This window comes from Deltaproteobacteria bacterium (assembly GCA_016874755.1).
Taxonomy (GTDB): domain Bacteria; phylum Desulfobacterota; class Binatia; order UBA9968; family UBA9968; genus DP-20.
Genome location: VGTH01000028.1, coordinates 1 through 57420, shown reverse-complemented (window position 1 = coordinate 57420; position 57420 = coordinate 1). Strand labels below are relative to the sequence as shown.

Sequence of the window (57420 nt, the reverse complement as noted above, 5' to 3'; positions counted from 1 at the left end):
GCGACCGATCTCGCGGCGGCTTACTTGCTCGGCAAGATTGCCGATGAATCTGCGCTGGCCGCACTGCGTGAATTAGAAGGCGCAGCGGCGAGCAAAGACACCAAGAGAGAAATCAAACGCGCGCTTTTCAAGTTGGCGCAAAAGGGTTTCAAAGCTGCCGAGGAACCGGCCGGCGACAGCAAGCCGGCGATCTTCGAGCGGTCCTTGGAAGTCGAGGCCTACATGTCGGCGGTCGATGGCGGCGGCGGGCGTTTGTTGTGGGTCGTCAAGCCGCACGCCGGCCATGGGCTGCAAGTCATCCAGGCGATGCTGCACGACAGCCAAGGCCTGCTGCGCGTCGGCGGCATGCATATGAAGCGCAAAGAGCTGCGCAGTATGATGGACGAGATCAAAGAGCAGCATGACGTGAGCATGATCGCGGTTCCCTGGGAATATGCCGACCATGTTCTTTACGAAGGCTACGAGCGAGCCAAGGCGCGCGGCCAGAGCGGCTTGGAAAATTTTCATGAGCTGCGCTCGATGATCGGCACTGGCAAACCGAAGGAACAACAACATCCGATCTATCAGCGCATGAATGCTGCCGATGCCCGCGAAGGCGGCTGGCGCGAGACTTCGCACCGATTATTGGGCGAGCCGGAGCTGCGCTACTGGATTTTGACCGACGCGTGGATGCAGGGTTTTTTGGGCCAGATCGACGAAGCGCGCAGCAGCCGGCTGGTGTTAAATCCGATGCAGAAGGAGGAGCGGCTATCGGCCATCGTGCGCGATGCGGTGAAACAACTCTGCAGCGGTGACAACGGCGCCGGCTTTGCGCGGCGCATGGAAGATATGGCGCTCTACTTTCATGAGACCAAGCGGCCCGATCAAGCGAAACTGGCGCTGGCTGTCGCGTTGCAAGTCAAAGAAGGGGACCCGGGGCCGCTCGATGTGTCGTTTTTGACCGGGCTCGTGCAGAAGAGCTTTGCGATTTTCATGTCGCAGGAGAAAGCCAAGCAGGAAGAGGCGCGGGATTCGCTGTTGATCAAACCGTGACGCCGAATTGTCAGCAACGTGAGACTGTGTGGCAATGGAGAAAACTAGTCGTTTTGTCATCCTGAGCGCAAGCGAAGGATCTGCTTTTGCGCGCGGTTGCACGAAGCAGATTCTTCGCCTTCGGCTCAGAATGACACTCGAGACATGGTCTCATTACGTAGCGGCCGGTCGCCCGCTTTTCTAACATTTAGCGGAGACAACGCATGATCCGTTTATTCGAATATCCACCGTCGAGCAATTGTCAGAAAGTCCGGCTTGTGCTGGCAGAAAAAAATCTGCCCTACGAGTCGGTGCTGGTGAACCTGCGCAAGAACGAGCAGAAGCGGCCGGAGTATTTGGCGATCAATCCCTACGGTTTGGTGCCGGCCATGGAAGACAACGGCATCGTTATCTACGAGTCGACGATCATCAATGAATATCTCGAAGAAGCCTACCCGCAGGTGCCGCTGCTGCCGAAGGAGGTCGGCGCGCGCTGCAGGGTGCGCCTGCTCGAAGACTTTCGCGACAATCATCTTTATCCGGCTATGAAAGTGATCTCAGCGGCGACGCGCGGCGTGAAAAAGGAAGAACGGGATCGCGCTAAGATCGACGCAGCGTTCGATTCCTTGCAACCGATGTTTCAACGCTTGGAAGACGAGCTTGCCGGCAAAGATTATTTGGTCGGCAGTTACAGCCTCGCCGACATCGCTTTTACGCCCAACATGGCGCGCCAGATCGATCTCGGTGTCGGCCTGCCGGCGCGCTATCCGCGCATCCGCGCCTGGGTCGAGCGCGTGATGAATCGGCGCAACTACAAAACCATCGCCGAGTTTGTTTCGCAGCACTGAGAACTGGTGCACTGTCTCACGCTGATTGTACCTTATGCCAAGTTTGTGGCTGGAGCCCGAAGGGGGATTTTCACCACGAAGGGCACGAAGTACACGAAGGTAAGAGAAGAAAACAGTGAATTCTTTTCCGAACTTCGTGTCCCTTCGTGATCTTCGTGGTGAAAAACAGGCGAGCGTGTCACAACAATAAGCACGGTTATTACTGAAACACTACACTAGTTCGGAGCCGGACAACGGCTTGCTCCGCTCACCTCTCTGGCTCCCTGCCATTTAGTTTGTCCTACCTGCCGAAGCGAAGTTGCGCTATAATCTCCCGAGTCGAGACTAGATCGCCACCAGGGAAGGAACCGGGATATGGCCGATGCCAGCAGAGATACGAAGGGAACTTGTTTTGTGGTCATGGGGTTTGGCAAGAAGACTGACTTCGAGACCGGCCGAACACTCGATCTCGACAAGTCCTACAGAAACATGATCAAGCCCGCCGTGCAGGCGGCGGAGCTTGAATGCATCCGCGCCGATGAGATCGTCCACTCCGGCCTCATCGATGTGCCGATGTATGAGCAACTGCTAAAAGCCGATGTGGTGGTGGCGGATCTGTCGACGTCGAACAAAAACGCTTTCTATGAGCTCGGCGTGCGCCACGCTCTGCGGCCCTACACGACGGTAGTGATCGCCGAGGACGGCATCAAAGCGTTTCCCTTCGACGTCAACCACGTCGCCGTGCGCCAGTATCATCACCTGGGCGAGGACATTGGCTTCGAAGAGGTGATGCGCTTTCGCGAGGCGTTGACCAAGGCGATCAAAGAAATCATGGACAAGACCCCGCGTCCGGAAGACAGCCCGGTGTATACTTTTCTCAAAGGGCCCAATCCGCCGTCCATCTCCGCGATGGTTCAAGCGGCGGCACAGAGCAACGTGGAACAGTCGGGCGGCGCAGCGGCGAATTGGCGCGCTTCTTCGAGTAGCCTTATGGTCGCGGCCACGCACAGCGCGGTGATGCAAGAAGTCGACGAAGCGCAAAAGAAGGGCGACTTCAACGCCGCAAAGAGTTTGCTGAGCGTGATTCGCAATATGAGGAAATCTGCCGCGTCGGAAACTCAGCCGGTTGCGGAAGATCCATACGTGCTCCATCGCCTGGCGCTGGTGACGGTAAAAAGCAAGCATCCGACGCCAACAGACGCGCTCAACGAAGGGCGCGATCTGCTGGTTAGTTTGAACCCGCACAATTCCCACGACACCGAGACCCTCGGCCCGTGGGGCTCGATCCACAAACATCTTTGGGAGGAAACCAAAAATCCCGGCGATCTCGACGAAGCGGTGCGCGCCTATCGGCGCGGCTTCTATCTGCGCAACGATTACTACAACGGCATTAACGTGGCGTACCTGCTAAACATCCGCGCGGTGAACCACCTCGACCCCGCCGAGGCGATCGCCGATTACGTGCAGGCGCGGCGCGTGCGCCAGGAAGTGTTGGCGCTTTGTGAAGATTGGCTAACGAACAACAGCCCGGCGAACGAGCCGGACGCGAAATCGCCGGCGCATCTGGAATATCGCCGCTCGCGCTACTGGGTGCTGGCGACCATGGCCGAGGCGTATCTGGGGCTCGATGAGGAAGAGAAATCTAAAGAACTGCTGCACCAAGCGCTGCCGATTGCGCCGGAGCAGTGGATGATCGATTCGACGCTGGAACAGATGAAAAAGCTGCGGCCTCTGCTGACACCGTCGCCGTTGCTACATCTAAAGAGCGGCAAAGAAACCAACGCTGGCAGAGCGACAGGTGCGCCGGTCAATTGAAACCGTCACAAAGTTGGCTCCCTTGCGCTAGAGCAGTTGCCCCTGGTGATTGCGGCCGAGCACGAAGGCGTTCTTGATGATCTGGAAGAGGACGACTTCGCAGGTTTTCTCGTCTTTCGCAGCATTTTTCAGTGACTGAACGCCGCTCTCCAGGATGTTGCCGAGTAGGGCTAGTTCGAAATGTGACGCCTGATCTTCAAGCGGCGTTTCCATCATCTGCTGTAGTTGCGCGATCGCTTCATCGCTGAGTAATTCCACCGGTTCCATGGCTGTTCCTCCCCTGGTGGTGGCAACACGCAAGGCCCGTGCCGCACCGTTTCATAAGCTGAACGCCGCTTCCGTGATGACCTTGGCTTCTTGGCGAATGGGTTCGAGGTGTTCTTGAGGAATCAAAGACTCCGCGTGGATCTCGTGCAAATCTTCCGTGGCCGATGGCCGTGCGGCAACTTTGAGCCCGCCGAGGGCGGCGTTGTTGCCGGGACCATGGGTCAGTTTTGCTTGGATGGTATCGCCTGTCGCTCTTTTGCCGTCAAAGATTCGGCGCGCAGCGCTTTGAGGGGCTTGCGGCGGGTGAATGGCTGTATGGGGTTCGTCTACTAACTATGCTAGCGCCGCAGCTGCAGGGTTAGATCACCGCGTTTGATATAGACCTGGTTGGAGTCTTTTCGCCTCGCTAACTCTTCTATCAGTGACACCAACGAGTGTTGTTGGGGCCGATACTCTTTCACCGGGCCGGCGGCTTTCATCGCGTCGACATATTCTTCGCCGGCGAAGAAGCGCAGGATCGCTTCGTCGTCAGTGACTCCGGTGCCGCCGAATTTGGCGCGGAATTGTTTGACCGTCATCTTCGGGGCCTTGGTCTTGGCCAATTCTTTCGCGCGTGGTGTCGCCAGAAGTCGGTCTTTTAAGTTTGGCTCGATGGATTCGGCTTCCTCTTTGCCCCAGAACCCCAACGCGTAGAGCAGCACTTCATCGGTGACTTGCTTGTAACGCTCGCCGACCATCACGTTGATCGCCGCCTGCACGCCGAAAAATTGCGAGTAGGGCGTCACCATGATTGGGTAGCCGAACTCAGCGCGCACGCTCGAGACTTCTTCGAGCACCTCCGGCAGCTGGTCGAGCTTGCCGAGATTGCCCAACTGAAAACGGAAATTGGAAATCATGCCGCCCGGCACCTGATGCAGCGGATGAAAGGCATCGTAAGCCAACGGTTTGCCGACGGGAAAATTCTGTTCCTGCGCCACGGCGCGGAAATGTTTTTCCACCGGCTTCAATAATTCTTCGTTAACTTCGGTGCGATAGCCAAGGGCGCGGGCGTTGGCGGCGACATTGAAGATCGACGGATTCGACGACGCGTCGGCGAGCGGCGGGATCGCTGTGTTAATCGACGTGATGCCGGCTTTGATCGCTTCGAGGCAGCAGATCGCGCCTAGACCGGTGTTGCAGTGGGTATGAAACTCGACGGGAATGCCGTTGGCTTCACGCAATAAAATCGGCGCTAGGCGCTTGGTCGCTTCGGGCGTGAGCAGACCGCCCGGGTCTTTGAAACATAGCCGATACGGTTTGAGCTTGGCCGCGGCGCGGAAGCGCGCGGTAAAATATTCGTCGGTGTGCTTGGGCGAAATCGAATAAATAATATTCAGGATGGTGCGCAGCCCGACTTGATTGGCGGTCTTAACGGCGATCGACCAGTATTCGGGAGTGTTCGATGGGTCGGAGGTGCGCAGCTCGTTGATGCCGTTGGCGGCCAACCGTTCCAACCACAGTTCGGCGACCGCCGGCGGCGTGATCTGAAAGGCGAGCATGCTGCGGCTGCGAATCGAGCGCAGCGGCGTCTGTTTGACGCGCTGGGAAACCAAACGAGCGCGCTGCCAGAGATCGTCCTTCAGATCGCGCACGGCTTTTTTGAAAAACGCCGAGGACAAAAGCTCGATGCCTTCAAAGCCGGCGCGGTCGATGTTTTCGACAACCGGCAGCATCATGCCGGTGGTCATGTTCGACGCCCAGAGGCTCAGTTGGCCGTCGCGTAAAGTCGTGTCAACGAAACGAATTGTGTTCATGGCGTAAAGCGAGATTAGAATCGTTGGGTTACGCTGCGCTAACCCAACCTACCGATTCCGACTTGATTCCAAAGATCAGTCGAGGTTCACGTACAGTCTAATCCAATTCGTCGGCGTCGCCGTGTGGCCCTGGCCGGTGGTGTCTTCGGCGAGAAAGATATCGCCGGGTTGAAAGGTCTCGTTGCTACCGTCGCCCAGACCTATTTTGACGCTGCCTCGCAGCGTGATGACAAAGCGACGCCGCGGCGCGCAATGAAAGTTCACGATATGGGGCGCGAAGTCATCGCGGATGAGATAACTCGTTGCTGCTTTTGTGTCGTTGAGAAATGGCGCGGCTTTGGCTTTGTCGAATTCTTCGAAGTGCGACTGGCCATCGCTGCCGGCGTATAAGCGCATGAATTTCATGGGACCTCGTCTCTTGGAGTCCTTCGACAGGCTCAGGACGAACGGATTAAAATGCGCGTAAATTCCCCGGACCCGTTCATGCTGAGATTGTCGAAGCATGTTCCTTTTGGGGTCAATAGATCTACAGCCCGGTAACGCTCGCCGGCGGCTTGCGATGGTGCGTCGCCTGCTCGTAGGCGTAGGCGAACTTGATCATGTTGCCGTCGTCGTAGGGGCGACCCAAAAATGTGATGCCGCCGGGCAGGTTGTCCCGGGTAAACCCGGCGGGCACCACTACGCTCGGCACGTAAACTAAGAATGTATTGATGTGCGGCGCGCCCTTTTGGTCGACGTAGGGCGGGTTGATGCCGTCTTTGATCAGCGTCGGTTGGTGCTCGACGGACTTGTGGACGATGGCGTCGAGCTTATTGTCGGCCATCACGGTTAGCAGGTTCGTCATGAGCTGCTCACGGGCGACGAGGTAGCCGTAGTTGGCTTCCGGTTTCGGATCGCGGCTCCAGCGGTCCTGCGAGCCTTTGACGACTTTTTTGAAGTCGGGATTCTTCATCGCCTCGGCGCGCGAGGCGTAGGGCATCGTGCCGCTGCGGCCAAAATAATTGCGGAAAGATTCTTCATCGTCCGCGAAGCTGCCTGCCCGCTTAGCCAGCAGCGCTTTCAAATCGGGGATAACGATCGGGTCGACGATCACCGCGCCGGCGGCTTTCAATTCACCAATGGCGCGCTCGAACACTTCGCCGATCTTGTTGAAGTCTTCCGAGCCCGGCTCGGCGTCATAGCCCATGGACTCGCGCAGGATGCCGATGCGCGCGCCTTTCAAGCCATCTTTGTTGAGAAATTTGGTGAAGCTGTCGGGGACTTTTCCGACCGCCCGGGCGGTGACCGGGTCTTCGGCATCGTAGCCGACCATGACATCCAACAGTTTGGCGAGATCGGTTAGCGTGCGCGCCATGGGTCCGAGCGAGCCGTTGACCGATGGCCAGCCGGCGTAGACGCCGCTGCGGCTGACAAACCCCGCCGTCGGGCGCATGCCCGAGACGCCGTTCCACGTCGACGGCCGGCGAATCGACGCGAAGCCTTCCTGGCCGACCGCGACGGTGCAAAAATTTGCCGACACGCTGGCGCCCGAGCCACCGGACGATCCGCCCGCGGTGCGTTCGAGGTCGTAGGGGTTTTTCGTAGAGCCGAAGAGGGAACCGTGGGTGTCGCCGCCGCCTAGCTCGCCGAGGGTCGCTTTGGCGATAATAATCGCGCCGGCTTTTTTCAATTTGTCGACGACGAAGGAATCGCGCGCCGGCACGTAGTCTTTGAACAGCAGCGAGCCTAAGGTCGTCGGCATCGGTGTCGCGTCGCCCTGGTCCTTCATGATGATCGGGATGCCGTGCAGCGGGCCCACCGGGCCGGACGCTTTGTAGGCGGCGTCAAGGCGATCGGCTTCCTTGAGCGCGTCGGGATTGAGCGAAATGACCGAGTTGATCGCCGGCCCCTTTTGGTCGAGCGCGTCGATGCGGTCGAGGTACATCTGCACTAATTGGCGGCAGGTGAGCTCGCCGGATTTATAGGCGGCGTGCACTTGGTCGATGGTGGTCTCGATGAGATTGAAGGCCATGGGATTCTCCTTGCTACGACGTTAGGTCCTCCATACTTCAGTGCCCCGGCGTTGTCTAGTTCAAAAAACTAGTTTCAGCTCGACTCCAAGTGGAAGGGCAAAGTTTCCATCGATCAGGAACAATATTCCTGGTACGGCACGCTGCACAAAGCCTGGGGCCCCGAGCGGGCGCAAAAATATATGCGCGCCATCGCAAAACAAGACATTCAATGGCGCAAGGGTTAACTCGCCGCGCATGGAGTAGTCGAAATTAAAGCTGGCGATCAACCCGTTGGAAACCGGCGCGCAATTCAACGCGACGATCAAAGAGTTTCGCGAAATGTTCGGGCAATAGATTCGAAGCGGAATTGCCTCGCGCCAAGCCGCAAAGGACGCAAAGTTTCGGATTCGGATTGTTCACCACGAAGGCACGAAGAGCACGAAGGTAAGAAAAAAGAATACTTTTTCCGAACTTCGTGGCCTTCGCGCCTTCGTGGTGAATTACTCTTCCACCGACATAAACTGCCGCTCGAGTTTCTGCCACTCCTCTAAGGCAACGATTTGGTCGCGCTCTTTAAACGTCGTCAGCGCCGCGTCCATCGATTCGGTCGTGCCTTCTTTCTTCAATAGTCCCAGCGCCATGCGCATGGCGTAGATGCCGGCGCGTTGGGTTTCCGACGGGTAGATGGCGATGCGATAGCCGATCTTTTCTAGGCGCTCCACCGGCAGCATCGGCGTCTTGCCGCCTTTGAAGACGTTCACTAACAACGGCACGTTGGGCACGCGGCGCGGTATCTCCGCCAGCTCTTCTTCGGTCTGCGGCGCTTCGACGAAAATCGCGTCGACGCCGAGCTTGGCAAACGCGTTGGCGCGTTTGATCGCGTCTTCGAAGCCGTTGGGGCCGCGCGCGTCGGTGCGGCCGATGATGCAGAAATCGGGATCGGTGCGTGCCGCCAGTGCGGCTTGCAGTTTGTTTTCCATCTCAGCGAGCGGAATCACTTCTTTGCCGTCCAGGTGCCCGCAGCGCTTGGGCGTGATCTGATCTTCGATGTGGATCGCCGCCACGCCGGCGCGCTCGAACTCGCGCACCGTGCGAACGAGATTGACCGCGTTGCCGTAGCCGGTGTCGGCGTCGGCGATGATTGGAATCTTCACCACCGAAGTCACCTGCGCGGCGCGCTCGATGTTTTCCGACATGGTGACGAGCCCGATATCGGGAATGCCCATGCTGCGCGCCACCGCGCCGCCGCTGAGATACGCGGCTTCGTAGCCGGCTTCTTGCACGAGCCGCGCCGACATGCCGTCGAAGCAGCCGGGGGCGACTAATAATTTATTGCGCTTGAATAATTGTTTCAGAGTTTGGCGCGGGGTCATGGGGTCTCCGTTGGGCGTCTAACGTCTGGGGTCTCGCGTCTAGGGTTTCCGGACAACACCAAACGCTAGACTCTAGACCCTAGACGCTAACATATCTGTAAATTTGTCTACACTGGTCGCATCGAGCCGCGCCGCATCGTTGCACAAATCTAAGATCGCTTTGCACTGCGGCGCTTTGAAACGCGACGCCAGGTTTTCTTCGAATTTCTTCACCAGCAGCGGCATGCCTTCGGCGCGGCGGCGGCGATGGCCGATGGGATATTCCACTGCGACTTTGTCGGTGCTGCTGCCGTCTTTGAAGAAGACTTGCACGGCGTTGGCGATGGAGCGCTTGTCGGCGTCTAAATACTCTTTCGTGTAGCGCGGGTCTTCGACGCAGGTCATGAGCGCGCGAAGTCGATCGACGCGCGGGTCCTGGGCGATCTTGTTTTCGTAGTGGTCCGCGGTCAGCTCGCCAAAGATGAGGCCGATGGCGGTCATGTATTGAATGCAATGGTCGCGATCGGCCGGGTTATGCAGCGGGCCGGATTTGTCGATGATGCGGATCGCTGACTCCTGGGTCGTGATAGTCACTTTATCGATGGCGTCGAGGCGGTCTTTCACTTTCGGATAGAGTTGAATGGCGCATTCCACGGCGGTTTGCGCGTGAAACTCGGCCGGAAATGAAATCTTAAACAGCACGTTCTCCATGACATACGAACCGAGCGGCCGGCCGAGGGTGAACGGCCTATTTTTGAACAAGACATCATAATAGCCCCAGGTCTTCGCTGTCAGCACCGATGGGTAGCCCATCTCCCCCTGCAGTGCCATCAGAGCCAAACGCACGCCGCGGCTGGTGGCGTCGCCGGCAGCCCAGGATTTCCGCGAGCCAGTGTTCGGCGCGTGGCGGTAGACGCGCAGCGCGCCGCCGTCGGTCCAAGCGTTCGAGAGCGCGTTGATGATTTGTTCTTGGCTGCCGCCAAGCATGGCGGTGGCAACGGCGGTTGTTGCGACCCGCACAAGTAATACGTGATCGAGTCCAACGCGGTTGTAGCTGTTTTCCAGCGCCAGGATGCCCTGAATCTCGTGCGCCTTGATCATCGCCTGGAGCACGTCGTCGACCGTGAACGATTTTTGCGTCGTGCGCGCGAGATAATCCGCGAGCGCAAGGATGCCACCCAGATTGTCGGACGGATGGCCCCACTCGGCGGCCAGCCAGGTGTCGTTGAAATCGAGCCAGCGGATCATCGCGCCGATGTTGAACGCCGCCTGTACCGGATCGAGCTGCCACTCGGTGCCGGGCACGCGGGCGCCGTTGGCCAAGACCGCGCCGGGCACGACGGGGCCGAGGAGCTTGGCGCACTCACGATAATTCAATGCGAGGAGACCGCAGCCCAGCGTGTCGATTAAATTATAGCGCGCGGTATCGATGGCTGCGCGGCTGGTTGATCGATAATTGAGCGCGTACTCGGCGAGGTCGACGAGGATCTTGTCGGGCTCGGGACGGATGTTGGAGATTGCGGTGCTCATGATTTGTTGGGTGTAGAGGCACGGCATGCCGTGCCTCTACGAAGGAATCGTTAGCGCTTGTTGATCGCCGTGAACGGCCGCGGCTCGGGTCCGGTATAGTCGGCATTGGGTCGAATCAAACGGTTGTCCGCCCGTTGCTCGAAAACATGCGCCGCCCAGCCGGTGATGCGCGAGACTACGAACAGCGGCGTAAACATGTTGGTTGGGACGCCCATGAAGTGGTAGGCGCTGGCGCTGTAGAAATCCAAATTGGGAAACATCTTCTTTTCGCTGCGCATGAGCTGCTCGATGCGCTCGGAGACCGGGTAGAGTTTCTTGTCGCCTTTGTAGTCGGCAAGTTTTTTCGCCCATCCCTTGATTACGTCCGATCTTGGGTCGGAAATTTTGTACACCCGATGGCCGAAGCCCATGATCAACTTTTTCTCGGCGAGCATTTTGCGCAAGCCTTTTTCCGCTTCGTCGGGGGTTTCGAACTGTTCGATCAGCTCCATCGCCGCTTCGTTGGCGCCGCCGTGGAGCGGGCCGCGCAGTGCGCCGATGCCGCCGGTGATCGCCGAATAAAACTCCGGCAGCGTCGACGCGATGGTGCGGCAGGTAAACGTTGAGGCGTTGAACTCATGCTCGGCATAGAGAATCAGCGAAACGTCCATGGCGCGCCGCGGCAACTCTTCGGGTTCTTTCTGATGCAGCAGGTGCAGGAAGTGGCCGGCGGTGCTGTCGTCTTCGGTTTGAGTTTCGATGCGCTTGCCCGTGGTCGCGAAGTGGTGCCAATAGAGCAACATCGAGCTGAAAATGCCGGTTAACCGATTGGCCACGGCGATCTGATTTCTGCCGGGATCTTCCGGTTCCAAGGTGCCGAGCATCGAGCAACCGGTGCGCATGACGTCCATCGGATGGGTGCTCGCCGGAATTTGTTCGAGCACGGTTTTCAATTGCGGCGGCAGACCGCGGTAGGATTTCAGCGCAGCCTTGTAGCTGTTGAGATCGTCTTGCGATGGCAAGCGATTGTAAAGCAGTAGATAGGCGACTTCTTCAAAAGTCGAATGCTCTGCCAAGTCGTTGATCGAGTAGCCGCGATAGTAAAGTCCTTTGCCTTCCTTTTCGACCGTGGCGATGGCTGTGCTGCCCGCGATGATGCCTTCCAGTCCGCCGGTTTTTGCTTGTGCCATGAAAGTGTCTCCTCCATCTTTTATTTGCCCCGAATGCCGTCTCTATTGCAAGCCACTCAAGCCCTTGCAGTTTCGAGTTACATCCGATAGTCGCTGACTGTGCGCTAACTCATTCGAAAATTAGGAGTCAAAGCATGGCTTTACCGCAGACCTTTAAAGCGATGGTGGTTTCCGAGACCGCAGAAAAAACCTTTCCGCGCGAGATTAAACAAAAGGCATTGAACGATTTGCCCGCCGGCGAACTGATCATCGAGGTGAAATACTCTTCGTTGAATTACAAAGATGCTTTGTCGGCCACCGGCAACAAAGGCGTGACGCGCAAATACCCGCACACACCTGGCATCGATGCCGCCGGTGTGGTGGCGGACTCGACGACGCGGCTGTTCAACGCCGGCGACGAAGTGACGGTGACCGGTTTCGACTTCGGCATGAACACCTCCGGCGGTTTCGGTCAGTACGTGAGCGTGCCGGCGCTGTGGGCCGCCAAGCTGCCGAAAGATTTGTCGCTAAAAGACAGCATGGGCTACGGCACCGCCGGTTTGACCGCGGCGCTGTGTATCATTCGGCTCATGGCGAGCGGCCTGACCAAAGACTCGGGCGAAGTGTTGGTGACCGGCGCCACCGGCGGCGTCGGCTGCATCGCCGTGGCGATGCTTGCGAAGTTGGGCTTTAACGTCGTCGCGGCGACCGGCAAAGGCAGCGAAGGCGATTTCCTCAAAGGACTGGGCGCGACCACGATCATTTCCCGCGAGGAAGCCAACGACACTTCCGGGCGGCCGCTGCAGAAGCCGCGCTGGGCCGGCGTCGTCGACACCGTCGGCGGCAATATTCTCGCGACCGCGTTGAAAACGACCAAATACGGCGGCTCGGTGGCGGCCTGCGGCAACGCCATGTCGCACGAGCTCAACATCAACGTCTTTCCCTTTATTCTCCGCGGCGTCAGTCTGCTCGGCGTCGACTCGGTGGAAATCCCCATGCGCGCGCGCCAGATGGCGTGGAACAAATTGGCGGGTGAGTGGAGCATCGATCTGTCGAAGATTGTCACGGAAGTTTCGCTCGACGGGTTGAATCCGAAGATCGATGAGATTTTGAAAGGCGCCGTCCGCGGGCGCGTCGTCGTGGATCTAAGCAAGTAGAAAAAGATTTTTGCACCACGAAGGCACGAAGGACACGAAGTTCGGAAAAGGGTTTTCCTCTTCGTGATCTTCGTGCCTTCGTTGTGAATGAGTTTTTTCACACAGCACACAGGTGATTTGTGGCAGAACCTAACAACACAGACAGCGCGCTCGGTCATCTGCGCGTAATCGAGCTGGGCGATATTCCGGCGTCCTATGCAGCGCGGCAGTTGGCCGATCTGGGCGCCGACGTCATCAAAGTCGAGCCGCCTACCGGTGATCCCAGTCGCCTCTTGGCGCCGTTTGCCGGCAACATCGTCGATCGCGAGCGCAGCCTGACGTTCATGCACGCCAACACCAACAAGCGCAGCATCGCGCTTGATTTGGCCAATGGCTCGGACCGCGAGGTGTTGGTCAAACTATTGCAGTCCGCGCAGTTGTTGATCGAAGCGACGCCGCTCGGTGGGTTGGAAAAACATGGCTTTAGCGATGAGAAGTTTCGTAACGACTTTCCCCATCTGGTGATCGTGTCGATCACGCCGTTTGGCCGCACTGGGCCCTATCGCCATTACAAGGGCAGCGATGCCATCGCCAACGCGACTGGTGGGTTTCTCTTCGGTCAGGGCGACGATAACAAGGGCCAATGCACGGCGCCGAGTCATCTTGCCTATCAAATGGCCGGCACCATGGCGGCGATGTTGTCGCTCGCCGGCGTGCGCCACGCGCGCGAGACTGGTGCCGGGCAGCGCATCGACATGTCGCTGCAAGAGGCGCTGACGTTTTGCAACAGCAGCAGCGTGGCGCGCTACACGCGCGAGAACCGCTTCGAGCGACGGCCCGGGGGCAAGGCCTACGGTGGCGCGGGGACGAATATCTATCGCTGCAGGGACGGGCGCTACGTCCACTTCACCACCAACATGCCGCATATGTGGAAGGAGTTCGCGCAAAACTGGATGACCGACAAGTGTCTCGCCGGGCCGGAGTGGGAAAACCCACGTTACCGAGATCAACATTCCGCAGAGGTCGCCAAGGCTTTTGCCGAATTCATCGGCCAGTTTGACGCCGATGATTTCGCTAACCAGGCGCAGGCGCGCCATCTCGCCGCCGCGCCGCTCAACACCATCGGCCAGTTCGTCAACTGCGAGCAGAATCGCGAGCGCCAGTGGCTGCAGGAAATCGATCATCCGGTGATCGGCAAATACAAAGCACCGGGCGCGCCCATGCGCCTGTCACTGACGCCCATGCGCGTGCGCCGCCCGGCGCCGCTGCTCGATCAGCATCGCAAGGAGATTCTTGCCGAGCTTGCAAATGCGACATTCAAACCCGCCGTGACTCGTGAGCGTGCTCGTGATCGGGAACCCATGTTGCAAGGTTTGCGCATGGCCGATCTTACTCAGCAGTACGCTGGACCGTTGGGTACGGAACTGCTCGCCTACTACGGCATGGAGATCTTGAAGATCGAGACCGGCACGATCCCTAGTAAAGAACGTGAAGCGGCGGTGCACGCCTGCATGAACCGCGGCAAACTTGGCTGCACGCTCAACTTGCGCAATCCGCAGGGTAAAGAGCTGTTCAAACAGATGGTCGCCAAGTCGGATGTGGTGGTCGATAATTTTAGCTCCGGTGTTGTCGAGCGGCTCGGTTTCAGCTTCGACGTGCTGCAAAAGATCAATCCTGGCATTGTCCAAGCCGTCATGCCCGGCTGGGGACTTACTGGGCCGCTCAAATCTTGGGTTGCCTGGGGCTGGCAGCTCCTCGCCTATACGGGGATCATGCGCCTCTGGGGCTATCCCGATTCGCCGATGGAAACCCGCTGCAAAATCGCCTGGCCCGACCGCGTCGGGTCGGTGACCATGGCGATGGGTGTGCTCGCTGCGTTGGAATACAAAGCCCGCACCGGCCAAGGTCAGTTCATCGAAGGCGGCATGCTCGAAGCCCAGGGCGCGATGATGGGACCGGCGATTCTCGATTACACCGTCAACGGCAACGAGTGGGACGCCATGGGCTACCGGGAAATTCTTGGCGAGTGCTACGCGCCCTACGGCGTCTATCCCTGCGCGGGTGAAGATAACTGGATCATCATCGCCTGCGCCAGTGACGAAGAGTGGCGCGCGATGGCGGGGCTGGTGGGGAGCTGGGCGGCGGACGCGAAGTTCGCCACGAAAGAAGGGCGCAAGCAACATAGAGACGACCTCGACAAAAAACTTTCCGAGTGGACGCGCAAGAACACGCCCAAGCAAGCCTTTCGTTTGCTGCAGGAGGCTGGCACCGCGGCCGGCGTGCCATCTTCTGGCGAAGATTTGTTTCACGACATTCACCTGCGCGCGCGCGGCCACATTGTCGAGACCGAGGCGCAGCCCTGGGGCAAGATCACCCATCATGGCTTGCCGGCGCTACCGTCGCTGTCAAAAGCGGACGCAGCGCGGCCGGCGCCGTGGATCGGCGCTAACAACGACGAGGTGTTCGGCAAGATCTTGGGGCTGAGTAAAGAACAGATTGCGGAACTTCAGGCGCAAGAGGCGATCAAGTGATGCGCTTTGAGAACAAAAGAATCTGACGGATCCGACGGATCCGACCGATCGGTCGGATCTTCACGGAGACTCCGACCTAGCGGTGGTTACCGCGAGTTGCGCAGCTTGCAGGTGACCACGGTCGTGTATGACGGGACCGTCTCTTTCTGCGAGCGTTTTGTTTCCAAGCGCTCGCGCACCCACGACCAGATGGTGCAGGCCGCGCGCAGCGGCCGGCAGAATATCGCCGAAGGGAGCCGCGCCGCGGCAACCTCTAGCAGCTCGCCGCAGCGCGGCGAGCTGAACGGGCGAAGAGCAAAAATCCGTCGGATCGGTCGGATGCGACTGATCCGTCAGGTCGACTCGCACCCAACTGCCCACAATGCGCAAAGCCCATGGCCTTGCGCACAGCGCGCCAAGGCTCGCACGCCGGCTCACAGTTTTGGGGCTGCTCAAATTTTCCGGAGTGCAAAGGCACTAGGCCGACGGACTAGCGCCGATCGCCTCGAGGACTTTTTTCGCGACGGCAAACTCTGCGTCCAGCGCCGGCAACACTGCGCCAGCCTCCTCAAACTTTGCCGCGCGCGACGCCAACTCGATGGTCTTGGCTGACTCTGAAACCGCCATGGCCCCTACCTGGCCGCTGCTCGACTTCATCGTGTGGGCCGATCTCGTGAGCAGAGCTCGATCGCCGCTGGCGTGCGCTTGGTGGATGTCGGCGAGTCGCTTGCTGGCATCGCGCACATAGGTGGCGATCAGCTTTGTGGCGAAGTTTTCGCCGCAGTTGCGGACCCACTCTTGGATCTTGCCCGTGATCTCCTGTTCGGTCGCCATGGCAATGTTTAAGACTGGCCGAGCTGTCTTCTCTCAAGGCTGACGACAAACTCGATGTCGTCGCCGGCATATAACGCTAACCGTTCCGCTGAACCGCCGCGCACTTCTTCGCCTTGTTCGGTAGCCGTGGGGATGCCCGGCGTGTACAGTTTGCCGCAAAACCGCCGCAAGCGCTTTGGCGCCGTTGACAGCTTCGACGACATTGAAGAGATCACTCGCCGCCGAAACAAAGAAGTGGCGAAAATTGGCGTCGCCGCCGGCAACTAGAGCGACTGGTTTGTGGCTGGCAAGTGCGGCGTTCTCACTGGGCATATCTAAACTGTTGGGTGCAGGCGCGGCGCGATGAAATCGGCTAAGTGTTGGTTCGAGCCGTTTGGTGAGCGTGTCGGCGTTGAAGGGTTTGATGACGTAGTCGGAAATTTTCAATTCCAAAAGCGACTTCACGGTGGCGCGATCGGTGTTGCCGGAGATGACGACCCCCGGTAGCTCCGCGGTTCGGACCAAACGCGGATCTCCGAAAGCACTTCGACGCCGCTCATGACCGGCATCGTGAGATCGAGAAAAACCAGATCGAAAGATTGCGACGAAAGCCGATCGAGCCCTGCCATACCATCGTCGGCTGTTTCGACGGCAAAACCGAGCTTGTCCGTCAAAAGTTGTGAAAGCGCCAACTGATCGGTGGGGCTGTCGTCAATGACGAGTGCTTTGAGGGCGCCATCTGGCATAACTCACCTCGATCAAGAGCATTTTTGTTCCTTCATGTAGAACAGTCGACAACATCGACATAAGGCTTTAGTTAGTGCGCGCCGGTTTCCTCGGTGTCAAAAACTAGGCGACATTGCCGCGTCAGTTTTTAGACATCCTTCGTTTTACAATGACATCTTAAGTCGTTTTCATCCCAACCGATGAAACGTGTGATGGGTGCTAGACAAACCGCTACAGGTGCGTGCCGTGCTTAACGAAAATCATTTTCGTGAGCTCGTCGAGGCGCTGCCGTTGCTCGTCTGGACGGCCGCGCCGGATGGTCGCTGCGACTATGTCAGTCCGCAGTGGGTCGCGCACACCGGTCTACCGGCAGAAAAACAGGTCGGCTGGGGTTGGCAAAAACTCGTTCATCCCGAAGACCTGGAGGCTTTGCGCGCAGGCTGGCGGTGCGCGCTCGAAAACGAGGAGATCTTCGACGGCGAATTTCGCATCCGCGGCGCGGACGGATTTTACCGCTGGTTCAAGAGCCGGGCCACGCCACAGCGCGACGGCCACAGCAAGATCGTCAAATGGTTCGGCACCAACATCGAGATCGACCGGCAGAAGTGGCAAGAAGAAGCGCTGCGCGTGAGGCTTGAAGCTGACGCGAGGGTGAAAAAATTGCCGACGCCATGCCCGGCGTGGTTTTTTCGTTTCGCCGCGCCCCGGATGGCGCGACGAGTTTGCCCTACACCGGTGCGCTCTTCAAAGAGTATTTTCCGTTATTGTCCAGCGACGATCTCGCTCAAGATGCCACGGCGTTTTTCCAAACCATGCACCCCGATGACTTGCCGCGAGTCTACGAAGCTATTGAAGTTTCGGCGCGCACACTGCGGTCGGCGGTAGCGCAATGGCGCATTCAACACCCGACCAAAGGAGAGATTTGGATTGAAGCGGCCGCCGTCCCCGAACCAGAAGGCGATGGCAGCATTCTCTGGCAGGGCTTTGCGCAAGAGATTACGACACGAAAACAGGCCGAGAAAGTTGCGCAGCAGTGGGCCCATATTTTCGAAACGGCGGCTTTCGGGATGTCGATGAGCGATGTGAGGACGAACACATTGACTCGTGTCAATCCCGCCTTTGCGCGCCAGCGTGGCTACACGGTGGATGAGTTAATCGGAAAGCCTTTTGCGACGCTCATTCCAACCGACCGGCACGAAGAAATGAAAGAAGTAATACAGCGGCTCGAAGATAAGGACCATGTGGTTTTCGAGCTCGAGCACTTGCGCAAGGACGGCTCGCGCTTCCCAGTGCTTTTCGAAATGACGCTGGTCAGAGACGAAAAAGGCCGGCCAGCTTCGCGAGTCACCTACGCCATAGATATCTCCGAGAGAAAAGCCACCGGAGCCGCGCTGCGCGCGAGCGAAGTCAAGTTTCGAACCGTTGTCGATCAAGCCGGCGATCTCGTCGCTCTTTTTGACGAGGAAGGGCGAATCATCGACGTCAATCAACGCTTGATCGATGTTCTCGGCTATGGCCGCGAAGAGTTGCTCAAACTGTACTGCTGGGAGTTTTTGAGCGGCCGTACAAAAGATGAGATGTTAAGTCACTGGCACTCACTCAAGCCTGGCCAAACAATTACGCGTGAAGGCTACAACCTGCGCAAGGATGGAACTCGTTATCCCGCCGAGGCGCGTGTTACGCGAGTGGAAATCGGCGGGCGCGATTGTTTCCTCACCTTGGTACGCGACGTCACGGAGAGGCAGAAGATGCTGGGAGCTTTATCTGAAAGCGAGCAGCGCTTCCGTGTTTTCTTCGACTCCGCCAGTGTCGGCCTGAGTCAGTCGTTTGCCGGCACAGGTTGCATGGCACGAGTAAATCCGAAATTTTGCGAGATGGTTGGTTACTCGGCCGAGGAGCTTTACCAATTGAGTTGGGACGACATTACCCATCCGGAGGATCGAGCCTGCAATTACGCAGAATTCGTCAAGTTGGCAGGGCCCGAGGGCGGCGGCTTTCACGTAGAGAAACGGTTCATTCACAAGGACGGCCACGTCGTTTGGGTCGACGTGATGCTCAACCGAGTAGTGTCCGAGAACGGCACGCCGGAGATGATCATCGGTGTGGCGCAGGATATTACGCAACGCAAGCAAGCAGCGCTGGAGCTGCGCGAGTCGCGCGAGTTTCTCCGCACCGTGCTGGATATCTTGCCGCAGCGTGTGTTCTGGAAAGACCGTGAAGGGAAATTTCTCGGCGCCAACGCGTCGTTGATGCGCGATCTCGGCCCGTTAGATTTGATTGGCAAAACCGATCAAGAGATGCCCTGGAAGGGCAAGCAGGCCGACTTTTTCCAAGCCTGCGACCGTCGGGTGATGGAATCGGGCGTACAAGAGATGAATATTCTCGAGCCGCTTACTTTGCCAGATGGAAGCACGCGTTGGCTAAGCACCTGCAAAGTTCCATTGCGCCAACCGGATGGAGAAATCTACGGTGTGCTCGGTACGTACATGGATGTCACCGCGATGAAAACGGCGGAAACAGCGTTGCGTGAAAGCGAAGAGCGGCATCGCCGAATCATTGATACGGCGTTTGACGCAGTGATCTCGATCGACGGCGCCGGTGATGTAACCGGTTGGAACGGGCGGGCGGAAGAGATCTTTGGCTGGAGCGCCGCTGACGCATATGGACGCAAGTTGTCGGAGATGATCATCCCACAGCGCCTGCGCGAAGAGCACGAAAAGGGCCTGCGACGGTACCTGGAGTCGCGCCAAGCGCGGGTCATCGGACGTCGGGTAGAGTTACCGGCGCTGCGCCGCAGCGGTGAGGAGTTTCCCGCTGAATTCGCCGTCACAGCGTTCGAAGTCGATGGCGAACCCTACTTTACGGCGTTTTTGCAGGACATCACCGAGCGTAAACTTGCCGAAAAGGAATTGCGCAAACATCGCAACCACCTTGAGGAGTTAGTCGCGGAGCAAACGCTTGACTTGCGGCTTGCCAAAGAGGCGGCCGAAGCGGCGGACCGCGCCAAGACCCAATTTCTTGCTAACATGTCGCACGAGCTGCGCACGCCGATGCATGCGATCTTGAGCTTTGCCAAACGCGGCGAAGACGTGGCGCTGACCATGACCCCGGAGAAGTTGCGCGGCTACTTTTCCAACATTGCGACCGGCGGGAGCCGGTTGTTGGCGTTGCTCAACAATTTGCTCGATCTTTCCAAGCTGGAAGCGGGCAGCGCCAAATTCGACATGGCAGAAAATGATTTGCGTGAAGTGGTCGACGCCGTATCTCAAGAGTTCTCGCAACTGGTTGCCGAGCGAAATATCGAGATTGCGGTTGAGACAATCTCCGATAACACCCGGGGTTGGTGTGATTGCGGCGCGATGCACCAAGTGATTCGCAACGTCGTGTCCAACGCGTTTAAGTTTTCGCCGAACGGCGGCAAGATACACATCGCTCTACGTGATGGTGAACTGCCGGTCGGACGCCGGGCAACGGATACGGAAAAATGCGACGCGTTGGCTATCGAGATTTCGGACCAAGGCTGCGGCATTCCCGAAACGGAGCTGGAAGCCGTTTTCGACAAGTTCGTGCAATCGAGCAAGACGAAGTCGAAAGCCGGCGGCACGGGACTGGGCCTGGCGATCTGCCGCGAGATCATGAACGGACACTGCGGCACCATCGACGTCAGGAACAATCCGCAAGCGGGTGTGACGTTTGCCATTAAATTGCCGCGGCAAGCGCGGGAGCACGGTGCCAGGTTTTCGCGTGCGAGCGGCGCGCAGGGGGCAGGAAGAGAGCTATGAGTCAGGGATGTGTTCTAGCTGTTGATGACGAGCCGCTGAATTTGTTGATCCTGACCGAAGCCTTGGAAGAGGCCGGCTACGACTATGTCACCGCGGAAAACGGCACCGACGCCTTGGCGTTCTTGGAGGCGGAGCCGAAGAAGTTCGAAGCGGTGCTGCTCGACCGGATGATGCCGGACCTCGATGGCATGGAAGTGTTGGCGCGCATGAAAGCGCACCGACAGCTGGCGCAAGTGCCGGTGATCTTGCAGACCGCCTGTGCCGCCAAAGTAGAAATAGAAGAAGGCTTGCAGGCCGGCGCCTATTACTATTTGGCGAAGCCGTTTGAATACAAAGCGGCCATCGAAGTCGTCAGAGCCGCCGTGGCCGACTACCGGCGCCACCGTAGAGTCCGCGATGCGGCGGCGATTCCGGTGCACTGGCTGCGATATCTCGACAAAGGCAGTTTTTCCTTTGCCACATTGGCGCAAGCGCGCGATTTGGCGGCAAGTCTGGCCAACGTGATCGATGATGGCGAACAGCTGGCCATCGGGCTGGGGGAGCTGTTTATCAACGCCGTCGAGCATGGCAACCTCGGCATCACCTATGAAGAAAAGTCGGCGCTAAACGCGCGCGGCGAGTGGGAAGACGAGGTCAATCGCCGTCTGACGCTGCCGGAAAACGCCAACAAGAGAGTCGCGGTTGAGTTCGAGCGCAGCTCCGCTGAAGTGAGTTTTCTGATCCGCGATCAAGGTCAGGGATTCCAATGGCAGCGATTCCTCGAAATTGCCCCCGAGCGCGCCTTCGACAGCCACGGCCGCGGCATCGCGATGGCAAAGATAATGAGCTTTGACAGTTTGGAATATCTCGGCTGCGGCAACGCGGTGCTGGCGGTGGTGAAGACGGCGAAGTAGCGCGAAGCGCTACGAGCAGGGCGCGAAGATCCTGCTGAATCTCACCGCGCCGCGGTGAGATTCCTGATAAATCCGCTTTTCTCCAACTCGGCGATAAAGCTCGCATCCACGAATGCCTCGGGTTTGTGCTTCCACACCTCCGGGCGCTGGGTGGCGACGTATTCGTAAGTCGCCTGCAGTCCGTGGGTGATCGGGTAGGGCACCGAGATGAAATCGCTGCGATAGATCTCATAGGAGCCTTCGAGCAGCTCCCGCTCCGTCGTTTTGAGATATTTGCCGAGAATCTTCATGCTCGGCTTTTTGTTCGTCTTGAGAAAATGGATCGCCTCCACGTGCGCCTTGACCATGCGCATGACGGTGTCGCGGTCTTCGGTGATAAGCTTGCGGCGCGTCACCACCGACATGGATGGGTAGGTGACCTCGTTCCTGGCGTTCCACAAAACTCTGAAGCCCAATCGCTCGGCTTGCACGTCGGCAGGATAGGAAAGATCGGCGGCCTCGACATTGCCCGAAATCAGGGCCTGGATCCGCTCGGGCGTGTTGCCCACGGCAAACATGATCACGTCTCGGCCGGGTTCCATGCCGTGCTTGCGGAGGATATAGCGGTTGAGAAAATCGCCGAGCGAGCCGAGCGTCGACACGGCGATTCTTTTGCCGCGCAAGTCCTCCGGCCGCTTGATCTCCGGCTTGACCAGGAGCTTGCTCTGCACGCCAGGCACGGGGTGGGCCACGTTGACTAGATCGGCGCCGCCCAGAACCGCGTTGATCACCGTCGGCAGCGCTACCGGCGCGGCGAAGATGCTGCCGCCGAGGATTGCTTGCGAGGACTGCCCCGAGCCGCGCAGCAAGATCAGCTCCACCTCCAGACCGTGCTTGTCATAGATGCGCGCGTCCTTGGCGATCCAGGGAATCCACTGGGAGGCCGAAATGGAGGTCACGCCCCAGCGGATTTTCTTCAGCTGCGCTGAAGAGGCAACAGGCAACAGGCAGCAGGCAACAGTCCATGCGGTCAAAACGACGATGCGAGCTTTGATGATGCTTAAGATGGCCATCGCGCTACTCCAGATTTCGCCGAAACCGTTCGAAACTGTTGCCTCGCGCCTGTTGCCTATTCAGATGTTATACAGCCTTGCCGCGTTGTCGCACATCAACTTGCGCAACTGCGCCTCGGTCAAATTCTTGCGCTCGGTAACTGACTTAACGGTATTGGGAAATTTGCTGTCGCCGTGATTGTAATCCGACGCGAAGACGAACCGGTCTTCGCCGACGTAGTCCATGACGAAATTGAGCGTGTGTTCATCGGGCTCGAACGAATACCAAACCTGCTCGCTCTTCATGTATTCGCTCGGCTCTTTTTTCATCAGTGGCACGGCAGGAGACATGTACTCGTAATGCTCGTCCAATCGTTCCATCCAGTAGGGCACCCAGCCGGCGCCGGCTTCTAAGAAGGCGATTTTCAGCTTGGGAAATTTTTCGAGAATGCCGCCGCCGACGATGCACATGACGCCGATCATCTGCTCGAAGGCATGGGTCGTCGCGTGGACGAAATAGGGGTTGTCGAATCGCTCCGCGGCTGCCGCCGGTCGGCCGGAGCCGACGTGGCAGCACACCGGCACGCCGAGCTCTTGGGCTTTGGCGTAGAAGGGATAGAGATCGGGGTGATCGAGATTTCGTCCGGCGGAATGGCCCGCGACTGCGACGGCGACAAAGCCGAGTTCTTTGACGCAGCGTTCAAGTTCTTTGGCCGCTTCGAGCGGTTCTTGTTGCGCGACCAGCGCAACGCCTTTCAAGCGTTTGGGATTGTGTTGCGAGTATTGGTGCAGCCAGGTGTTGTAGCCGTGCGCGACCGCGCAAGCCAGATCGTTGTTTTCGAGAAACGGCAGGCTCAAAAACACCGTGGTGCCGAAGTTGACCGCGGTGTCGATGCCTTCCATGTCCATGTCTTTGATACGCTGCACCGGGTCCCACATGCCGGTGGTGGTGCGCGGCTTGCGCGTGATCGGCGCGGTGCCGATGCCGCAGCCCTTGCCGCTCGGCTTGGCCCAGATTTTCCCTTCGAGCAATAAATGCGTGCGCCCATCGGCGCACTGCACCATGCTCGGCGCATGTTTTCGCAGGGAGGCGGGCAAGAGCTCTTGCCAGTTGGCATCGCGCTCCTGGACGTGGCCGTCGGCGTCGATGATGCGTAGGTTGGTCATGGTTGCCTCCTAGAAAGTGGGGGGATGGAGTATTGGAGTGCTGGAGTGTTGGGTCGGCAAACCATTACTCCACCTCCATCACTCCAATTATTTTCTTGTGATCACTTTTAACAGCTTCTCCCAATGCAGCAGATCCTTTTCGTACTTGTCGACGGCGAGGCCGCGCTCCGGGCGCCACTTTTTGAATCCTTGATCCCTGGTTGCGCTGCCATAGTAGAATTTTTCCAGGATCGCTTGGCCGTCGGGACTGAGCAGAAAATCGGCCATCAAGAGCGCGCCGTGCGGATGGGGCGGGTTGGCCGCCAGCGCCGCGCTGCCGACGTTGGTTGGCACGATCTCCATCGGCACCCATTCCAATGGAGCGCCCTTCGATGCCGCGAGCAGCGTATGAGTTTGGAATATCGCCGGCGAGGCGACGATCTCGCCGGAGGCTATGACGTTGACCAGCGCCGGCGCGTCGATCGAGTAGAGCTTGATCTCCTGCGCCTTGAGCTTGTTGACGAACTCTTCGCCTTTGGTGCGGATCATCGCGCCGATCACTTTGTCGCTGGTCTCGCCGATGCTGATACCCATCCGGCCCTTCAGTTCGGGATTCATCAGCACGTCGAAGCTCTTCGGCGCGCCGCTCTTGAGCACCAGGCTCTTGTTGTACATGAAGCCGATGTACGACTCGCGCGCGAGCGCCCAATAGATGAGCCCTTTGCCGGCCGGCTCCCTGGCGTCTTCCGGATAGGACTTGAGATGAGGCGAGTTGTAAGGCCGGAGCAGCTTGCCGTCGCGCATGAACATGAGGTTGCCCTCGGTGGTTTCAATGGTGTCGGCGATGTTGCGCCGGGCCTTGGCCTCTTCTTCGAGCTTCACGGTGAGATCGCTCCCTGAGGCACGGAAGGCATCGACGTTGACACCCGGATATTTTTTCTCGAAAGCGGTCACCAGCGCTTTGTAGGAGCCGCCGGCCAAAGATGTGTACCAAACCACTTTGCCCTCCGCCTTGGCGCCGGCATAGAGCATCTGCTCGCGGTCGGCGCCCATGTAGCTAACCAGCTCGTCGACGGACTTGCGCGCCTGGGGCCAGACGCTGCCTGGGAAGAGCAAGACAGCCAACAGGATGAAGTTGAGAGTTTTCATTGTTCGGGGCCTCCTTTTTCAACGCGGTTAATTCACCACGAAGTGATTCATGATCACGAAGTCAAAAATAGAAACTTGAAAGGGTTTCGCGCCCGTCCATGTTTTGTCTTTCTCCGATCTTCGCGTCCTTCGTGCTTTCGTGGTGAGAACTATTCACCTCTTACTTCCAGAAAATCTTCCGATACTACGCATCATGTGTTGTGCGATGGGGCGGAGCGGGGCGGCACGCCTCACTCCTAACCCCTTGCTCCTCACGCTTTCTTACTCTCCCGCCAGCGGTTTGCCGCGTAGCTCCGTCAACGTCGCATTGGGCGTGACATATTCATAGTCCGTCTGCACTTCGATCAACGCTGAGCGGCCGGCCGCCAAGGCTTTCTTGAATGCCGACATGAACTCTTCATCTTTGCTGACTTTCAAACCGAGAGCACCGTAGGATTCGCCCATCAGGGCGAAATCGGGATTTTGCAGCGCCACGCCGATGCGCCGGCCCGGGTATTGCGCTTCCTGGTGCATGCGGATCGAGTTGTAGCCTTCGTTGTTGTAGACGATCGTAATGATCGGCGCGTTGTATTGCTTCGAGGTTGCCATCTCTTGGCCGGTCATGAGAAAGCCGCCGTCGCCGACATGCGCAACCACCGTGCGATTGGGGTAGGCGAGCTTGGCCGCGACGGCCGACGGCACGCCAGGTCCCATGCAGCCCAGCGACGGCGAGATGTACGAGTTAGGATGGTCAAACTCAAAATAGCGCTGCTGCCATTGGCCGAAGCTGCCGGCGTCCGTTGTCGTGATCATGTCGGCTGGCTGGGCGGCTTTGATATCCATCATCACCCGTTCCATCGACACTTTCGGCGTCGGCCGCTCTTTCGGCGTGCAGTATTGCTTTTGCGCGGCATGATGCTCGGCGACCCACGATGCGCGGCTTTCGTTGGGGCGCGGCGCCGGATGTTTGAGCGCCGCCTGTAGGAATTGTTTGCTGTCGGAGATGATGCCGATTTCTGGCCGTGAGTTCTGGCCGATGTTTTCTTCGGCAGCATCGATGTGAACATAGGGCATGCCGAGGCGCGGAAATTTAAAGCCGGCGGTCGTCTGTTGGCTGAGACGGCTGCCGAGCACGATGAGCAGATCGGTCTCGTCGTAGGCGAGGGTCTGGGCGTGCTTGTTGGAGGTCAGCATGTTGCCGGCGTAGTTCGGATGATTGTTGGGAAAGGCATCTTGCCGCTTGTACGAGGTCAGCACCGGCAACTGAAATTTTTCGGCAAAATCGATGACCTCTTTCCAAGCGTGCGCGTACTGCGTGCCGGAGCCGATCAGCAGCACCGGTTTTTTTGCCGCGTTGATGCGGCCGATGAGCGCTTCGACCACAGCGGGGTCGGGATTGGGTTTCACCTCCGGTAGGGGCTGCGTCATATCGATGGTTGTGTCGGTTTCGGTGACATCGCGCGGCAGCGAGACGATCACCGGGCCGGGCCGGCCAGTGCGGGCGATATGAAAGGCGCGGCTCATGATGCGCGGAATTTGTTTTGGGTCGTTGATCTCGATGACCCACTTGGCAAACGAGCCGAAGACTTGTTCATAGTCCATTTCCTGGCCGGCTTCGCGGCCGCGCGCGTTGCGGCCGACTTGGCCGACCAACATGACCATCGGCGCGGAATCGTAGGTCGCGCTGTGCACACCGATGCTGGCGCTGGTGGCGCCCGGGCCGCGGGTGACCAGACAGATGCCGGGATTGCGCGTCGCTTTAGCATAGCCTTCGGCCATGAACGCGGCGCAGCCTTCCTGGCGGTTGGTGATCAGTTTGATGTCGGGATGATCGTAGATGCCGTCGACCACGGCAATGTAACTCTCGCCCGGGACGCTGAAAATATGCTTCACACCTTCATTGTGCAGACACTGCGCCACTGCATGACCGCCAAGCATAGAAAGCTCTCCTGTGGGAAGCGTCGGGATTTCTTATTGCCGTATAGTCCGATTGGCGCACGGGTGTCAATCCGTTTCTATGAATGGATCCTCACGGCGAAGCGCACGAAGTTCGCAATGGTTTAATCGTAATTCTTTTTCTAGCTTGGTGATCTTCGTGTCCTTCGTGGTGCGCCATTTCCCGCTTGATTCGCCGACTCCCAACGTGATAACTCCCGAGTTGAAACGGAGGAATTCCATGAGAGTGTTCCGTCTCGCGTTGGTAATGTTTGTGTTCGCTTCGTCCGTCGTATGGGCGCAGGCGCGCAAGCCGCGCACCTTAGACGAGCTCGCCGCCTACACCGGTTCCGACCGGCAGCAGATCTTGGTCGAAGGCGCCAAAGCCGAAGGCAAAGTGGTTTGGTACACCTCGCTCTCCGGCGTCTACCGCGAAATGGTCGACGCGTTCAGAAGAAAGTATCCCTTCATCGAGGTCGACGTGTTTCGCGGCGGCAGCAACGATCTGACGCCGCGGATCATTAACGAAGCGCAAGCGGGGCGGCCGGTGGCGGACGCGTTGGAAAGCACGCCGGGGTTGCTCATGGCTCTGCGCGACCGCGGTTTATTCAAACCCTATTTCTCCCCCGAGGCGGCCAAGTATCCTGACGAAGCAAAAGGCAAGGCCGAGGGCGGGCGAGTTTTTTGGGTGACTGACCGCGAGGCCTACATGGGATTCGGCTACAACACACGCTTGATCCCGCCAGCCGAGGTGCCGAAAAGTTTTCAAGACCTTTTGAAGCCCGAGCTTAAAGGCAAGATGGCGGTAACCACCGAAGGCTCGACCAGCCGCGTCATCGGCACCATGCTGAAATACAAAGGCGATGAATATATGAAGCGCTTGCGCGCGCAGGAGGTCCGCCTGTTCAAAGCGTCCAGCGCCGGCTTTCTCGACTTGATCGCCGCCGGCGAAGTCGGCGGCGCGCCGGTGGTGTTTCAAAATCAGGTGATCGTCAAAAAGGAGCGCGGCGCCCCGGTGGACTGGGTGGCGCTCGACGTGGCGGTGGCCAATGCCGGCGGCTCGGCGCTGATTAACAACGCGCCGCACCCGCACGCCGGGCTGTTGTTCATCGATTTTGTCATTGGTCCCGACGGGCAAAAACTGATGGAGCAGTTTCGCTACGGCGTGGCGTGGAAAGAGTACTCGTTTAAGCGCGAGTATCTCGAGCGCGGCATGAACAGCACGCAATATGAAGCGGCGGAGGACAGGTGGATGCAGCTGACGCGCTCGATCACGAAGCGCTAACGCGCATTGGAAAACAGAAACGCGGAAAGCGGAAAACGGAAACATCAAAAAAGGCGGAAGTATGAAAGCGGAATTATGAAGCCGGTCCGAAAACTTCCAATTCCGCTTTCATAATTCATAATTCATCCTTTCTTCCCCCTCGGTCCAAACGGCTCCGGTTTAAACGGTGCGTCGCGGGTTTCGAAGAAGGCTTTCAGGCCGCCTTTCTTTTTGGCTTCTTCCATTTTGGCGTTGAACTCTTCTTCTTTGCTGAGGCGCGCCATGGCGGAGAGCTCGGCGTTCAATAGCCAGGCTTTGCGCAGGCCCATCATTTCCAAACCCATGTTGGCGATGTGCAGGTTGATCTTCACGGTTTCGGGCGGCACCAGCGCGACGCGCTCGACGTATTTGAAACATTCGTCGAGCAACTGCGCCTTGGGCACGACGCCGTTGACGAGGCCGATGCGCAGCGCTTCCTGGGCATCGATGTGGTCGCCGGTGAGCGAATAGCGCAGGGCATTCTTAAAGCCGGCGAGCAGCACCCAGACAAAATCAGTGCCCGCCGAATGGCGCACCTGGGGCTGGCCGAAGACCGCATCATCGGCCGCATAGGTGAGATGGCAGGTTAACGCCAGCCAAGAGGCCGCGCCAAAGCACCAGCCGCTGACCGCGCCGATGATCGGCTTGGGATATTCCCAGCGGGCGATCTGCCGTTCGAGAAAACTCTTGCGGTCGGCGTCGCGCATCTTGTCGTATTCCAAACCGAGCGACGAGTTCTCAGGAATGCCGTAGGGCCAGGCGATCGGCCGGGTCTCGTTGCTAATATCTTCGCCGGTGGAAAACGCGCCGCCGGCGCCGGTCAAGACGACGCCGCGAATCTCGCGGTCCTCGCGCGCTTCGGCCAAGGCCGCATCCAATTCATCGAGCAACTCGTCATTCAACGCGTTCAAGACATTGGGTCGGTTGAGCGTGATCAGTACGCCTTTGCGTTGTTTCTGATAAAATAGGTTTTTGTAAGTGGCCATGGGGACTCCTTGGAAATTATGAATTATGAAAGCGGAAGGCGGAATTGTTTCGGATCATACGCTTCATAATTCCGCTTTCATCCTTCTGCCTTTTTCTTCGCTCTCGGTCCAAACGGTTCCGGTTGAAACGGGCCGTCGCGTTTTTGCAAATAAACTCGGATGCCTTCTTTGGCGCGCGCTTCGTCGAGCGGCCGGCGAAATTCTTCGCGCAGCATGACGTGGGCCGGCACCGACATCTGGCTGTCGTAGGTCAGCGCGTCGCGCAGGCCCATCATCTGCAAGCCCAGCGTCGCGATCGCCAGATTGATCTTTACCGTTTCAGGCGGCACCAGGGCGATGCGCTCGACGATGTAGAAACATTCGTCGAGCAGCTTGTCGCGCGGCACGACTTTGTTGACCAACCCGATGCGCAGCGCTTCCTGGGCGTCGATGTGATCTCCCGTCAGGCCGTAGCGCAGGGCGTTTTTAAAACCGGCCAAATGCGTCCACATGAAGCTCGTGTTCGAGCCGTGGCGCACTTCGGGCTGCGACAAGACGGCGTCTTCGGAGGCGATGGTGATGTGGGTGTAAAGCGCCAGCCACGATCCCGCGCCCATGGTCCAGCCGTTTAGCGCGCCGATGATCGGCTTGCCGAACTCCCACATGCGCATGAAGCCGCGCGGCTCGTGGCGCCAGGACTCGATCAAGTCCGAGACGCGCTCGCCCGGCGCCATGCCGTAGGGCCAAACTTTGTCGCGGGTGCGGCCGGAGCGGTTGCCCTGGTCCATGCCGGCGGAAAACGCCCGGCCAGCCCCGGTGATGACGATGGCGCGCACTTCGTTGTCTTTCTCCGCTTCGTTAAGCGCCTCGTGAATTTCGCCGATCATGGTGCGGCTAATCGCGTTCATCGCCTCCGGGCGATTTAACGTTAATAACGCGCCGCCGCGTTTCTTTTCGTAAAGAATTTCTTTGAAGTCGGGCATGCGGGCTCCTTGGTTGGTCGCGTTTAGCGTTTAGGGTCTAGCGTCTGGCTTCTTTCTGGCCGCAAAGCGAGCGGCTGCTGAAAACTCTTCGGAGCCCTTCGACTGAGCTCAGGGCGAACGGATCGGATGTAGAAATCGTTGGGAAAAATCCGTTCATGCTGAGACCTGTCGAAGCATTCTTACGAGTTTTTCAGTAGCCTGCCAATCAAGACGCTAAACTCCAGACGCTAGACGCTATTTCTTCGTTCTCCGTTCCTCTTCCAGTTGTTTCAAAAACGACAGATCGAGCACATCCATCGCGTTAACGTTGGCTTGCGACAGCACGCGGTCGCTGGCGATCATGTTCTCCATCGCCTTGACGGTGACGATCGGCAAGCCCGTCGAGACTTGACTGTAGACCCGGCGGGTTTCCTCTAGCTCTTCGGTGTTGGTCGAGCGGTAGAATTCGCCCAGGTGCTTGATCACGGTTTCCTTGTTTTTTTCGTCGCGGTAAAACTCCATGCCGTCGGCCAGGCCGCGCATGAAATTCATCACAGTGTCTCGTTCGGCTTTGATATAGGAGCGCGTCGTCACCGGGCCGGCGGTGACGTATTCGTAATCGGTTTTGGCGAAGTCGATCCAGATCGGCATGCCCAGTTTGCGCGCGCGCAACGTCACCGGCGGCTGAAACAGCGAGGCGTCGACATGGCCGCCGCTGAGAGCGGCCCAACGCTCGCCCTGGGCGCCGAGACCGACGATGGTCACTTCTTTGTCGGAAAGCCCTAGTTGACGCAGCGCGATGCGGGCGATGAAGTCGGTGCTGGCGCCGAGCTGGCTGATGGCGATGCGTTTGCCTTTGAGATCGGCGGGTTTTTTGATCGCCGGTGTCGAGACGAAAATGTAGTCGAGTTTGTTGCCCGTGGCGCCGATGGCGACGAGATCCTTCGCGCCCTGCGCCCAGGCCGTGATGACGCCGGAGCTGCCTTGCTGCATGATGTTGACGTCTTTGGAGATCAGCGCTTGCACCGCCTCGCGCCCGCCGCGCATGAAGATTGGGAGAACTTTTAGGCCATGTCTTTCGAAGGCACCGGACTTGTGCGCGATCCAGAAAAATCCGGTGGAGCCGCCGAGTGCGTAGGGAACGCGGATTTCTTTCAAGGGCTTGGACTGGGCGAGAAGGAGTGATGGAATTAGCACAAGCACAGAGGCAAGCGCAGCGAGCAGATATGGGCTACTGACAATGAGGCGATCCGACTTCCCCCTTTGAAAAAGGGGGATCGAGGGGGATTTTCTTCTTCGATGCGCGCAAATCCCCCCTAACCCCCCTTTTTCAAAGGGGGGGGGAAATCGATTCTGTGAGGTGGCGAGAGGTTTTTGTCTGATGATCATAAAATCTCCACAACTGCATCGACCGCAACCACACCGTCTCCCTTTGGCAGCACGATCAACGGATTGATATCGAGGCCATTTAGCTGATCGCCGAGACTCGCGGCGAGATTGCCAACTTTCACGATCGCATCGGCCAACGCTTCGACATCCGCCGGCGGTTTGCCGCGCACGCCGCCAAGAATCGCCGCGCCGCGCAGGCGCTGGATCATGGCCGCAGCTTGATCTTTCGCCAGCGGTGGAATGCCAACCGAGACATCTTGCAGCACTTCGACGAGAATCCCGCCCAAGCCGCACAGGACCACCGGGCCGAAGAGCGGATCGCGCTTGACGCCGAGAATCATTTCGATGCCTTCGCCGGCCATTTTCTGCACCACGACACCGTCGACCTTGGCCGTGGGTACTTTGGCGCGCACTTGTTCGTTGATGCGCGCGTAGGCCTCGCGCACCGCGGCGCTGTTAGCCAGTTTCAAGATCACTGCGCCGACATCGCTCTTGTGGGTGATCTCCGCCGACTCGACTTTGAGCACCACCGGGTAGCCCATCTTTTCCGCTGCTGCCGCCGCTTGATCGGCGCTGCGTGCCAATACTGTCGGGGCGGTGGCAATGTTGAATTCCGCGAAGAGCGCGAAGCTGGCCTCGGCACCGAGAATTCCCGCCGGTAGCTTAGAATGAGTTTGCGGAAAAGGAACCTCACCGCCGCGTTGCTTGTGAAATTCAAAATACTCGGCAAGATTCCTGATCGTCGCAGTCGCCGCTTCGGCGCCCTCCATGAGCGGCACGCCAGCTTCGCGCAGCGGCTTGAGTATCTCGGGGTCGACCGGGCCGCCGACGATGGAACTAAATGTTGCGATCGGTTTGCCACTCGCAGCTGCGGCTTGCTCGATCAGCTTGGCGAAGCGGCCGCCGCTCTTTAGTTCTTTCGGGCGCGGGTCGTTGGCTTCTAAGTTGATTGTTACGACGTCGATGTTGGCGTCGTCGATGAGGCCTTGGAGCAGATTGGGAAAAATCTTCTCGTCGTCGTACATCGCGCCGGTGCCGTCGAGCGGGTTATTCATGTTGCCGAAGTCGGCGACGCTCGCTTGCAGCTTGCTTTTGGTTGCTGCGGTCAGCTCCGGTACTTCGACGCCGACGCTGGACGCAGCGTCGGAGACCAGCGTGCATTCGCCGCCCGAGCCGCTGAGCACACCGATGCGCCGGCCGCCGCGGTATTTTTTCATGAAACCGTCGCAAGAAAGTACGCTGACGGTGTCGAGCAGCTCGTTCAAGCTGCGCACGGAAATAATCCCGCCCTGACGAAACGCCGCGTCGACCACTTCGGCCGCGCCGGCAAGCGAGCCGGAATGAGTTGCGGCGGCGCGCTTGGAAACATCGGAGCGGCCGCCTTTGAGGATCACCAGCGGTTTGTTTGCTGCGGCGGCCTTGCGCGCCACCGGCAAAAGCTTTTCCGGCTGCTTGAAGCCCTCGGCGAAGACGGCGATGACTTTGCTGTTTTTATCCTCGACGAAATAGTTGATGTACTCTTCCAGTGTCGCACCGGTCTGATTGCCGCAGGAGATGATGTGGCTCAAGCCGACCTGGCGGTTGAGCATCATGGCGTTGGCGATGGTCGTGCTGAGACCACCGCTTTGCGAAATCAACGCGACGTTGCCTTCGACAAATCCCGGTGGGATGGTCGAAGCGAACAACAAGGCTTTGCCATAGACATTCAACACGCCGTAGCAATTGGGGCCGCAGATGAGAAACCCTTTTTCTTTCGAGAGTGCTTCCAAACGCGCTTGACGCGCTTTGCCCTCGCCGCCGATCTCGCCGAAGCCGGCGGCGAACACGACGGCAGCTTTCACTCCCGCGTTGGCCGCCGATTCCAACAAGTCCGGCACATGGCGATTGGGCACCGCCGAGACTAAACAATCGGGCGGCTCGGGAATCGAGGCGATATCGGGATAACAAGGATAGCCCATCACCTCGCTGTACTTCGGATTGACCGTGAAGATGCGGCCGGTGTAGCCGAAATTTTTCAGATTGCGAATCACCCGGTTGCCGCGCGGCTCACGCGCCAAGTTGGCATCGGCGCCGCGCTGCGACGCACCGACGATGGCGACGGAGCGCGGGGCGATGAGGGGAGTCAGATCGCGCCAGACGGTGGGTTTGCTTGTTTCGCTAGCCATGCTTGAGACCCCAATTATGAATTATGAAAGCGGAAACGTATCTGACAAAACGGAAACGCAAAAAACGGAAAGCGGAAATTTGCATGCCCTCGAGCGGATTTCAAAATTCTGCATTTCCTCTTGCTCCGAGATTTCCGCTTTCCGGGTTTCAGCTTTCCGCTTTTTTTCTCGCCCGCGGTCCAAACGGCTCCGGTTGAAACGGGCCGTCGCGTAGCTGCAAGTACGCCTTTGTGCCTTGGGTGGCGCGGGTTTCGTCGAGGGGACGGCGAAACTCTTCGCGCAGCATCATGTGCGCGGGTAGCGAAAGCGTCTCGTCCATCGCCAGGGCGTCGCGCAGGCCCATCATTTGCAAGCCCATGGTCGAGATGGCCAGATTAATCTTCACTGTCTCCGGCGGGACTTTGGCGATCCGTTCGACAACGGAGAAACATTCTTCAAGCAACTGGTCCACCGGCACGACTTTATTGACCAAGCCGATGCGCAGCGCTTCTTTGGCGTCGACGTGATCGCCGACGAGACCGTAACGCAGCGCATTTTTGAAACCTGCCAGCAGCGTCCACATAAACGTCGTGTTGGAGCCGTGGCGCACTTCGGGTTGGGCGAAAACGGCATCCTCCGCGGCGATGGTCAGATGGCTGTAGAGCGCCAGCCAACAACCGCCGCCCATGGCCCAGCCGCGCACTGCGGCGATCACCGGTTTGGTGAATTCGAAAATGCGAATCAACTTCACATCGTCGACGCCCCAGTAGCGCATCACCGCCGCGGCGCTCATGCCGCTCTGCATGCCATAGGGCCAATCCATATCGCGGCGCCGGCCGCTGGTGGTCGCCTGGTCGAAGCCGGCGCTAAAGGCGCGGCCGGCGCCGGTGATGACCACCGCGCGGATTTCCGGATCGGCTTCGGCGTTGTCCAAGGCGTCGTGGATTTCTTTGAGCATCGGCCGGGTGATCGCGTTCAACGCATCGGGCCGATTGAGCGTGATCTGTACGCCGCCGCGCTTTTTCTCGTAGATGATCTCTTTGTAATCAGGCATGGGGCTCCTCGGGAAGATTGGAGTGCTGGAGTATTGGAGTGATGGCACGTCCGGATTCGTTCACAAGATGCTCGCGCGTTATTTGCTGTAAAGCGACTTGATGTAGCCTTTCATAAAGCGGCTGGCGAGTTCGCGATTCCTGCGCAGGAACGCGCGGCTGGTCTCCAGCGTATTTTGCAAATAGTAAATTTCCATGTTGGCCGGGTCGGCGATGTTGACGTAGCCGCGGTCTTCGGCAACGAAAAACGTCGGCATGGTGAGGACCGCGGCGTCGACACCGCCTTTGTCCAGGCTGGCGAGCATGGCCGGCGACGAGCCCAGTTTCAGCATCTGCACGTCTTCGGTTTTCATGTTGAGACCGAGGCGCGCGCGCTCCTGCGCATGAAGCGGCCCCGAACTGATCAAAGTAAGTAGAAGGATAGTGAAAAATCGTTTGAGCGAACCCAACATCGTCGAGAAACCTCGCGAAAATTGCTGGAATAAGATGATCCCGAACCTATGCGAAACAGCTCGTTGCCGTCAAGGGAATCAAGAAAAAATCGACTCGATGTCGCCGTTTGAGTCTGTCTTTTGAGCTGAGTACAATAATCGTTCTGACCGGATCAAACCTGGTTATCTCCACACCGCATCGACGAACCCCGACTGCTTCAGCTCGTTGACATAGCTGTTGTCAAAGTAAGCGCTCACCGGCGTCGCTTGCGCGGCTTTGGTGTCTATCATGTTGAGCTGGGCCATGCGTTGGACCATGGACTGAATGACGTTCTCTGGAACGGCGGGGTCCTTGGCGAAATTTTCGGCCACGTACAAAAAACTCTGGCGCAGCAGCTCCGGGTCGGTGATGCCAAGGTATTTGCCGATCAGCCGCTTGGTAAACTCCTCGTTGACCGCGGCCTGTTTGGTGCCTTCCACGGTGGCTCTGATCAAGCGCAAGACCACATCGCGATTCTTCGCCGCGTAGGACCTTCTGGCGACGATGCCTTGCGACAGAAAACCGCTGCCTAAGGCACGCAAGTCTTTCGGCGCCGCCAACTCGCGATAACCTTCTTTGAGCAAGCGAAAGGTGTGTGGCGGTGACAAAACCGCGCCGTCGAGGGCGCCGCGAATCAGCGCGGCGACGGCTTCGGGGAAACCGCCGAGCTGCAGCACGGTTACGTCTTTTAAACTATTTCGCTCGAGCAAAGTCTTGAGCGCGAAGTCGGTCACCGAGCCGAAGCGGGTGATGCCGATGCGCTTGCCCGAAAGCGAGCGCAGCTCGCGGACGTCGCTGCGCACGATTACCGATTGGGTGAAATAGGGCAGCAGCGCGGTGATTTGGATGATGTCGCCGCCGCTCAAAACGTTGGTGATGACCGCCGGGCCGCCGAAGCCGGCGAAGTTGGCGGCGCCCGAGAGCATCGATTGCACCATGACGGCAGAGGCCCCGACGTAGACCATGTCGACGGACAGCCCGTGCTTCTCGAAGAGCTTGGCTTCTTTGGCGACCAGGAACGGCACGCTGTTCAAACCCAGCGGACCGTAGGGGAAGGGCAGCTTGATGAGTTCTTGGGCAGATGTCGAACTAGAGATTAGCAGTGCTGCCAACACTGCTGCTGCGAAATTTTTCATCAATTACATCGCTCCTTGTGCATAGCTCGTCGCCGGCCCCCACGTTTGCGGGCGCGATGAATGGCGCCCCTACATTAGGTCTCTAGCGCCAGGGTGCGTGTTTAGTCAAGAAAATCTTTTTGGCGTCTTGCCAACGTAAACCACTTCAACTATGCATCGATCAATCGATTCAAAGGAGTGTTGAATGCCGAAACTCAAAGTAAACGATATCGAGCTTTACTACGAAGAACACGGCCAAGGGCGGCCCATGGTGTTTCTCAGCGAAACCGCCTGCGATGGCGAGGTCTGGAAGATCAATCAGGTCGGCGAGTTTTCCAAAGATCACCGGGTGATCACCTTCGACTACCGTGGCACCGGCCAATCGAGCAAGCCATCGATCGACTACACGACCAAGATGTTTTGCGACGATCTGGTTGGGCTGATGGATTATTTAAAAGCCGAAGATGCGATCGTCGTCGGCCACTCGATGGGCGGGCGGGTCGCGCAGCTCTTGGCGCTGGATCATCCGAAGAAAGTGCACAAGCTGGTGCTGGCGTCGACTGGCGCGAGCTACCCGCTGACTAAAGGGTTGCCGCTGAAGATCATGAAAGAGATGATCGAGTGGGGCTACGACAAATACGAGCGCGATCATACAATTCTAGTCGGCTGGACCGAAGAGTACGCCAAGCAGCACCCGGAGAGGATTGAAGCCTATTTAAAAGTTAGAATGACGAATTTGTGCCCGGTGGAGTTTTATCTGCGCCATTTGATCGCGCGCCAGAGCCACGACACCAGTCAGCGCTTGAAAGATATCAAACAGCCGACCTTGATCCTGGTCGGCGACGGCGACACCAACATGACCAGCGAAATGAACCACCGTATGTCAACGGAAGTGTTGGCGAAGGGAATAGTGAACTCCAAGGTGGTGCTTCTCGCCAACGAGCGGCATAGTTATTTTTTCTCCGAGCCGGATGTAGCGCATCGGGCGATCCGCGAGTTCCTCCATGGGTAGGGGCGACCGGCGGGTCGCCCGTTCGTGCAGAGAACGCAGAGGTTTCGGAATCGGAGAATTAACCGCAAAAGGCGCAAAAAGCACAAATGTAATCCCGCTTAGGGGCGCGATTTATCGCGCCCGCCTGACGTCACAGGAGACGAGATGCCAACCGCAAAAGTCAAAGACGCCGACATCTATTACGAAGAACAGGGCCAAGGGCCAGCGTTTCTATTTTGCAGCGAGACTGCGGCCTCCGGTGAGATCTGGAAGATTTTCCAGGTGCCGGAATTTTCCAAAGACCATCGGGTGATTACGTTCGATTATCGCGGCACGGGAAGGTCGAGCCGGCCGTCGATCGATTATTCGACGCGGATGTTCTGCGACGATGCGGTGGCGGTGCTCGATCATTTGAAGATTGACCAGACAACGGTGCTTGGCCATTCCATGGGCGGGCGGGTGGCGCAGTTGATCGCTCTGGAATATGCTGCGCGGGTGAAAAAATTGATTCTGGCATCGAGCGGCGCATCGTTTCCCGGGCAGCCGGGTTTGCCGCTGCTCATGTGCCAAGAGATGATCGAGTGGGGCTATGAAAAATACGTCCGGCAGCACACCATCGAAGTTGGCTTCACCGAAGAGATGCAGAAAAAATATCCCGAGCGCATCGAAGAGTTCTTTCGGCGCCGGTTGGAAAATATTGGCTCGGTGGAATTTTATCTGCGCCATGTGATTGGCCGCCAAGGTCATGACACGAGCGCACGCTTGAAGGATATAAAAGTCCGGACGCTGGTGTTGGTCGGTGAAGCCGAGGGCGATCCGAAATCGGCGATGAGCCATCGGACTTCTTCGGACATTCTTGCCAAAGGCATTCCCAATGCCAAGTTCGTTATGATTCCCAAGCAAAAGCACAACTACTTCTTCGTCGAGCCGGAGGCGGCGCACAAGGCGATCCGCGAGTTTCTTTCCGTTTAAACGAACCGGATTCAGAATTTCTCGCGCAGAGGCACGCGCAAATTTTGTAGGGGCGATTCACGAATCGCCCCTCGGCGGCGTGATCTCGATCAGGATTGCTTCCGGGTCGGCGCCCCAGCGCCAGGGTAGGAGAACGCTGCCGAGGCCGCGCGAGACTACCAAGAGCGAATTTTCAAACGAGTACATGCCTTCGTCGAGGCAGTAGCGGCTCTGGCGGATCAGGGGCGGGCCGTTCGGTAAACGAATCTGGCCGCCGTGGGTGTGGCCCGAAAGCGTCAGCGGCACGTTGTGAACGATCGCCTGGTAGAAGTGATCCGGGTTGTGGGCGAGCAAGAGATGCGGCTCGCCGTGGCGGGTGCACAGTTGCGGCCAGTTCGGTTTACCAAGGATCAGATCGTCGATGCCGCCGAGGACAAAGCTACCGGCGCCATGGTTTATGCGAACCGCGTCATTGCACAAAGCGCGAATGCCGATCGCGTTTAGATCGTGCTCGATGATCTCCGGTGTGGCGCTGAAATAATCATGGTTGCCGAAACAGAACCAGGCGCCCAGGGGCGCTGCGGTGAGGGGTTTCATGGCACCGAGGATCGGCTTTGCCTCGTTTGAATTGCCCGAGACTAGATCGCCGCCCAGGGCGACCAGGTGGGGCTCAAGCTCCATGAGTTTATGAATGATCCTGGCAAAGGTTTGGGGTTGCAGAAAGATACCGGCGTGAATATCGGTCAGCAAAAGCAGCCGCAGCGGCGCGACAGTCTTCGGCCAACCGGCCGGTGCAATCTGGGTCTGCGAAAGCGTGAAGCGCCGCTCCAGTTGCCAGCTATAGGGGTTCCACAGGCGCGCAAGATGAGGGAAGAGAAAGCGCGAAACGAAGATGTCCAAATTGCGTTCAACGACTTTGATCACCCCGCGATTGGGATCGATGCGGCGCCGCTCTTGACCGGTTATCGGGTGTGCTGGGGGAAGTTGGCGGCGCTGCATGGAGTGTTCTCAAGGGCACGTTGATCCGAGGGAGTAGCCAAGTAAAATCAGAGACCGTGGCTCGCGCGGCGATCAGCCGACTGGAACGTATCCAACGCCGACACCGGATAAATGTAATTGGCCGGCGCGTGATCCGCCAAATCGCGCAGCTTTACCGCGCCAGGGCGCGGAGCCTCTTCGCGCCGGTATTCACTGCGCCCAAGGCGGCTGTCCTCTTTGATAAAATCGACCGGCGGATCGCTATGTATAGCGCCGTGGCGATCGATGTAGCGAAGCTCGCCGCGGTGACAAAATCCCAACAGCTCGGGTGGCACGCGCGCGACCAGATCGCAGCAATCGACGTAGCGCAGCCATTCCACGCCCTCCAGGGCCGCGCAGAAATCGCCGTCACCGACCCGCGGCGTGCCAAAGGTGATGAGCCGCGCCGGCTTGTAGACGCTGGCCGCCAAGGTCGCCAAAGCGCCGCCGAGGCTGTGACCGGTTAACAACCTGCGGCCCGGGTGATCGATCAGCCAGTGATCTAGGGCCGCGCACAAGCGATTGAAAGCAGTGCAAAAGCCGGCGTGGGCCCGGCCGCCAAGGGGCCACTGCCTTGGCCAAATTTTCAGGTCGGTGACGATGTCGTTCAGAGAGCGCGTCGTGCCGCGAAAGCAGATCAGCGTGGCGGCCGGATGGGCGGCGGCGAAGGCCTGCGAGCCGGCGCAGTCAAAGAATTCCATTTGGTCGAAGCCGAGCGAGCGGAACATCAGCCGGATTTCCTGGGCCGCCATGGCACTGCTTTCGAACCGTTTGTAGACCAAGCGCGAGGCTTCCGCGCACAATAGCTCGTCGCTACATGGGCCGGCACGGAGCATCGGCGCCGCGGCGCTGGGACGGTAGAGCGCGGTGCGGCTCGAATCGTAGGGGACAGTGCGCATCGTCTTCGCTTGGCTCAGGATTTCAAATTACAGATTCCAGATTCCAAATGGAACATAGAAGCTCGATCGAATGTTCACGCAAGAGCGTCCGGAGTGAAGGGAACAGAGCCGCGCTGCGACGCTGGCATGTGGTGCAATTCGCAACGCTGCGAAAGTTGCTGGCATAGCCGTCTTTTTTTGGGCAGCTTTACAACCCCTTGGTAGTATGTTAAAAATCTGAGCAACTAAAACGAAAGAGAGAAGAAGAGCGGATTAATCATGGCAATCGCTCAGCAAGAAAAGCGCGGAGTCGTCGAGGGTTATAGGCTGCATCAGACCGACACCGGCTCCCCTGAAGTGCAGGTCGCCCTGCTCAGCCAGAGAATCGAACATCTCACCGAGCACTTCAAAATCCATCTGAAAGATCACCACTCCCGCCGTGGTCTTCTGAAGCTCGTCGGGCAAAGACGCAGGCTTTTGGATTATCTCAAGAATAATGATTTCGCGAGATATCAAAGCCTGATCGGTCGCCTTGGGATAAGGAAATAGTTATTCCAAGACAGCGCTCCCGCCGCATTCGCCTCCGTTATTCCGTTCAGCATTCAAAGGGCCTACACATATGATGAAGAGAGTGGAATTAGATTTTCACGGCCGACCTCTATCCGTTGAAGTCGGCAAGCTCGCCAAGCAAGCCGATGGCGCCGCGCTAGTGCAGTACGGTGAAACCGTCGTGCTGGTTACCGCGGTGGCGGCCAAAGAGCTCAAGCTCGATACCGATTTCTTCCCGTTAACTGTTGATTATCAAGAGAAAACCTTCGCCGCGGGGAAGATCCCAGGCGGTTTCTTCAAGCGTGAGGGACGGCCGTCGGAAAAAGAAATTCTGACCTGCCGCCTAATTGATCGGTCGATTCGGCCGCTGTTTGCCGAAGGGCTGCGCTGCGAGACCCAAGTCATCGCTACGGTGCTTTCCGCCGATCGTGAGAACGATCCAGATATAGTCGCCATGTTGGGAACCTCCGTGGCCCTGCATGTTTCGGATATTCCGTTTAATGGGCCGCTTGCTGGGGTGCGCATCGGCCGCATTGGCGGCAAATGGGTCATGAACCCAACCCAAAGCGCCCTCGAAGAAAGCGACACCGATATATTTCTTTCGGGCAGCCGCGACGCGATTGTAATGGTCGAGGGCGGCGCGCGCATCGTCCCCGAGGATGAAATCTTAGAAGCGCTGTTTGCCGGCCATCAAGCGATTCAGCCGCTGCTCGATTTGCAGGAGGAGTTGCGTGCCACCCTGGGTAAGCCGAAGCGAGTCGTGCCGTTGGCTGAGCTCGACCACGGCGTTGTCCGCCGAGTTGAAGAGCTGGCCTCGGCAAAACTCAAGGCGGCTCTAGAGATCCCCGAAAAACTCGAACGTTATAAACGCATCGCCGAAGTAAAAAGTGAAGTAGTGCCGATGGCCGCGAGCGAGTTTCCGGAAAAGAGCAAGGACATCAAGGGCGCCTTTGAGGAGCTCAAGCGCAACACCTTCAGAGGGCTGGTTATCCAAAAGGAAAAGCGCATCGACGGGCGCGGGCTGAAGGACATCCGGCCGATTACCTGCGAAGTCGAGGTGTTGCCGCGCACCCACGGCTCGGCGCTGTTTACCCGCGGCGAGACCCAAGCGCTGGTGGTCGCCACGCTGGGCACCGCCTCCGATGAACAGCGCGTCGACGCGCTCTTGGGTGAGCACTTCAAGAAATTCATGATGCACTACAACTTCCCGCCATTTAGCGTCGGCGAAGTTAAATTCTTGCGTGGGCCCGGCCGGCGCGAAATCGGCCACGGCAATCTGGCCGAACGGGCGCTGGTACCGGTGTTGCCGCCGGAAGAAGATTTTCCCTATACCATCAGAATCGTTTCCGAGATTCTCGAATCCAACGGTTCGACCTCGATGGCGAGCGTCTGCGGCGGCTCGTTGTCGCTGATGGACGCCGGCGTGCCGGTTGTTGCACCTGTGGCCGGTATCGCCATGGGCCTGATAAAAGAGGGTGAGGCCGTTCGTGTGCTATCCGATATTCTCGGCGACGAGGATCACTTGGGCGACATGGACTTCAAAGTTGCTGGCACCGCCGATGGCGTCACCTCGCTGCAGATGGATATCAAGATCAGCGGCGTCAACCGCGAAATCATGCGCCAAGCTTTAAACCAGGCCAAAGAGGGGCGCATGCACATTCTCGGCATCATGAACCAGACGATCTCGGCCGGGCGCTCCAATGTCTCCGGCCATGCGCCGCGCATCATCACGCTACGCGTCAAACCCGACAAGATCCGCGAGATTATCGGCCCCGGCGGCAAAGTCATCCGCGGCATCATCGAAGCCACCGGCGTCAAGATCGACGTTGAAGACGATGGCACCGTGACGATTGCGTCGAGCGACGAAGCGGCGTCGAAAAAAGCCATCGAAATGGTGCAGTCCATCGCGGCCGAGGCCGAAGTCGGCAAGATCTACCGGGGCACCGTGCGCAAGATCGTCGAGTTCGGCGCATTTGTCGAAATTTTCCCGGGAACCGACGGCCTCTTGCATATCTCGCAGATCGCCAATGAGCGCATCCGCAAAGTCACCGATGTGCTGAAAGAGGGCGATGAGGTGATGGTCAAAGTTCTGGAAGTCGACAAGCAGGGCAAGATCCGCTTAAGCCGCAAGGAGGCGATGGCCGAGACCGGCGAGGGCGTCAACTAATTTGGAGAAAATATTCACCGCGAAGACACGAAGGTCACGAAGTTCAGAAAAGAGTTTATATCCTTATTATTCTTACCTTTGGGTTCGTCGTGCCTTCGTGGTGAGTTTAGAATTCATCAATGTTTTGCAAAAGCGTCCTCGATAACGGCATCCGGGTTGTCTCCCATGAGATGAGCGATCATCGCTCGGTGAGTCTCGGCATCTGGGTCGAGAGCGGCTCACGCCACGAGTCCCAAGCGCAGAACGGCATTTCCCATTTCATCGAACACTTGCTCTTCAAGGGCACCGAGCGGCGTACCGCCGCACAGATCGCCGAAGAGATGGACGCGGTGGGCGGGGTGTTGAATGCCTTCACCGCCAAGGAACACACTTGCTACTACGCCAAAGTTCTCGACGAGAATCTGCCGCTAGCGCTCGATTTATTAACCGATATTTTTCTGCACTCGAATTTTGACGTCGAAGAGATCGAGCGCGAGCGCTCGGTGATCCTCCAGGAAATCTCCCAGGCCGAGGACACGCCCGACGACTACGTGCACGATCTTTTCAACGTCGATTTCTTCACCGATCATCCGATCGCGCGGCCGATCTGCGGCCGGGCTGAAACAGTGATGAGCTTTCAACGGCAGGATTTCTTGAATTTCTTCAAAGAGCGATATCGTCCGCGCCGCGTCGTAGTCGCGGCGGCCGGCCATCTGCGCCATGACGAGCTGGTCAAAGAAATTCAGGCGCGCCTCGGTTCGGTGCGTGATGAGCGCGGTGCGGCTGCAGCGCTCGACGGCGACCGGTTGCCTGGCATGGGCAGCGGGCTCTATCCCCATGCAAAAGAACTCGAGCAGGTTCATCTCTGTTTGGGGATGGCGGCGATCTCGCAAACCCACCCGCAGCGCTACGCCGGCTACGTCTTGAATACTCTACTCGGCGGCGGCATGAGCTCGCGTTTGTTCCAAGAAGTCCGCGAGAAACGCGGCAAAGCTTATTCGGTTTATTCATTTGCGTCATCGTACAAGGACGTCGGTTATTTTGGCGTTTACGCCGGCACGAGCTTGGATTCGACGGACGAGGTTGTCGATCTGATTTTGAAAGAGTTGGACAAGTTGGCGGCGGGCGGTATTTCGGCCGACGAACTCGGCCGCACCCAGGGACAACTCGTCGGCAGTATGATGCTCGGTTTGGAATCGAGCGATTCGTGGATGAGCCACATTGCGCGCAACGAGATTTATTTTGGCAAGAACGTTACCACTGATGAAATCGTGCAAAAGATCCGCGCGGTTTCGCGCGAAGATGTTATCGAGCTGGCGCGCCAATTGTTTCATTCCGGCGGCATGACCCTAACACTGCTCGGCGACTTCCAAAAAGATTTCAAACTCGATAGTTTCACCTTGAAGCACTGATCCGCGACACGGGCGTGTTGACGGACGGTTGCGGACCTCTCGGAGTCCTTCGACAAGCTCAGGACGAACGGAGAGGAGGCACAAATCCGTCCATGCTGAGCCGTCGAAGCATGTTTCCCTTTAGTTTTTTGTTTCGTGGATCAAGTACGCATTCAAATCAAACGGGTGCGCCCGTCTGCGGTGTTGCCGGAGTACATGACCGAAGGCGCTGCCGGCATGGATCTGTGCGCGGACATCGATTCGTCGATGGAGATCGGTCCGATGGAGCGCAGGTTGATTCCCACCGGGATCGCGATCGCTTTGCCGATCGGCTTCGAAGCGCAGATTCGGCCGCGCAGCGGTTTGGCGTTGAAGCAGGGTTTTACGATGGTCAATACGCCGGGGACCATCGATTCCGACTATCGCGGCGAAATTCAGATCATCGCCATCAACCTCGGCACCGCGCCGATCACCATCGAGCGCGGCCAGCGCATTGCGCAGATGGTCGTGCAGCGGGTGGCGCGAGCAGAATGGCTGGAAGTGGCAGAGCTGCCGTCGACCGAGCGGCAGGACGGTGGGTTTGGACATACCGATAAAAAATAGGTTTCGAGTTCCGGGTTTTGGGTTTGGAGTTGAAGCGTGGTTTGGGCGCAGGCCATCGAACTCGTAACCTTGAACAGCGTGAGCGACGAATGATTGAGCGCTATACAAGACCGGAGATGGGCCGCATTTGGTCCGAGGAAAACGGCTTTCAAAAGTGGTTGGAAGTCGAGATTCTAGCCGCCGAAGGTTTGGCGCAGCTCGGCAAAGTTCCGAAAGCGGCGATCGCGCGCATCCGCAAAAAGGCCAAGTTCAACGTTAAACGCATCCGTGAGATCGAACGCGAAGTGAAGCATGAAATCATCGCGTTTTTGAGCTCGGTGGCGGAGTCGATCGGCGATGATGCGCGTTATTTACACGTCGGCATGACCTCGTCCGATGTCATGGACACGGCGCTGGCGCTGCAGTTCAAAGACGCTTCGGCGATTCTCGTCGACGATATCAAAGCCTTGATGAAGGTGTTGCGCCGCCAAGCCTGCAAGTACAAATGGACCGTGCAAATCGGCCGCACCCACGGGGTGCATGCCGAGCCGATTACCTTCGGGCTTAAGTTTGCGCTCTGGTATCAGGAGATGGCGCGCAACTTGGCGCGCTTGGAAAGAGCCACGGAAGATATCTGCGTCGGGCAGATCTCCGGCGCGGTGGGCACCTTTGCGTCGATATCGCCCAAGGTCGAAGCCTACGTTTGCCGCAAGGCTGGCTTGAGACCCGCGCTGGTGTCCAATCAGATCATTCAGCGCGATCGCCACGCCTGCTATTTCGCTACGCTGGCCGTGATCGCCAGCTCGCTGGAAAAATTTGCCGTCGAGGTGCGCCACTTGCAGCGCACCGAGGTGCAAGAAGCGGAAGAGCCCTTTACCGCGGGGCAGAAGGGCTCGTCGGCGATGCCGCACAAACGCAATCCGATTCTCTCCGAGAACGTTGCCGGCATGGCGCGCTTGATGCGCTCCTATGCGTTGGCGGCGCTGGAAAACGTGCCGCTGTGGCATGAGCGCGATATCAGCCACTCGTCGGTGGAGCGGGTGATCGCGCCGGACGCGACCATTGCGCTCGATTTCATGCTGCGCCGTTTGACCCACGTGCTGGCCAATCTAGTGGTCTATCCGGAAAACATGCGGCGCAATCTTGAGAAGAGCGGCGGCACGGTGTATTCGGAGAAGATTCTCTTGGCGCTGGTTGACAAGGGCATCGCCCGCGATGCGGCCTATCGCATGGTGCAGCGCCACGCGCTCAAAGTCGGCCGCGAAGGGGGCGACTTAAAGCGCGAGCTGTTGGGCGATGCGGAGATTCGCCGGCACCTGTCGGCAAGGGAGATCGAAGCGGCTTGGGGTGTGAGGCACCACCTGGCCAACGTTGACTTCATTTTCCGGCGCGCTTTGCGCTAAGACGGCCCTATGAAAGTTTGCTCTTATGCGTGTTAAGATATTCATATCGCTCAAGACCGGCGTCCTCGATCCCCAGGGAAAAGCGATCGAGCGCTCACTGCACACGATGAGCTACGTCGAAGTCCGCGACGTGCGAGTGGGAAAATATCTTGAGCTGGAAATCGATGCCGATTCGCGGGCCAGCGCTGAAAGCCGCGTCCGTGAGATGTGCGACAAGCTCTTGGCTAATCCGGTGATTGAAGACTATCGGTTTGAGATTCACGAATGAACATCGGGTTTGAGAGACTCAAGCCTCATGCCTCGTAACTAAAGGTTTGGTTTATGCGTTGGGGTGTCATTGTCTTTCCCGGCTCGTGCGACGATCAGGACGTCTTTGACTGTCTGAAAAACGAGATGGGCCAGAAGGTGCAGTTTCTTTGGCACAAGGACGAGTTGGCGGGCCGCTTCGACTGTCTGGTGCTTCCCGGCGGCTTTTCCTACGGCGATTATTTGCGCTGCGGCGCCATGGCGCGTTTCTCGCCGATCATGGGCGGCGTAGTCAAATTTGCGCAAAGCGGTGGATTGGTCCTGGGGATCTGCAACGGCTTTCAAATTCTTTGCGAATCGGGGCTCTTGCCCGGAGCGCTGGTGCGTAACAGCAATCTGCAGTTTATCTGTGAGCCGGTGCATTTGCGCGTCGAAGAAACCGACGCGCCGTTTAGTCGCGAAATGAAAAAGGGCCAGCTCCTGAAGATTCCCATCAAGCATGGCGAGGGTTGCTATTTCGCCGATAGCGCGACCCTCGAACGGCTGCAGAAGAATCGCCAGGTATTGTTGCGCTACGTCGATGCCAAAGGCAAACCGGCGGCGGCGGCCAATCCCAATGGCTCGCTCGACAACATCGCCGGCATCTGCAATGAAAAGCGCAACGTTTTTGGTCTGATGCCTCATCCGGAGGACGCTTGCAGCAAGCTCCTCGGCAGCGACGATGGTTTGAAAATCTTTTCTTCCATCGCGGCGGCCTGCGTGGAAAGAGAAACCCGCCATGGCTGAAGCGGTCAAGATTTTTGCCCAGCCGACGGTCACACCTGAGCTCGTCGCGAGCCATGGGCTGGCGCCCGACGAGTACGAAAAGATCGTTCAAATGCTTGGCCGCGCGCCCAACTACACTGAGCTGGGTGTGTTCTCGGTCATGTGGTCGGAGCATTGCAGCTACAAAAGCTCACGCGCTTACCTGAAACTGCTGCCCACTGAGGGTCCCTACGTTTTGCAGGGACCGGGGGAAAACGCCGGCGTGGTCGATATCGGCGACGGCCTCGCGGTGGCGTTCAAGATGGAAAGCCACAATCATCCCTCGTTCATCGAGCCCTATCAGGGCGCCGCCACGGGTGTCGGCGGCATCCTGCGCGACATTTTCACCATGGGCGCGCGGCCCATCGCTTCGCTCAACTCCTTGCGCTTTGGCGCCATCGATCATCCGCGCACGCGCTATCTCGTTGCCGGCGTGGTCGCGGGCATCGGCGGCTACGGCAACTGCATCGGCGTGCCGACGGTCGGCGGCGAGGTCTATTTCGACGAGTGCTACAACGCCAATATTCTCGTCAACGCTTTCACCCTCGGCATCGTCAAGAAGAAAAAGATTTTCACCGGCATCGCCAAAGGCATTGGCAACCCAGTGATCTACGTCGGCTCGAAAACCGGCCGCGACGGCATCCACGGCGCCACCATGGCGTCAGAGTCGTTCTCGGAAGAGAAAGAGCAGCGCCGCCCCACCGTGCAAGTGGGCGATCCGTTCACCGAGAAGTTGCTGTTGGAAGCGTGCCTAGAGCTGTTCGAAAAAGATCACATCATCGGCATCCAAGACATGGGCGCGGCCGGTTTGACCAGTTCCTCGTCGGAAATGGCCGGCCGCGGCGGCTGCGGCATCGAGCTCGACCTGTCACTGGTGCCGATGCGCGAAACCGGCATGACGCCCTACGAGATTCTCCTGTCCGAATCGCAGGAGCGCATGCTGCTGGTGGCCAAGCAGGGCACCGAAGCGGAGATCAAAAAGATTTTCGACAAGTGGGATCTCGATGCCGTGGTGATCGGCCGCGTCACCGACGACCATATTTTCCGCGCGCGCTTTGACGGCGTCGAGGTAGCGGCGATTCCGATTGACGCACTGACCAAGGAAGCGCCGGTTTATCGCCGCCCGGCAGAGCGCCCAGCGCGCCACGACGAGCTGGAACAACTCGACTTCGCCACCATCACAGAACCGAAGGACCTCGGCGCGACGTTGAAGACGCTGCTCGCCTCACCCAACATCGCCTCCAAGGAATGGGTCTATCGCCAATACGATCACTACGTGCGCAGCAACACGGTGGTGGCACCCGGCGCCGACGCGGCGGTCGTGCGCGTCAAAGGAACGAAGAAGGCGCTGGCGCTCACCGCCGACTGCAATAGCCGCTACTGTTATCTCGACCCCTACGTCGGCGGCGTCATCGCAGTGGCCGAAGCGGCGCGCAATCTAGCCTGCGTTGGCGCGCGGCCGGTTGGCTTGACCGATTGTTTGAATTTTGGCAGCCCGGAGAACCCGGCGGTCATGTGGCAGTTCTCCCAGGCGATCAACGGCATGCGTGACGCGTGTTTGGCGCTCACCGTGCCGGTGGTGAGCGGCAACGTCAGCTTCTACAACGAAACCGACGGCGTGCCGATCTATCCGACGCCGACCATCGGCATGGTGGGACTGATTAACCATATCGACAAAGTAATGACACCGTGGTTCAAGGCGGCGGGCGATTTGATTGTGCTCTTAGGCCGAACCCGCGAAGAGTTGGGCGGCAGCGAATATCTGAAGCAGGTGCACGGTTTGACCCGTGGCACACCGCCCTGGATCGATCTACAATTGGAGCGCGCGGTGCAGCGCTGCTGCGTCGAGGCGATTGAGCAGGGGGTTTTGCGCTCGGCCCATGATGTCTCGGACGGCGGCTTGGCGGTGGCGCTGGCCGAGTGCTGCATGGGTGGCGCCGGCAAGCCGATTGGCGCGCGCATCGAGACCCATGAGATGATTCGCGGCGATGCTTTGCTATTCAGCGAATCGCAGTCGCGGATTGTCGTCTCTTTGGAAGAAAAAAACTTGGCGCCGCTGGAAGCCCTGGCCGCGCAGCACAACGCGCCGCTGCAAGTAATCGGCAGCGTCGGCGGTCAGCGACTTTCGATTCAGCCGTTCCTGCAACTGGCAGTGGACGAACTGCACAGTGTCTGGGCCAATGGTTTGACCGCGAAGTTGAAATAGCCATGAACGATAAGTTTCACGAAGAGTGCGCCGTCATGGGCGTGTATGGCCATCCCGAAGCGGCCAACATGGTCTATCTTGGCCTCTATGCGCTGCAGCACCGCGGCCAAGAATCCTGCGGCATTGTCTCCTCGGACGGCAAAGGATTGATCTCGCACCGCCAGATGGGACTGGTTGCCGATGCGTTCAAAGAAGACGTCATCAAACATCTCGAGGGCGGCTTTGCCATTGGCCACAATCGCTACTCGACCCAGGGCCAGAGCCATCTAAAAAATGCCCAGCCCTTCGTGGTCGAATATTCGCAGGGGCCGATCGCCATCTCGCACAACGGCAATCTTGTGAACGGCGCGCTGTTGCGCAGCGAGCTAGAGAGCGCGGGCTCGATCTTCCAGTCAACCTCCGACACGGAAGTTATCATTCATTTGATTGCTACATCCAAAGAGCCGACGCTGATGGGGCGCATCGTCGAAGCGCTGTCGCGCGTGCGCGGTGCCTATTCGCTGCTGTTCTTGACTCTCGATAAGATGATCGCGGCGCGCGATCCCTACGGTTTTCGGCCGATGGTGTTGGGCCGTTTTCCCGACGGTAAAAACCGCGGCGCCTACGTGATTGCCTCGGAAACCTGCGCTCTCGATCTCATCGAAGCGGAGTACGTGCGCGAAATCGAGCCTGGGGAGGTCGTCACCTTCGGGCCCGATGGCATGGAGTCGCTCAAGCCGTTTCCGCCGGTGGCGGCGGCGAAATGCATTTTTGAGTATATCTATTTTGCCCGGCCCGACAGTAATCTTTTCGGCCACAACGTTTACCAAGTGCGCAAAGCACTGGGGCGCCAGCTGGCGCGCGAGAGCGGCGTTGAAGCCGATCTAGTGACTCCGGTGCCCGACTCGGGCGTGCCAGCGGCGATCGGCTACGCCGAAGAGTCGAAGATCCCGTTGGAGTTCGGCTTGATCCGCAACCACTACGTCGGCCGCACTTTCATCGAGCCGCAGCAGTCGATCCGCCACTTTGGCGTTAAGATCAAGTTGAACGCGCAGAAAGAAGTGTTGAACGGCAAACGCGTCGTGGTTGTCGACGACTCCATCGTGCGCGGCACCACCAGCCGCAAAATCATCCGCATGCTGCGCGACGCCGGCGCCAAAGAAGTGCACATGCGCATTAGCTCGCCGGCAACCATCAGCCCGTGCTACTACGGCATCGACACACCAACCCGCGGCGAGCTGATCGCCTCGACCAATTCCACCGAAGAAATTCGCCGCTTCATCGAATCCGACACGCTCGCCTACTTGAGCCGCGAAGGCATGTACACCTACTTCAACGGCCAGAAAAAGGGCCACTGCGACGCCTGTTTCACCGGCAACTACCCGGTCCATTTCGAAGACGAAGGCCACACCCGCCAACTCCACTTGTTCGACGCGGTGAGCCGATAGCCGCACCGCTTGGGTGGACTCTACTTCCTTGCGTTGTTTTTGTGCAGTAACTCTTCGATGAAACTCTGCGCTTCGGTGAGATTGTAGGCGTAGAGCCGGCGTGCCTCGGCAATGGCGACGAGCTTCTGGCCGCTTTCGACCAGCTCTAGCAAGCGATTTTCCTGATCTTCGCGGGTTAGTGTGTCGTTGACGGTGAGATCTTTGGTTGCTGATTCGGCGGGGCGCACCAGCGTGTGACGGGTGAGTGCGTCGAGGAAGACGTCAGCGGCGGGCACGACACCCCATTCGATCATTAGCCGCTTCATGGTTGGCAAGCGCACGGGAAAATGGTGGTAGCGCGTCGACGGGCGCTCGGCGCCGATGCGGGTTTTCGCCAGGACGGTGTCTTGCTCGCTGGCGATGGCGATCGCCAGTTGGCGGCTGTCGCCGTTGAGCTCCAACTCGACCACGCGGCGCTTGCGGGTGGTCTCGGTGGGGCGATTGTCTTCGTCGCGATCGGCGACGCGCTGCACTTCATGGATCAATTTTGCCGTGGCAATTTCGCTGTAGGGTATGAACACCACCACGTGGTCGTCGGCGGCGAAGTGGGCGTTTAGATAGGAGCGAAATTTGATGAAGAGCCCGTCGCCGGTCATGCGCACGAGCCAGTTAGTAGACTGGAAGCGAGCGATGATGGCTTTGTGGTATAGCAGCAGCCCGATCACAATGACGCCGGCTATGAAGTAGCCGAGCCAGCTTAGCGTGACGTTGCCGAGGTAGATGGCGAGGGCCGCGGCACAAAGCACTAGGCTCGCGCCGCCCAAGGCGCGGGCCCGCGAATAGCCGAAGCTGCGATCCTGATCGCGCAGCGGTACTTCAGAAAGGCGCAGCAGCTGCATGCAAGCGGAGTGGAAACTTAACTGTCGTTGATCTGCGACTTCAATCGAGTAAAAAAATCGCCGATGCTGCCGTTGTCGACGAAGTCGGCGTAGTCATCCAAGGGCGTCGGGTCGCGGTTGACGATCGCCAGCAGCGCCCCGCCGCGTTTGGCGATGACGGGAAAACTGGCCGCCGGCTGCACCTGCAGCGACGAGCCGACGACGATGAAGATCTCCGCCGCTTCGCTCCACTGCTGGGCGCGCTGCATGGCGGCCTGCGGCATCGATTGGCCGAAGGAGACGTTGGCCGATTTCAAAAAGCCGTCGCAGTCACCGCAGCGCGGCGTCGGCAAAGTCTCGTTCCAATCCTCGTAGTGGTCCTTGGGTGCGTAGCGCTTGCCGCATTGTAGGCAGGTGACCCAGCGGTCGGTGCCGTGCAGCTCGACGAGTTTCTCTTCTGACGTGCCGGCGAGCTTGTGCAGGCCGTCGATGTTTTGCGTGATCAATCCAAGCAATTGGCCGCGCGCTTCAAAATCGCAGATGGCGTGGTGGCCGTTGTTGGGCTTGACGGTTTTGAAAAGCTCGTAGGTGGCTTTTTTCAATTGCCAGTGCTGCACGCGCGCGGCTTCGCTGGCCATGAAGTCTTGAAACAGGACCGGCTGATACTTCGTCCAGACGCCGCCCGGGCTGCGGAAGTCCGGCACGCCGGATTCGGTGCTGATGCCGGCACCGGTGAAAAAAACTAACTGCTGCGATTGCCTGACGCGCTCGGCAAATTCTCTGAAAGTCATCGTGCTACTTGGGCCGCGCCGGCTTGTTGGGCTGCGCGGGAGCCGCCGGTTTGGACGGCACGGCAGGGGCCGACGGCGCGCTCGGCTCCTGCTGAATGTCGACGACTTTGACATCGAAAACCAGCGTCTTGCCCGCCATCGGATGATTCATGTCGAGCACCACGGTGTGCTCGCGGATTTCATGAACTTTGAACACGCGCACCCGGCCCTGTCCTTCGGGGCGGGCGATTTCAGCGCCGACTTTCATGGCGTTGGGTGGCAGCTCGGTCTTGGGAACTTCTTTGCGCTTATTAAAGTCGACCAGGCCATAGGCATCTTGCGGCTTGACGACCACATGTTTTTCCTCGCCGACTCTCATGCCGGCCAACGCGCGTTCCAAGCCTGGAATCATCTCCCCCGTGCCGTGTTTGTAGACCAGGGAAAACTTGCCTTTGTTAGATTCGATGAGCTTGCCGTCTTCGCCCTTGAGCGTGTACTCGATGCCCACGCGCCAGCCGTCTTGCACGACGCGGGTCGCGGTAGCTTTCTCGGCGCCGTGGACAGTGCCGAGCGCCGCACAGAGCGCGACGCCCAGCAAGGTTAAATGCCAATGTTTCATAGCGCTATTCTTCGCGGCGCAGCGTGCCTTTGAATTGCTCGAGGGTCATCTTGCCGGTGACCATACGTTCCATGTCGGAGGCGCTGACGTAGTGGCTCCAGTCGCCGATCTCCACGTCCCAATGAAAGATTGCGCCGAGCGCCGGCAGCTCCACCGGTAGCTTGGCGTCTTTGTGCGAGAACGAGATATCCTTGCCGCGGTAGACGCCGCGCACATCGGCCTGCTGTTTTTTGCACCAGTTGAAAACGTCCTCGAAGGTCATCATTTCCCCGCCGCGGCTTTGACTGGGTTGAGCAAGTGTTCTTTCAAGCTCGTGTGCACGCCGTAAATGACTTTGCCGATTTTGGGTTTTTTGCGCGGCTCGGTGGAGACCTGGTAGAGAATCAAACGCTCGGTGCCGGTGTTGTTGAGCTGGTAGAAAAATCCGGCGGGAACATGGACGGCTTGGTGCTGCTTGAGGCGATACTCTTCGCCTTCTTTGAGGCCTTTCATGGTGCATTCTCCCTGGACGACAAAAAAGGTGTGATCCGATCCGGGGTGGCAGTGGAGCTCGTCGTTGACGCCGGGCTCGTAGCTGTTGAGCGCGATGTGGACCAAGTCGGTCTGCGTCGGCCGCGCATAGTTGCGTCCGGTGGGTTTGCCCCATTGGGCCTGCTTCTCGGCATCGACTATCGTGATCTTATCGATCTTTGGCATGCTTCGCCTCCCGAAAATTGTTAACCGGGAGTGTACCGGAGATGTTCCCTGAAACTCAAGCGCGCCACGTTGACAATGGCGGCGCCATAATTCTATTTACTACGAAAGACTTAATCTCGGAGGTTGTGTGAAAAGAGTTCTCGTTTTCCTGCTCCTAAGCATTGGAATGGTCATCGACCAGTCGGCCAAGGCAGCGGTGCCGACGACGCTTGCCGAGCTGGCCAAATATGCCGGTGCCGACCGCGAGCGGATTCTCTACGAGGGCGCTAAAAAAGAAGGGAAATTGGTTTGGTATACCTCGTTGGTGCCGCACAAAGAGATCGCCAAACTTTTCACCGAGCGCTACCCCGGCGTTGCGGTGGATATTTATCGCGCCGACGGCGTGCTGTTGTCGAGCCGTATCACCGCTGAGACCCAGGCGCGGCGCCATCTCTTCGACGCCATCGAAACCACGCCGCCGCCGCTGATGCCGCTGCGCGATGAGCAGATGTTGATGCCCTATTACTCGCCGCATCATCGCAACTATCCGGAGCACGCCAAGGAAAAAGCCTCGGGAAACCTGACATGGTGGAGCACCGACCGCGAGTCGCTGATCGGCGTTGGTTACAACACAAAGGCCTTTCCGGCGGCGGAGTTGCCGAAGCGATTCGACGACCTGCTGAAACCGTATTTAAAGGGCAAGATGTCGGTGGCCAACAATGAAACCGGCGCGCGCGCCATTGGCGCGATGATCAAGGCCAAGGGCGAAGATTTCGTGCGCCGTTTAAAGGAACAAGAAGTCCGGCCCCACGCCACCAGCGCGGCGGGGTTGGCGGACATGATCATCCGCGGCGAGGTGCCGATCTCGTTCACCATGGTGCAGACCAACTTGACTCAGCCCGCCGCCAGCCGCGGCGCGCCGGTGGCGTGGGTGCCGATGGAGATCGTTGCCGTCAACGCCGGCGGCGCCGCCGTGTCGGCCAATGCGCCGCACCCGCACGCGGCGCTGTTGTTCACCGATTTTCTGCTAAGCCCACAGGGGCAGAAGATGTACGCCGAAAAGCTCTTCTACACGAGCGCCGCGAAAAAAGTGAACTACGAAAAGTGGTATCCGGAAAAAGGGCTCACGACCGCGGAATACGACGAACGCTCGCAAGCGTGGTTGAAGCTGTTGCGTGAGATTACTCGCAAATAACTCTAGGCAATAGGCAGTCGGCAATAGTCCGGAGTTTCTGAATTCTTACTATTGCCTGCTGCCTATTGCCTCTATCTTAGAATCTCGGTCAACTTGGGAATCAGCGTTTTGTCGAGGGCGAACAGCTCGCGGATGTTGCGGTCGAGCGTCGCGCCGTCGAGCGGATTCAAGTCGAGCTTGGCGCGCTTCAATTCGGCGCCGAATTCCGGATCGCGCATGGTGTCCATGAAGGCTTTGCGCAGGATCTCGACGCGATCCTTCGGCGTGCCGGGCGTGATGACATAGGGGCGGGCGGTGGCGCCGAAATTGTTGATCACCGCCTGGACGAGTTTTTTGCCCACCTCGGTTTTTGCATAGTCGATCACCAGCGGCACATTGGGCAAGTCCGGATGGCGCTTGCCGGCGGCTTGCAGCAAGACCACCGCATCGCCGCTTTGGGTTTCCTGCGGCCAGGTCGAGACCATCGATTCCCAGGCGTTGGCGACACCATCCACTTCGCCGCTGTTAAAGGCCAAGCGGATCACGGCGCTGCCTTTGTAGCCGGAGACCACTTGCAGCGGCAGGTTGAGCGCGTCCTTGGCGATCTTCGGGATCGATTCGTTGGCCGAGCCGGGGCCGGTGCTGCCAAATTTCACCGGCGTGGGATGGGCGAGCCATTGCTCGATACTCTTGATGCCGGTGCGTTTGTGGACGATTAAAAGCTGCGTGTCTTGCGCCGGCGCGCCGATGTATTCGAACTTGCGGCCGTCGAACTCGATGCCCGGTTTGCCGATCAACTGATCGACGAACATCGTGCCGATGGGCGTTGCCATCGTCAGGCCGTCGGGCTTGGCGACTTTGTAGACGTGATTGACGCCGATCAGCCCGCCGGCGCCGGTCATGTTGTCGACGACGAAGACCGGGTTGCCGGGAATATATTTGCCCATGTGCCGTCCCATAATGCGCGAGTAGATGTCGTAGCCGCCGCCGGCGGCGAAGGGGACGATGATGCGGACGGTTTTACCTTTGAAAAAACTTTCTTGGGCGGCCAGGGGACTGAGCCACAAAAGAGATAGGACGGATCCGACGGATAGGACCGAGCGGACGGATCTAAACCAATTGCTTTTCATGGTGCTCCTCTTCCTCATGGCAGAAAGCTCAAGTCCATGAGCTGCTGCGGCGTGTAGTTTTTCGCCCGCGGGTCTTCCAGGATGGCGGCGTCGATGACGAGCTGGGTGCCCTTCACGGTGGGCCGGCCGTCGTCGGGCATGGCTTTGCCGTTGTTGACATAGCCGGCTTCGAGCGCTTCGCGGTCGGCCAGCCGCTGCAACTGCTGGCTTTTCTTGAGCGCTTCTTCCTTGTGGGTTTTGAAATAACGAATCGACTCGACGTAGGCGCGCATGAAGCGGCGCAGCATGTCGGGCTGGGTCTTGATGGTGTCTTCGCGGGCGATGATCGCGATGTGGGTGTAATCGATTTCTTTTTCGACGAAGTTCAACAGGACATTGTAACCCATCTTGCGCGCCACCACGGCTTGCTCGATGTTGAAAAGCGTGGCGTCGACCGTGCGCGCTTTCAACGCCAGCAGGCGGCTTTCCGGCGCACCGGCTTGCACGATCGTGATATCGCTTTTGGGATTCAAGCCAAACTCCTGCGCCGCCAAGCGCGCGATGAAGTCGGTGTTGCTGCCGAAACGGGTGATGCCGATTTTTTTGCCTTTGAGCTGGGCGCCGCTCTTGATCTCCGGCTGCGCGAGCAGGGTGAAAGGAATGCGGTTGTTCATGCCGCCGATGATCTTCACCTGCGCGCCGTTCATTACGGCGGCGAGCATCGGCGTGGCGCCGCCCATCAGTAAATCGAGACTCTTGCCGATCAACGCTTGAATCGTCGTGGCGCCGCCGAGTATCAAGATCGGCTCGACATTCATGCCGTGCTTGAGAAAAATGCCGGCGTCTTTGCCAACGTACACCGGCATCTCGCTGGAAAAGCCGTTGTGGGCGATGCGGATGGTGGTCGGCTCGGCCGCCAGCGCAACCGAGGCGATGCAGATGCTGGCGGCGAGGCTTAAGATGACGGCGGTTGTCAACTTGAGCTTCATTTGCTTGGCAACATAACCGAACTGCGGGCGCGACATCAACTCAAAGTCGCAAATGGGATTGCGGCCAAGTCGCAATCATATTGACTTGGGCAAGCCAAAAGCCATAAATTGCGCCCATCATGGCAGCCGACGAGAAAGCCGTTGCACTGGCGGGGCAGTCTCTTTCCGGTGCGACCGGGGAGCTCGCCGCGCCGCGAAAAAGAAGCGCGTCGAGCACGGCAGCGCGTACCCTGGGGCTGCGGGCCGTTTCGATTGCCGCCATGACATTTGTTTGGTGGCTGTTGACCTTCTTCTATCCGCCCAGCCTGATCCCGCTGCCGTCGAGCACCTTCAACGAAGTGGTGTCGATCATGACGAGCGGCCAGTTCTTTGCCGAGATGGGCGCGACGCTGCGCCGCGTC

At 58.5% G+C, this 57420-nt stretch carries 52 protein-coding genes and 1 pseudogene (1 of these 53 only partly in view); 23 read left to right on the top strand and 30 right to left on the bottom strand.

All coding sequences use genetic code 11. The annotated features are described in order from the left end of the window. The 3 genes from FJ145_17095 to FJ145_17085 form a co-directional block, all read left to right on the top strand. Positions 1–1032: the 3' portion of a hypothetical protein gene (locus tag FJ145_17095; protein ID MBM4263134.1), read on the top strand. Its footprint begins 132 nt before the window's first position; only the last 1032 of its 1164 coding nucleotides appear in the window; its start codon lies beyond the left edge, outside the window; the stop codon is at positions 1030–1032. Positions 1033–1235: 203 nt separating this feature from the next. Next, positions 1236–1859 carry a glutathione S-transferase family protein gene (locus FJ145_17090; GenBank protein MBM4263133.1) on the top strand — a complete coding sequence of 208 codons (624 nt, stop codon included), beginning with the start codon at positions 1236–1238 and terminating at the stop codon, positions 1857–1859. A gap of 354 nt (positions 1860–2213) precedes the next feature. After that, on the top strand, positions 2214–3653 hold the full coding sequence (locus tag FJ145_17085; protein ID MBM4263132.1) for a DUF4071 domain-containing protein: 1440 nt from the start codon (positions 2214–2216) through the stop codon (positions 3651–3653). A 27-nt stretch (positions 3654–3680) separates the two neighbouring features. On the opposite strand, the gene FJ145_17080 is transcribed toward FJ145_17085, so the two are convergent. From FJ145_17080 to prpC, 8 genes are all read right to left on the bottom strand, one after another. Further along, the gene (locus FJ145_17080) at positions 3681–3920 is read right to left on the bottom strand and encodes a hypothetical protein (protein ID MBM4263131.1); all 240 of its coding nucleotides are present in this window, start codon (positions 3918–3920) and stop codon (positions 3681–3683) included. Positions 3921–4258: 338 nt separating this feature from the next. Further along, entirely contained in the window at positions 4259–5713 is a 1455-nt protein-coding gene (locus tag FJ145_17075; protein ID MBM4263130.1) for a hypothetical protein, read from the bottom strand. 75 nt (positions 5714–5788) lie between these two features. After that, the gene (locus tag FJ145_17070; protein MBM4263129.1) at positions 5789–6118 is read right to left on the bottom strand and encodes a hypothetical protein; all 330 of its coding nucleotides are present in this window, start codon (positions 6116–6118) and stop codon (positions 5789–5791) included. Positions 6119–6239: 121 nt separating this feature from the next. Further along, positions 6240–7724, bottom strand: coding sequence for an amidase (locus tag FJ145_17065; GenBank protein ID MBM4263128.1), 1485 nt, complete (start codon positions 7722–7724; stop codon positions 6240–6242). Positions 7725–7784: 60 nt separating this feature from the next. Further along, entirely contained in the window at positions 7785–8030 is a 246-nt protein-coding gene (locus FJ145_17060; GenBank protein ID MBM4263127.1) for a hypothetical protein, read from the bottom strand. A gap of 174 nt (positions 8031–8204) precedes the next feature. After that, complete coding sequence (locus FJ145_17055) at positions 8205–9077, bottom strand: oxaloacetate decarboxylase (GenBank protein MBM4263126.1); 873 nt, start codon at positions 9075–9077, stop codon at positions 8205–8207. Between the two features lie 72 nt (positions 9078–9149). Next, positions 9150–10586: a bifunctional 2-methylcitrate dehydratase/aconitate hydratase gene (locus tag FJ145_17050; GenBank protein MBM4263125.1), complete on the bottom strand. Its 1437-nt coding sequence runs from the start codon at positions 10584–10586 to the stop codon at positions 9150–9152. A gap of 50 nt (positions 10587–10636) precedes the next feature. Then, positions 10637–11755: a 2-methylcitrate synthase gene (prpC, locus tag FJ145_17045; GenBank protein ID MBM4263124.1), complete on the bottom strand. Its 1119-nt coding sequence runs from the start codon at positions 11753–11755 to the stop codon at positions 10637–10639. A 134-nt stretch (positions 11756–11889) separates the two neighbouring features. Here prpC and FJ145_17040 point away from each other — a divergent pair, with 134 nt between their 5' ends. The 3 genes and pseudogenes from FJ145_17040 to FJ145_17030 all read left to right on the top strand — a co-directional run bounded on the left by FJ145_17040 (position 11890) and on the right by FJ145_17030 (position 15874). Beyond that, positions 11890–12891 carry an acryloyl-CoA reductase gene (locus FJ145_17040; protein ID MBM4263123.1) on the top strand — a complete coding sequence of 334 codons (1002 nt, stop codon included), beginning with the start codon at positions 11890–11892 and terminating at the stop codon, positions 12889–12891. 119 nt (positions 12892–13010) lie between these two features. Next, the gene (locus tag FJ145_17035) at positions 13011–15401 is read left to right on the top strand and encodes a CoA transferase (protein ID MBM4263122.1); all 2391 of its coding nucleotides are present in this window, start codon (positions 13011–13013) and stop codon (positions 15399–15401) included. Positions 15402–15407: 6 nt separating this feature from the next. Then, positions 15408–15874 (top strand): annotated as a pseudogene (locus FJ145_17030) (hypothetical protein). On the opposite strand, the gene FJ145_17025 reads toward FJ145_17030, so the two are convergent. Then, positions 15858–16214, bottom strand: a complete 357-nt coding sequence (locus FJ145_17025; GenBank protein ID MBM4263121.1) for an Hpt domain-containing protein — start codon at positions 16212–16214, stop codon at positions 15858–15860. The pseudogene FJ145_17030 and the gene FJ145_17025 overlap by 17 nt on opposite strands. Before the next feature lie 440 nt (positions 16215–16654). Then, a complete protein-coding gene (locus tag FJ145_17020) occupies positions 16655–16939 on the bottom strand; it encodes a response regulator (protein ID MBM4263120.1) in 285 nt (94 codons plus the stop codon). 196 nt (positions 16940–17135) lie between these two features. Between FJ145_17020 and FJ145_17015 the strand changes: the two genes are divergently transcribed. Genes FJ145_17015 through FJ145_17005 form a run of 3 tightly spaced genes read left to right on the top strand, consistent with a single transcriptional unit; the run spans position 17136 to position 21594 of the window. Next, positions 17136–17804 (top strand): PAS domain-containing protein, encoded by a 669-nt coding sequence (locus FJ145_17015; protein ID MBM4263119.1) that lies wholly within the window; start codon positions 17136–17138, stop codon positions 17802–17804. Then, complete coding sequence (locus tag FJ145_17010; protein ID MBM4263118.1) at positions 17591–20701, top strand: PAS domain S-box protein; 3111 nt, start codon at positions 17591–17593, stop codon at positions 20699–20701. Before FJ145_17015 ends, FJ145_17010 begins: the two co-directional genes overlap by 214 nt. Beyond that, positions 20698–21594, top strand: coding sequence for a response regulator (locus tag FJ145_17005; protein ID MBM4263117.1), 897 nt, complete (start codon positions 20698–20700; stop codon positions 21592–21594). The genes FJ145_17010 and FJ145_17005 overlap by 4 nt, the downstream gene beginning before the upstream one ends. A 41-nt stretch (positions 21595–21635) precedes the next feature. Here FJ145_17005 and FJ145_17000 read toward each other — a convergent pair whose 3' ends face one another. From FJ145_17000 to FJ145_16985, 4 genes are all read right to left on the bottom strand, one after another. Next, entirely contained in the window at positions 21636–22646 is a 1011-nt protein-coding gene (locus FJ145_17000; GenBank protein MBM4263116.1) for an ABC transporter substrate-binding protein, read from the bottom strand. Between the two features lie 60 nt (positions 22647–22706). Next, positions 22707–23792 (bottom strand): amidohydrolase, encoded by a 1086-nt coding sequence (locus FJ145_16995; GenBank protein ID MBM4263115.1) that lies wholly within the window; start codon positions 23790–23792, stop codon positions 22707–22709. A gap of 87 nt (positions 23793–23879) precedes the next feature. After that, complete coding sequence (locus FJ145_16990; GenBank protein MBM4263114.1) at positions 23880–24920, bottom strand: extracellular solute-binding protein; 1041 nt, start codon at positions 24918–24920, stop codon at positions 23880–23882. A 261-nt stretch (positions 24921–25181) separates the two neighbouring features. Continuing rightward, positions 25182–26837 (bottom strand): thiamine pyrophosphate-binding protein, encoded by a 1656-nt coding sequence (locus tag FJ145_16985; GenBank protein MBM4263113.1) that lies wholly within the window; start codon positions 26835–26837, stop codon positions 25182–25184. A gap of 79 nt (positions 26838–26916) precedes the next feature. On the opposite strand from FJ145_16985, the gene FJ145_16980 reads away from it, so the two are divergent. Beyond that, positions 26917–28119: an extracellular solute-binding protein gene (locus FJ145_16980; GenBank protein ID MBM4263112.1), complete on the top strand. Its 1203-nt coding sequence runs from the start codon at positions 26917–26919 to the stop codon at positions 28117–28119. 122 nt (positions 28120–28241) lie between these two features. Here FJ145_16980 and FJ145_16975 read toward each other — a convergent pair whose 3' ends face one another. The 7 genes from FJ145_16975 to FJ145_16945 all read right to left on the bottom strand — a co-directional run bounded on the left by FJ145_16975 (position 28242) and on the right by FJ145_16945 (position 36256). Continuing rightward, complete coding sequence (locus FJ145_16975; GenBank protein MBM4263111.1) at positions 28242–29123, bottom strand: enoyl-CoA hydratase/isomerase family protein; 882 nt, start codon at positions 29121–29123, stop codon at positions 28242–28244. 77 nt (positions 29124–29200) lie between these two features. After that, complete coding sequence (locus FJ145_16970; GenBank protein MBM4263110.1) at positions 29201–30085, bottom strand: enoyl-CoA hydratase/isomerase family protein; 885 nt, start codon at positions 30083–30085, stop codon at positions 29201–29203. A gap of 234 nt (positions 30086–30319) precedes the next feature. Next, on the bottom strand, positions 30320–31453 hold the full coding sequence (locus FJ145_16965) for an ABC transporter substrate-binding protein (GenBank protein ID MBM4263109.1): 1134 nt from the start codon (positions 31451–31453) through the stop codon (positions 30320–30322). Next, entirely contained in the window at positions 31450–33618 is a 2169-nt protein-coding gene (locus tag FJ145_16960) for an acetate--CoA ligase family protein (protein MBM4263108.1), read from the bottom strand. Before FJ145_16960 ends, FJ145_16965 begins: the two co-directional genes overlap by 4 nt. A 148-nt stretch (positions 33619–33766) precedes the next feature. Continuing rightward, complete coding sequence (locus FJ145_16955; protein ID MBM4263107.1) at positions 33767–34651, bottom strand: enoyl-CoA hydratase/isomerase family protein; 885 nt, start codon at positions 34649–34651, stop codon at positions 33767–33769. Positions 34652–34729: 78 nt separating this feature from the next. Next, on the bottom strand, positions 34730–35101 hold the full coding sequence (locus FJ145_16950; protein ID MBM4263106.1) for a hypothetical protein: 372 nt from the start codon (positions 35099–35101) through the stop codon (positions 34730–34732). 162 nt (positions 35102–35263) lie between these two features. Next, on the bottom strand, positions 35264–36256 hold the full coding sequence (locus tag FJ145_16945) for an ABC transporter substrate-binding protein (GenBank protein ID MBM4263105.1): 993 nt from the start codon (positions 36254–36256) through the stop codon (positions 35264–35266). A gap of 184 nt (positions 36257–36440) precedes the next feature. Here FJ145_16945 and FJ145_16940 point away from each other — a divergent pair, with 184 nt between their 5' ends. Then, entirely contained in the window at positions 36441–37247 is an 807-nt protein-coding gene (locus FJ145_16940) for an alpha/beta hydrolase (protein ID MBM4263104.1), read from the top strand. Between the two features lie 144 nt (positions 37248–37391). Continuing rightward, entirely contained in the window at positions 37392–38198 is an 807-nt protein-coding gene (locus tag FJ145_16935; protein MBM4263103.1) for an alpha/beta hydrolase, read from the top strand. A gap of 57 nt (positions 38199–38255) precedes the next feature. Here the strand turns inward: FJ145_16935 and FJ145_16930 are convergent, their stop codons facing one another. Together FJ145_16930 and FJ145_16925 are read right to left on the bottom strand one after the other, a co-directional pair. Continuing rightward, positions 38256–39176, bottom strand: coding sequence for a hypothetical protein (locus FJ145_16930; protein MBM4263102.1), 921 nt, complete (start codon positions 39174–39176; stop codon positions 38256–38258). Between the two features lie 47 nt (positions 39177–39223). After that, positions 39224–40093, bottom strand: a complete 870-nt coding sequence (locus FJ145_16925) for a lipase family protein (GenBank protein ID MBM4263101.1) — start codon at positions 40091–40093, stop codon at positions 39224–39226. A gap of 258 nt (positions 40094–40351) precedes the next feature. Between FJ145_16925 and rpsO the strand changes: the two genes are divergently transcribed. The 9 genes from rpsO (at position 40352) to FJ145_16880 (ending at position 50826) form a co-directional block, all read left to right on the top strand. After that, complete coding sequence (gene rpsO / locus FJ145_16920) at positions 40352–40621, top strand: 30S ribosomal protein S15 (protein MBM4263100.1); 270 nt, start codon at positions 40352–40354, stop codon at positions 40619–40621. Positions 40622–40691: 70 nt separating this feature from the next. Next, positions 40692–42788, top strand: a complete 2097-nt coding sequence (gene pnp / locus FJ145_16915) for a polyribonucleotide nucleotidyltransferase (GenBank protein ID MBM4263099.1) — start codon at positions 40692–40694, stop codon at positions 42786–42788. Between the two features lie 119 nt (positions 42789–42907). Then, the gene (locus tag FJ145_16910) at positions 42908–44179 is read left to right on the top strand and encodes an insulinase family protein (protein ID MBM4263098.1); all 1272 of its coding nucleotides are present in this window, start codon (positions 42908–42910) and stop codon (positions 44177–44179) included. Positions 44180–44314: 135 nt separating this feature from the next. Next, entirely contained in the window at positions 44315–44761 is a 447-nt protein-coding gene (locus tag FJ145_16905) for a dUTP diphosphatase (GenBank protein MBM4263097.1), read from the top strand. 89 nt (positions 44762–44850) lie between these two features. After that, positions 44851–46143: an adenylosuccinate lyase gene (locus FJ145_16900; protein ID MBM4263096.1), complete on the top strand. Its 1293-nt coding sequence runs from the start codon at positions 44851–44853 to the stop codon at positions 46141–46143. 25 nt (positions 46144–46168) lie between these two features. Then, the gene (gene purS, locus FJ145_16895; protein ID MBM4263095.1) at positions 46169–46411 is read left to right on the top strand and encodes a phosphoribosylformylglycinamidine synthase subunit PurS; all 243 of its coding nucleotides are present in this window, start codon (positions 46169–46171) and stop codon (positions 46409–46411) included. A 53-nt stretch (positions 46412–46464) separates the two neighbouring features. Further along, on the top strand, positions 46465–47175 hold the full coding sequence (gene purQ, locus FJ145_16890; GenBank protein MBM4263094.1) for a phosphoribosylformylglycinamidine synthase subunit PurQ: 711 nt from the start codon (positions 46465–46467) through the stop codon (positions 47173–47175). Then, on the top strand, positions 47168–49399 hold the full coding sequence (gene purL, locus FJ145_16885) for a phosphoribosylformylglycinamidine synthase subunit PurL (GenBank protein ID MBM4263093.1): 2232 nt from the start codon (positions 47168–47170) through the stop codon (positions 49397–49399). The genes purQ and purL overlap by 8 nt, the downstream gene beginning before the upstream one ends. Positions 49400–49401: 2 nt before the next feature. After that, complete coding sequence (locus FJ145_16880) at positions 49402–50826, top strand: amidophosphoribosyltransferase (protein MBM4263092.1); 1425 nt, start codon at positions 49402–49404, stop codon at positions 50824–50826. A gap of 20 nt (positions 50827–50846) precedes the next feature. Here FJ145_16880 and FJ145_16875 read toward each other — a convergent pair whose 3' ends face one another. The 5 genes from FJ145_16875 to FJ145_16855 are packed head-to-tail and all read right to left on the bottom strand — an operon-like array spanning position 50847 to position 53768. Continuing rightward, positions 50847–51704 (bottom strand): hypothetical protein, encoded by an 858-nt coding sequence (locus FJ145_16875; protein MBM4263091.1) that lies wholly within the window; start codon positions 51702–51704, stop codon positions 50847–50849. 17 nt (positions 51705–51721) lie between these two features. Then, positions 51722–52588 carry a hypothetical protein gene (locus tag FJ145_16870; protein ID MBM4263090.1) on the bottom strand — a complete coding sequence of 289 codons (867 nt, stop codon included), beginning with the start codon at positions 52586–52588 and terminating at the stop codon, positions 51722–51724. Then, the gene (locus tag FJ145_16865; protein ID MBM4263089.1) at positions 52479–53072 is read right to left on the bottom strand and encodes a peptidylprolyl isomerase; all 594 of its coding nucleotides are present in this window, start codon (positions 53070–53072) and stop codon (positions 52479–52481) included. The genes FJ145_16870 and FJ145_16865 overlap by 110 nt, the downstream gene beginning before the upstream one ends. A gap of 4 nt (positions 53073–53076) precedes the next feature. After that, positions 53077–53337 carry a hypothetical protein gene (locus FJ145_16860; protein MBM4263088.1) on the bottom strand — a complete coding sequence of 87 codons (261 nt, stop codon included), beginning with the start codon at positions 53335–53337 and terminating at the stop codon, positions 53077–53079. After that, a complete protein-coding gene (locus FJ145_16855; GenBank protein ID MBM4263087.1) occupies positions 53334–53768 on the bottom strand; it encodes a cupin domain-containing protein in 435 nt (144 codons plus the stop codon). The genes FJ145_16860 and FJ145_16855 overlap by 4 nt, the downstream gene beginning before the upstream one ends. A gap of 127 nt (positions 53769–53895) precedes the next feature. On the opposite strand from FJ145_16855, the gene FJ145_16850 reads away from it, so the two are divergent. Beyond that, positions 53896–54942 (top strand): extracellular solute-binding protein, encoded by a 1047-nt coding sequence (locus FJ145_16850; protein MBM4263086.1) that lies wholly within the window; start codon positions 53896–53898, stop codon positions 54940–54942. A 71-nt stretch (positions 54943–55013) separates the two neighbouring features. Here FJ145_16850 and FJ145_16845 read toward each other — a convergent pair whose 3' ends face one another. Both FJ145_16845 and FJ145_16840 read right to left on the bottom strand, forming a co-directional pair. Continuing rightward, a complete protein-coding gene (locus FJ145_16845; GenBank protein ID MBM4263085.1) occupies positions 55014–56069 on the bottom strand; it encodes a hypothetical protein in 1056 nt (351 codons plus the stop codon). Next, a complete protein-coding gene (locus tag FJ145_16840; GenBank protein MBM4263084.1) occupies positions 56066–57055 on the bottom strand; it encodes an ABC transporter substrate-binding protein in 990 nt (329 codons plus the stop codon). The genes FJ145_16845 and FJ145_16840 overlap by 4 nt, the downstream gene beginning before the upstream one ends. 83 nt (positions 57056–57138) lie before the next feature. On the opposite strand from FJ145_16840, the gene FJ145_16835 reads away from it, so the two are divergent. Continuing rightward, positions 57139–57420: hypothetical protein (locus FJ145_16835; GenBank protein ID MBM4263083.1), on the top strand; the 282-nt coding region annotated here is incomplete at its 3' end.

Bases quoted from the DNA above. Each gene is read 5' to 3' on its own strand.
- FJ145_17090 (MBM4263133.1), top strand. From the start codon at position 1,236: ATGATCCGTTTATTCGAATATCCACCGTCGAGCAATTGTCAGAAAGTC.
- FJ145_17085 (MBM4263132.1), top strand. From the start codon at position 2,214: ATGGCCGATGCCAGCAGAGATACGAAGGGAACTTGTTTTGTGGTCATG.
- FJ145_17080 (MBM4263131.1), bottom strand. From the start codon at position 3,920: ATGGAACCGGTGGAATTACTCAGCGATGAAGCGATCGCGCAACTACAG.
- FJ145_17075 (MBM4263130.1), bottom strand. From the start codon at position 5,713: ATGAACACAATTCGTTTCGTTGACACGACTTTACGCGACGGCCAACTG.
- FJ145_17070 (MBM4263129.1), bottom strand. From the start codon at position 6,118: ATGAAATTCATGCGCTTATACGCCGGCAGCGATGGCCAGTCGCACTTC.
- FJ145_17065 (MBM4263128.1), bottom strand. From the start codon at position 7,724: ATGGCCTTCAATCTCATCGAGACCACCATCGACCAAGTGCACGCCGCC.
- FJ145_17055 (MBM4263126.1), bottom strand. From the start codon at position 9,077: ATGACCCCGCGCCAAACTCTGAAACAATTATTCAAGCGCAATAAATTA.
- FJ145_17050 (MBM4263125.1), bottom strand. From the start codon at position 10,586: ATGAGCACCGCAATCTCCAACATCCGTCCCGAGCCCGACAAGATCCTC.
- prpC (MBM4263124.1), bottom strand. From the start codon at position 11,755: ATGGCACAAGCAAAAACCGGCGGACTGGAAGGCATCATCGCGGGCAGC.
- FJ145_17040 (MBM4263123.1), top strand. From the start codon at position 11,890: ATGGCTTTACCGCAGACCTTTAAAGCGATGGTGGTTTCCGAGACCGCA.
- FJ145_17025 (MBM4263121.1), bottom strand. From the start codon at position 16,214: ATGGCGACCGAACAGGAGATCACGGGCAAGATCCAAGAGTGGGTCCGC.
- FJ145_17020 (MBM4263120.1), bottom strand. From the start codon at position 16,939: ATGCCAGATGGCGCCCTCAAAGCACTCGTCATTGACGACAGCCCCACC.
- FJ145_17010 (MBM4263118.1), top strand. From the start codon at position 17,591: ATGCCCGGCGTGGTTTTTTCGTTTCGCCGCGCCCCGGATGGCGCGACG.
- FJ145_17005 (MBM4263117.1), top strand. From the start codon at position 20,698: ATGAGTCAGGGATGTGTTCTAGCTGTTGATGACGAGCCGCTGAATTTG.
- FJ145_17000 (MBM4263116.1), bottom strand. From the start codon at position 22,646: ATGGCCATCTTAAGCATCATCAAAGCTCGCATCGTCGTTTTGACCGCA.
- FJ145_16995 (MBM4263115.1), bottom strand. From the start codon at position 23,792: ATGACCAACCTACGCATCATCGACGCCGACGGCCACGTCCAGGAGCGC.
- FJ145_16990 (MBM4263114.1), bottom strand. From the start codon at position 24,920: ATGAAAACTCTCAACTTCATCCTGTTGGCTGTCTTGCTCTTCCCAGGC.
- FJ145_16985 (MBM4263113.1), bottom strand. From the start codon at position 26,837: ATGCTTGGCGGTCATGCAGTGGCGCAGTGTCTGCACAATGAAGGTGTG.
- FJ145_16980 (MBM4263112.1), top strand. From the start codon at position 26,917: ATGAATGGATCCTCACGGCGAAGCGCACGAAGTTCGCAATGGTTTAAT.
- FJ145_16975 (MBM4263111.1), bottom strand. From the start codon at position 29,123: ATGGCCACTTACAAAAACCTATTTTATCAGAAACAACGCAAAGGCGTA.
- FJ145_16970 (MBM4263110.1), bottom strand. From the start codon at position 30,085: ATGCCCGACTTCAAAGAAATTCTTTACGAAAAGAAACGCGGCGGCGCG.
- FJ145_16965 (MBM4263109.1), bottom strand. From the start codon at position 31,453: ATGATCATCAGACAAAAACCTCTCGCCACCTCACAGAATCGATTTCCC.
- FJ145_16960 (MBM4263108.1), bottom strand. From the start codon at position 33,618: ATGGCTAGCGAAACAAGCAAACCCACCGTCTGGCGCGATCTGACTCCC.
- FJ145_16955 (MBM4263107.1), bottom strand. From the start codon at position 34,651: ATGCCTGATTACAAAGAGATCATCTACGAGAAAAAGCGCGGCGGCGTA.
- FJ145_16950 (MBM4263106.1), bottom strand. From the start codon at position 35,101: ATGTTGGGTTCGCTCAAACGATTTTTCACTATCCTTCTACTTACTTTG.
- FJ145_16945 (MBM4263105.1), bottom strand. From the start codon at position 36,256: ATGAAAAATTTCGCAGCAGCAGTGTTGGCAGCACTGCTAATCTCTAGT.
- FJ145_16940 (MBM4263104.1), top strand. From the start codon at position 36,441: ATGCCGAAACTCAAAGTAAACGATATCGAGCTTTACTACGAAGAACAC.
- FJ145_16935 (MBM4263103.1), top strand. From the start codon at position 37,392: ATGCCAACCGCAAAAGTCAAAGACGCCGACATCTATTACGAAGAACAG.
- FJ145_16930 (MBM4263102.1), bottom strand. From the start codon at position 39,176: ATGCAGCGCCGCCAACTTCCCCCAGCACACCCGATAACCGGTCAAGAG.
- FJ145_16925 (MBM4263101.1), bottom strand. From the start codon at position 40,093: ATGCGCACTGTCCCCTACGATTCGAGCCGCACCGCGCTCTACCGTCCC.
- rpsO (MBM4263100.1), top strand. From the start codon at position 40,352: ATGGCAATCGCTCAGCAAGAAAAGCGCGGAGTCGTCGAGGGTTATAGG.
- pnp (MBM4263099.1), top strand. From the start codon at position 40,692: ATGATGAAGAGAGTGGAATTAGATTTTCACGGCCGACCTCTATCCGTT.
- FJ145_16910 (MBM4263098.1), top strand. From the start codon at position 42,908: ATGTTTTGCAAAAGCGTCCTCGATAACGGCATCCGGGTTGTCTCCCAT.
- FJ145_16900 (MBM4263096.1), top strand. From the start codon at position 44,851: ATGATTGAGCGCTATACAAGACCGGAGATGGGCCGCATTTGGTCCGAG.
- purS (MBM4263095.1), top strand. From the start codon at position 46,169: ATGCGTGTTAAGATATTCATATCGCTCAAGACCGGCGTCCTCGATCCC.
- purQ (MBM4263094.1), top strand. From the start codon at position 46,465: ATGCGTTGGGGTGTCATTGTCTTTCCCGGCTCGTGCGACGATCAGGAC.
- purL (MBM4263093.1), top strand. From the start codon at position 47,168: ATGGCTGAAGCGGTCAAGATTTTTGCCCAGCCGACGGTCACACCTGAG.
- FJ145_16880 (MBM4263092.1), top strand. From the start codon at position 49,402: ATGAACGATAAGTTTCACGAAGAGTGCGCCGTCATGGGCGTGTATGGC.
- FJ145_16875 (MBM4263091.1), bottom strand. From the start codon at position 51,704: ATGCAGCTGCTGCGCCTTTCTGAAGTACCGCTGCGCGATCAGGATCGC.
- FJ145_16870 (MBM4263090.1), bottom strand. From the start codon at position 52,588: ATGTCAAAGTCGTCGACATTCAGCAGGAGCCGAGCGCGCCGTCGGCCC.
- FJ145_16865 (MBM4263089.1), bottom strand. From the start codon at position 53,072: ATGAAACATTGGCATTTAACCTTGCTGGGCGTCGCGCTCTGTGCGGCG.
- FJ145_16860 (MBM4263088.1), bottom strand. From the start codon at position 53,337: ATGATGACCTTCGAGGACGTTTTCAACTGGTGCAAAAAACAGCAGGCC.
- FJ145_16855 (MBM4263087.1), bottom strand. From the start codon at position 53,768: ATGCCAAAGATCGATAAGATCACGATAGTCGATGCCGAGAAGCAGGCC.
- FJ145_16845 (MBM4263085.1), bottom strand. From the start codon at position 56,069: ATGAGGAAGAGGAGCACCATGAAAAGCAATTGGTTTAGATCCGTCCGC.
- FJ145_16840 (MBM4263084.1), bottom strand. From the start codon at position 57,055: ATGTCGCGCCCGCAGTTCGGTTATGTTGCCAAGCAAATGAAGCTCAAG.